Annotated in this window: 49 protein-coding genes and 1 pseudogene; 17 read left to right on the top strand and 33 right to left on the bottom strand. The window is 70.4% G+C overall.

What is annotated here, in order from left to right; all coding sequences use genetic code 11:
- Positions 1 to 196 (top strand): annotated as a pseudogene (locus C503_RS0129080) (IS630 family transposase); the annotation flags it as partial.
- Positions 197 to 278: 82 nt separating this feature from the next.
- Here C503_RS0129080 and C503_RS0129075 read toward each other — a convergent pair.
- From C503_RS0129075 to C503_RS0129050, 6 genes are all read right to left on the bottom strand, one after another.
- Positions 279 to 1,217, bottom strand: coding sequence for an ROK family protein (locus C503_RS0129075; RefSeq protein ID WP_018685744.1), 939 nt, complete (start codon positions 1,215 to 1,217; stop codon positions 279 to 281).
- Positions 1,214 to 1,552: a hypothetical protein gene (locus tag C503_RS0129070; protein WP_018685743.1), complete on the bottom strand. Its 339-nt coding sequence runs from the start codon at positions 1,550 to 1,552 to the stop codon at positions 1,214 to 1,216. Before C503_RS0129070 ends, C503_RS0129075 begins: the two co-directional genes overlap by 4 nt.
- Positions 1,553 to 1,622: 70 nt before the next feature.
- The gene (locus C503_RS0129065; RefSeq protein ID WP_018685742.1) at positions 1,623 to 2,759 is read right to left on the bottom strand and encodes an ArsA family ATPase; all 1,137 of its coding nucleotides are present in this window, start codon (positions 2,757 to 2,759) and stop codon (positions 1,623 to 1,625) included.
- A gap of 7 nt (positions 2,760 to 2,766) precedes the next feature.
- Positions 2,767 to 3,204, bottom strand: a complete 438-nt coding sequence (locus tag C503_RS0129060; protein ID WP_018685741.1) for an SRPBCC family protein — start codon at positions 3,202 to 3,204, stop codon at positions 2,767 to 2,769.
- A 24-nt stretch (positions 3,205 to 3,228) separates the two neighbouring features.
- Positions 3,229 to 4,017, bottom strand: coding sequence for a metallophosphoesterase family protein (locus C503_RS0129055; RefSeq protein ID WP_026316808.1), 789 nt, complete (start codon positions 4,015 to 4,017; stop codon positions 3,229 to 3,231).
- Positions 4,018 to 4,027: 10 nt separating this feature from the next.
- Positions 4,028 to 4,408, bottom strand: a complete 381-nt coding sequence (locus C503_RS0129050) for a hypothetical protein (protein WP_018685739.1) — start codon at positions 4,406 to 4,408, stop codon at positions 4,028 to 4,030.
- 199 nt (positions 4,409 to 4,607) lie between these two features.
- On the opposite strand from C503_RS0129050, the gene C503_RS0129045 reads away from it, so the two are divergent.
- From C503_RS0129045 to C503_RS0129025, 5 genes are read left to right on the top strand one after another with little or no spacing between them, the layout of a single operon-like run.
- Positions 4,608 to 4,952 carry a hypothetical protein gene (locus C503_RS0129045; RefSeq protein WP_018685738.1) on the top strand — a complete coding sequence of 115 codons (345 nt, stop codon included), beginning with the start codon at positions 4,608 to 4,610 and terminating at the stop codon, positions 4,950 to 4,952.
- The gene (locus tag C503_RS0129040) at positions 4,949 to 5,947 is read left to right on the top strand and encodes a C40 family peptidase (RefSeq protein WP_026316807.1); all 999 of its coding nucleotides are present in this window, start codon (positions 4,949 to 4,951) and stop codon (positions 5,945 to 5,947) included. Before C503_RS0129045 ends, C503_RS0129040 begins: the two co-directional genes overlap by 4 nt.
- Complete coding sequence (locus C503_RS0129035) at positions 5,944 to 6,201, top strand: hypothetical protein (protein ID WP_018685736.1); 258 nt, start codon at positions 5,944 to 5,946, stop codon at positions 6,199 to 6,201. Before C503_RS0129040 ends, C503_RS0129035 begins: the two co-directional genes overlap by 4 nt.
- Positions 6,198 to 6,485: a hypothetical protein gene (locus C503_RS0129030; protein WP_018685735.1), complete on the top strand. Its 288-nt coding sequence runs from the start codon at positions 6,198 to 6,200 to the stop codon at positions 6,483 to 6,485. Before C503_RS0129035 ends, C503_RS0129030 begins: the two co-directional genes overlap by 4 nt.
- 10 nt (positions 6,486 to 6,495) lie before the next feature.
- Complete coding sequence (locus C503_RS0129025; RefSeq protein ID WP_026316806.1) at positions 6,496 to 7,545, top strand: NACHT N-terminal helical domain 7-containing protein; 1,050 nt, start codon at positions 6,496 to 6,498, stop codon at positions 7,543 to 7,545.
- On the opposite strand, the gene C503_RS0129020 is transcribed toward C503_RS0129025, so the two are convergent.
- From C503_RS0129020 to C503_RS0128995, 6 genes are all read right to left on the bottom strand, one after another.
- Positions 7,542 to 8,684: a glycosyltransferase family 4 protein gene (locus C503_RS0129020; protein ID WP_018685733.1), complete on the bottom strand. Its 1,143-nt coding sequence runs from the start codon at positions 8,682 to 8,684 to the stop codon at positions 7,542 to 7,544. The genes C503_RS0129025 and C503_RS0129020 overlap by 4 nt on opposite strands.
- 19 nt (positions 8,685 to 8,703) lie before the next feature.
- Positions 8,704 to 10,053, bottom strand: coding sequence for a hypothetical protein (locus C503_RS0129015; RefSeq protein WP_018685732.1), 1,350 nt, complete (start codon positions 10,051 to 10,053; stop codon positions 8,704 to 8,706).
- Positions 10,054 to 10,177: 124 nt separating this feature from the next.
- On the bottom strand, positions 10,178 to 11,200 hold the full coding sequence (locus C503_RS0129010; protein WP_018685731.1) for a C40 family peptidase: 1,023 nt from the start codon (positions 11,198 to 11,200) through the stop codon (positions 10,178 to 10,180).
- 496 nt (positions 11,201 to 11,696) lie between these two features.
- On the bottom strand, positions 11,697 to 11,882 hold the full coding sequence (locus C503_RS0129005; RefSeq protein WP_018685730.1) for a hypothetical protein: 186 nt from the start codon (positions 11,880 to 11,882) through the stop codon (positions 11,697 to 11,699).
- Positions 11,883 to 11,977: 95 nt separating this feature from the next.
- Complete coding sequence (locus C503_RS0129000) at positions 11,978 to 13,729, bottom strand: D-alanyl-D-alanine carboxypeptidase family protein (RefSeq protein ID WP_018685729.1); 1,752 nt, start codon at positions 13,727 to 13,729, stop codon at positions 11,978 to 11,980.
- Between the two features lie 74 nt (positions 13,730 to 13,803).
- Complete coding sequence (locus C503_RS0128995) at positions 13,804 to 15,156, bottom strand: NYN domain-containing protein (protein ID WP_018685728.1); 1,353 nt, start codon at positions 15,154 to 15,156, stop codon at positions 13,804 to 13,806.
- A 426-nt stretch (positions 15,157 to 15,582) separates the two neighbouring features.
- Between C503_RS0128995 and C503_RS0128990 the strand changes: the two genes are divergently transcribed.
- Positions 15,583 to 17,304, top strand: coding sequence for a DEDD exonuclease domain-containing protein (locus C503_RS0128990; RefSeq protein ID WP_018685727.1), 1,722 nt, complete (start codon positions 15,583 to 15,585; stop codon positions 17,302 to 17,304).
- Between the two features lie 19 nt (positions 17,305 to 17,323).
- Here C503_RS0128990 and C503_RS41280 read toward each other — a convergent pair whose 3' ends face one another.
- Positions 17,324 to 17,737 carry a YbaB/EbfC family nucleoid-associated protein gene (locus C503_RS41280; RefSeq protein ID WP_018685726.1) on the bottom strand — a complete coding sequence of 138 codons (414 nt, stop codon included), beginning with the start codon at positions 17,735 to 17,737 and terminating at the stop codon, positions 17,324 to 17,326.
- 89 nt (positions 17,738 to 17,826) lie between these two features.
- Here C503_RS41280 and C503_RS0128980 point away from each other — a divergent pair, with 89 nt between their 5' ends.
- On the top strand, positions 17,827 to 18,105 hold the full coding sequence (locus tag C503_RS0128980) for an Lrp/AsnC family transcriptional regulator (protein ID WP_018685725.1): 279 nt from the start codon (positions 17,827 to 17,829) through the stop codon (positions 18,103 to 18,105).
- On the opposite strand, the gene C503_RS0128975 is transcribed toward C503_RS0128980, so the two are convergent.
- From C503_RS0128975 to ctaE, 5 genes are all read right to left on the bottom strand, one after another.
- Positions 18,102 to 19,100, bottom strand: coding sequence for a serine hydrolase (locus C503_RS0128975; protein WP_018685724.1), 999 nt, complete (start codon positions 19,098 to 19,100; stop codon positions 18,102 to 18,104). The two genes, C503_RS0128980 and C503_RS0128975, sit on opposite strands and share 4 nt — an antisense overlap.
- A gap of 107 nt (positions 19,101 to 19,207) precedes the next feature.
- Entirely contained in the window at positions 19,208 to 20,866 is a 1,659-nt protein-coding gene (gene qcrB, locus C503_RS0128970; protein WP_018685723.1) for a cytochrome bc1 complex cytochrome b subunit, read from the bottom strand.
- Positions 20,863 to 21,996, bottom strand: a complete 1,134-nt coding sequence (qcrA, locus tag C503_RS0128965; RefSeq protein ID WP_018685722.1) for a cytochrome bc1 complex Rieske iron-sulfur subunit — start codon at positions 21,994 to 21,996, stop codon at positions 20,863 to 20,865. Before qcrA ends, qcrB begins: the two co-directional genes overlap by 4 nt.
- A complete protein-coding gene (qcrC, locus tag C503_RS0128960; RefSeq protein WP_018685721.1) occupies positions 21,993 to 22,790 on the bottom strand; it encodes a cytochrome bc1 complex diheme cytochrome c subunit in 798 nt (265 codons plus the stop codon). Before qcrC ends, qcrA begins: the two co-directional genes overlap by 4 nt.
- 74 nt (positions 22,791 to 22,864) lie before the next feature.
- Entirely contained in the window at positions 22,865 to 23,494 is a 630-nt protein-coding gene (gene ctaE / locus C503_RS0128955) for an aa3-type cytochrome oxidase subunit III (RefSeq protein ID WP_084477362.1), read from the bottom strand.
- 94 nt (positions 23,495 to 23,588) lie between these two features.
- Here ctaE and C503_RS41275 point away from each other — a divergent pair, with 94 nt between their 5' ends.
- From C503_RS41275 to trpD, 3 genes are read left to right on the top strand one after another with little or no spacing between them, the layout of a single operon-like run.
- Positions 23,589 to 24,047, top strand: coding sequence for a hypothetical protein (locus tag C503_RS41275; RefSeq protein WP_018685719.1), 459 nt, complete (start codon positions 23,589 to 23,591; stop codon positions 24,045 to 24,047).
- A gap of 29 nt (positions 24,048 to 24,076) precedes the next feature.
- Positions 24,077 to 24,487, top strand: a complete 411-nt coding sequence (locus C503_RS0128945) for a hypothetical protein (RefSeq protein WP_018685718.1) — start codon at positions 24,077 to 24,079, stop codon at positions 24,485 to 24,487.
- Between the two features lie 2 nt (positions 24,488 to 24,489).
- Positions 24,490 to 25,536, top strand: a complete 1,047-nt coding sequence (gene trpD, locus C503_RS0128940; protein ID WP_018685717.1) for an anthranilate phosphoribosyltransferase — start codon at positions 24,490 to 24,492, stop codon at positions 25,534 to 25,536.
- A gap of 240 nt (positions 25,537 to 25,776) precedes the next feature.
- Here the strand turns inward: trpD and C503_RS0128935 are convergent, their stop codons facing one another.
- The gene (locus C503_RS0128935) at positions 25,777 to 26,175 is read right to left on the bottom strand and encodes a cytochrome c oxidase subunit 4 (protein ID WP_018685716.1); all 399 of its coding nucleotides are present in this window, start codon (positions 26,173 to 26,175) and stop codon (positions 25,777 to 25,779) included.
- Positions 26,176 to 26,206: 31 nt separating this feature from the next.
- Positions 26,207 to 27,166 (bottom strand): aa3-type cytochrome oxidase subunit II, encoded by a 960-nt coding sequence (gene ctaC / locus C503_RS0128930; RefSeq protein WP_018685715.1) that lies wholly within the window; start codon positions 27,164 to 27,166, stop codon positions 26,207 to 26,209.
- Between the two features lie 274 nt (positions 27,167 to 27,440).
- Here ctaC and asnB point away from each other — a divergent pair, with 274 nt between their 5' ends.
- On the top strand, positions 27,441 to 29,369 hold the full coding sequence (asnB, locus tag C503_RS0128925) for an asparagine synthase (glutamine-hydrolyzing) (RefSeq protein ID WP_018685714.1): 1,929 nt from the start codon (positions 27,441 to 27,443) through the stop codon (positions 29,367 to 29,369).
- Between the two features lie 76 nt (positions 29,370 to 29,445).
- On the opposite strand, the gene C503_RS0128920 is transcribed toward asnB, so the two are convergent.
- A complete protein-coding gene (locus C503_RS0128920) occupies positions 29,446 to 29,712 on the bottom strand; it encodes a helix-turn-helix domain-containing protein (RefSeq protein ID WP_018685713.1) in 267 nt (88 codons plus the stop codon).
- A 46-nt stretch (positions 29,713 to 29,758) separates the two neighbouring features.
- On the opposite strand from C503_RS0128920, the gene map reads away from it, so the two are divergent.
- Entirely contained in the window at positions 29,759 to 30,523 is a 765-nt protein-coding gene (gene map / locus C503_RS0128915) for a type I methionyl aminopeptidase (protein ID WP_018685712.1), read from the top strand.
- Between the two features lie 42 nt (positions 30,524 to 30,565).
- On the opposite strand, the gene C503_RS0128910 is transcribed toward map, so the two are convergent.
- Positions 30,566 to 31,501: a carbohydrate kinase family protein gene (locus C503_RS0128910; protein ID WP_245572609.1), complete on the bottom strand. Its 936-nt coding sequence runs from the start codon at positions 31,499 to 31,501 to the stop codon at positions 30,566 to 30,568.
- A 208-nt stretch (positions 31,502 to 31,709) separates the two neighbouring features.
- On the opposite strand from C503_RS0128910, the gene C503_RS46995 reads away from it, so the two are divergent.
- Positions 31,710 to 31,880, top strand: coding sequence for a hypothetical protein (locus C503_RS46995; RefSeq protein ID WP_018685710.1), 171 nt, complete (start codon positions 31,710 to 31,712; stop codon positions 31,878 to 31,880).
- Positions 31,881 to 31,973: 93 nt separating this feature from the next.
- Here C503_RS46995 and C503_RS0128900 read toward each other — a convergent pair whose 3' ends face one another.
- Positions 31,974 to 32,336 (bottom strand): HesB/IscA family protein, encoded by a 363-nt coding sequence (locus C503_RS0128900; RefSeq protein WP_018685709.1) that lies wholly within the window; start codon positions 32,334 to 32,336, stop codon positions 31,974 to 31,976.
- Between the two features lie 123 nt (positions 32,337 to 32,459).
- On the bottom strand, positions 32,460 to 33,482 hold the full coding sequence (locus C503_RS0128895) for a glycerate kinase family protein (protein ID WP_018685708.1): 1,023 nt from the start codon (positions 33,480 to 33,482) through the stop codon (positions 32,460 to 32,462).
- Between the two features lie 44 nt (positions 33,483 to 33,526).
- Between C503_RS0128895 and C503_RS0128890 the strand changes: the two genes are divergently transcribed.
- Together C503_RS0128890 and C503_RS0128885 are read left to right on the top strand one after the other, a co-directional pair.
- Positions 33,527 to 34,177 (top strand): DUF3043 domain-containing protein, encoded by a 651-nt coding sequence (locus tag C503_RS0128890; protein WP_018685707.1) that lies wholly within the window; start codon positions 33,527 to 33,529, stop codon positions 34,175 to 34,177.
- 34 nt (positions 34,178 to 34,211) lie between these two features.
- On the top strand, positions 34,212 to 35,201 hold the full coding sequence (locus C503_RS0128885) for an aldo/keto reductase family protein (RefSeq protein WP_018685706.1): 990 nt from the start codon (positions 34,212 to 34,214) through the stop codon (positions 35,199 to 35,201).
- 96 nt (positions 35,202 to 35,297) lie between these two features.
- Here C503_RS0128885 and C503_RS0128880 read toward each other — a convergent pair whose 3' ends face one another.
- The 9 genes from C503_RS0128880 to C503_RS0128840 form a co-directional block, all read right to left on the bottom strand.
- The gene (locus tag C503_RS0128880; RefSeq protein ID WP_018685705.1) at positions 35,298 to 35,501 is read right to left on the bottom strand and encodes an FmdB family zinc ribbon protein; all 204 of its coding nucleotides are present in this window, start codon (positions 35,499 to 35,501) and stop codon (positions 35,298 to 35,300) included.
- Positions 35,502 to 35,516: 15 nt separating this feature from the next.
- Positions 35,517 to 37,295 carry a 3-hydroxyacyl-CoA dehydrogenase family protein gene (locus C503_RS0128875; protein ID WP_018685704.1) on the bottom strand — a complete coding sequence of 593 codons (1,779 nt, stop codon included), beginning with the start codon at positions 37,293 to 37,295 and terminating at the stop codon, positions 35,517 to 35,519.
- Positions 37,296 to 37,823: 528 nt separating this feature from the next.
- A complete protein-coding gene (gene dhaM / locus C503_RS0128870; protein WP_018685703.1) occupies positions 37,824 to 38,474 on the bottom strand; it encodes a dihydroxyacetone kinase phosphoryl donor subunit DhaM in 651 nt (216 codons plus the stop codon).
- Positions 38,471 to 39,085: a dihydroxyacetone kinase subunit DhaL gene (dhaL, locus tag C503_RS0128865; protein WP_026316799.1), complete on the bottom strand. Its 615-nt coding sequence runs from the start codon at positions 39,083 to 39,085 to the stop codon at positions 38,471 to 38,473. Before dhaL ends, dhaM begins: the two co-directional genes overlap by 4 nt.
- A gap of 2 nt (positions 39,086 to 39,087) precedes the next feature.
- Positions 39,088 to 40,089 carry a dihydroxyacetone kinase subunit DhaK gene (gene dhaK, locus C503_RS0128860; protein WP_018685701.1) on the bottom strand — a complete coding sequence of 334 codons (1,002 nt, stop codon included), beginning with the start codon at positions 40,087 to 40,089 and terminating at the stop codon, positions 39,088 to 39,090.
- Between the two features lie 81 nt (positions 40,090 to 40,170).
- Positions 40,171 to 41,157 carry a DUF3558 family protein gene (locus C503_RS0128855; protein WP_156893593.1) on the bottom strand — a complete coding sequence of 329 codons (987 nt, stop codon included), beginning with the start codon at positions 41,155 to 41,157 and terminating at the stop codon, positions 40,171 to 40,173.
- Between the two features lie 46 nt (positions 41,158 to 41,203).
- On the bottom strand, positions 41,204 to 41,458 hold the full coding sequence (locus tag C503_RS0128850; RefSeq protein WP_018685699.1) for a hypothetical protein: 255 nt from the start codon (positions 41,456 to 41,458) through the stop codon (positions 41,204 to 41,206).
- Positions 41,459 to 41,468: 10 nt separating this feature from the next.
- Entirely contained in the window at positions 41,469 to 43,157 is a 1,689-nt protein-coding gene (locus C503_RS0128845; RefSeq protein WP_018685698.1) for a sodium:solute symporter family protein, read from the bottom strand.
- A gap of 175 nt (positions 43,158 to 43,332) precedes the next feature.
- Positions 43,333 to 43,533: a DUF397 domain-containing protein gene (locus C503_RS0128840; protein ID WP_018685697.1), complete on the bottom strand. Its 201-nt coding sequence runs from the start codon at positions 43,531 to 43,533 to the stop codon at positions 43,333 to 43,335.
- Positions 43,534 to 43,800: 267 nt separating this feature from the next.
- On the opposite strand from C503_RS0128840, the gene C503_RS41270 reads away from it, so the two are divergent.
- The gene (locus C503_RS41270) at positions 43,801 to 44,691 is read left to right on the top strand and encodes a helix-turn-helix domain-containing protein (RefSeq protein WP_018685696.1); all 891 of its coding nucleotides are present in this window, start codon (positions 43,801 to 43,803) and stop codon (positions 44,689 to 44,691) included.
- Positions 44,692 to 45,720 lie beyond the last annotated feature (1,029 nt).

Below are 45,720 nucleotides of genomic sequence, written 5' to 3'. Positions count from 1 at the left end.
CTGGTTCGCCGAATTGACCAACCGCAAACTCCGCCGCTCCACCCACCGCAGCGTCACCGAACTCGAAGCCGACGTCCGCCGCTGGATCAACGAATGGAACGCGGACCCCAAGCCCTTCGTCTGGACCAAAGCAGCCGACGACATCCTCAACACACTCGCCGCCTACTGCCAACGAATTACCGACTCAGAACACTAGCGTCTCTTTTGTGGGCCCGCCCCCTGGTGGGGCGGGGCCTGCCTGGCGACAGGATCAAGCAAGCCGAGCCGATTCGGGGGTGTCAGGAGTGGGCGGCCAGGGCGGCGGCGCCGACCAGGCCCGCCGAGTCCCCCCGGTGGGCGGTCCGGATTCGAGCCACCGGTCGGTGACCAGCACCGGTAGCGATCCGCTGGTAATGCTCACGGGCAGAGTCCAGGAACAACGGCGCCGATTCCGACACCCCACCCCCCAGGACGACCAGTTCCGGGTCATAGATGTCGGCCACCAGGGCCAGCCCCTCACCCAGCCACTTCGCCAGCTCCTGGAGGGCAAGACGGGCCACCGGATCGCCGTCGCGGGCGGCCGCGGCGACAAGGCGGCCGGTGATGCCGCCAGGGTCTCGTTTGGCCTCGCGGGCCAGGATCGTGGATTGGCCGCGATGTCTGCCCAGGAGGCCGATCGCGGTGGCGGCCAGCGCCGTGCCGCTGCAGTAGCGTTCCCAGCAACCGGCCTTGCCGCAGGAGCAACGGCGGCCGTTCGGGACGACGCGCAGGTGGCCGAGTTCGGGGGCCACACCATAGGCGCCCCGGAAGACCTCGCCGTCCAGTAGCAGGGCCGCGCCGATGCCCGTGCCCAGCGCGATCAGGAGGCCGACGTGCGCGCCGCGCAGGGCGCCGAAGCGGTGTTCGGCGACCCCGGCCGCGTTCGCGTCGTGTTCCAGCACCACCGGTAGGCCCGTGCGCGCCGTGATTCGGTCCGCGACCGGGGCGTCGCGCCAGGGCAGGTGTGGGGCGAACCGGACCGTTCGACGGTCGTCCGCGACGAACCCGGCCACGGCGAGGCCGATCGCGGTGATCGGGTGGCGGTCGCGGAGTTCGTCGACGAGGGCGCAGATCACGTCCTCCAGTTCCGTCTCCCCGACCGGTGTCGAGCCGCGGGCCGTGTCCAGGACCGTGCCCCGGTGGTCGACCACGCCCGCGCGGACGCTGGTGCCGCCGACGTCGATGCCGATCGTGGTCACCGGGGCCTGCGGCGGACCGGGATCGGTTGCACGCGGTCCGACTTCGGTGGGTCGGGGCGGAACCCGGGCATGTGCGGTTCGCCGGGCTGCCAGCGGTCGGCCAGTACCGCGCGCAGGAGGGCGATCACGTCGGCGAGGCGGTCGACGCTCTTGGCGGCGAGGTCGTTCGGTTCGCCGCGGACGAGGGCGATCAGCGCGCACAGCGGGCACGAGTCGCAGGCCGAGGTGGGGTGGTCGGTGGACACCCGGTCGAGCCATGGGGCGACGCGGTCGGCCGCTGCGGACAGGAGCAGGACCAGTTCCTCCGCGAGCCGGGTGCCCGGGTCCGCGTTCATCCGCATGCCTCCTGTTGTTCCGCTCCGGCCGCATCATGGCATTCCGCGCGGCCGCGGGCAGGACCCAGGCTCACGCGTCCGGGGTGAACCGCACGGTCAGGCCGCCCGCGTCGGCTTCCGCGTCGACCACGGCGTGCCCGCGCAGGGCGGCCGGGAGGGCGACGAGGCCGCGCACGCCGTCCACGGTGACCGCCAGGTCGTCGCCGACGCGGGTGAGGTCGAGGTCGGCGTCGTCGGTGAGCGGCAGGGTGATCGTCAACAGGTAGTCGTCGCCGTCCGATGCCAGCGACAGCAACGGTGTGGCGGGGGCGCTCTCGGCAAGCGGGTCGTCGTCTCGGTAAAGCTCGGTCGCGACCGCGAGCAGTGCCGCGGTGCCGACCGGTTCGTGGGCGAGATGTTCCACGAGCTGAACGCGCAGCGGCGTCGCGGCTTCCAGCTCCGACAGCACCGCGTCCTGTTCGGACCTCCGCGTGCGCAACCACGCAGCAGCAGGACCATGCCAGCGGCTGGCGCGCGGTATGAGCCGGTTCGCGATCAGCGCGTCCACTTGCACACCACGCAACGCCAGCGCCGTCAGCGTGCGGCGGGTCTCGGCGACGACCAGTCGTTCCGGGGTGAGCACGAGCCGGACCCCGGTCTTCTCCGCGTCGGTCAGCAGCGCGCGCAGCCCGGCCAGGTGATCGGCGAGTTTGCCCACGCCGTCGGCCACCGCGCGCACGTCGGGCACCAACCGGGCGCCGCGCAGCCGTTCGAGGTAGGTGGTCACGGCCTCGGGCAGGGCGAGCAGCCGGAGCGTCTCGGCGGTCGGCCCGCAGTCGACCACCAGCACGTCCCATGGTCCGGTCGCGGCGAGGCGGGCCACTTCGGACAGTGCGAGCACCTCGTCCACGCCCGGCAGGACGGTCAGCTCCTCGGCGTCGACCGCGTCGATGCCCAGCCCGGCGGCGACGCCGCGGAACCGGGCGCGCAGGCCCGGCCAGGCGCGGTCGACCAGGCCGCGCGCGTCGATGTGCGCGGCGTACAGCGAGGTGTCCACTTCGGCGGGTTCGGCGCCCAGAGGCACGCCGAACGCGTCGGCCAGCGAGTGCGCCGGGTCGGTGGAGACCACCAGCGACTTGCGGCCGGACGCGGCGAGCCGGGCGGCCGTCGCCGCGGCGAGGGTGGTCTTGCCCACCCCGCCCTTGCCGGTGAACAGCAGGACCCGCACCCGGCGGTCAGCCCCGCTCGACCCGGCGCTTGAGCTCCTTGAGCGCGGTGTCCATGATCATCTTCTCCGCCTTGCGCCGGAACAGGCCGATCATCGGCACCGCCAGCTGCACCGACAGGGTGTAGGTGACGGTGGTCCCGCCAGCGTCCGAGGTGAGCACGTAGCTGCCCCGCTGAGCCCGCTGCATCTGCCCCTTGACCAGCGTCCAGTCCACCCGCAGGCCGTCGTCGGCCCAGGTGTAGGCGAGCGTGTAGGAGTCCTTGAACGGGCCGCTCTCCAGCGCGAACGCCACCTGCTCGGCCCGCTCGCGCGCGTCCAGGGAGAGCACGTCGACCTTGGTGAACGCCTGGGCCCACTCGGGGTACGCCGGGAAGTCCGCGATCACCGCCATGATCCGCTCGGGCGGCGCGTCGACGACGATGGACTGGGTGGACTCGTCGGCCATGCCCGGCAGGCTACCGGGTCCGGCTCACCACCGGAGCACGTAAGGCCTGCCGGAGCGCTGGAAGTGACCCACGTTCGCGCACTCGGTCCGGCCGACCCTCGCGCGGACCGCGAGCGGCTGGTGGACATGCCCGAACACCGCCCAGCGCGGCCGGTGCGCGGTGATCGCGGCGAGCAGCGCGGTGGAGCCGAGCTCGACCCGGCGGGCGACGACGTCGTAGGTCAGTTCCGGCACGTCCGGCGGCACGTGGCTGCACAGCACGTCCACCGGCCCGAGCGCGGCGACGCCGACCGCGAGCTCCTCCTGCGTGCGCAGGTACGGGCGGAACACGGCGCCGGGTCGGCGGACCGCGCCGGACGGCAGCACCGCGCCGCCGACGAAGCCGAACCGCAGGCCGCCGATCTCGGTGGTGTCGCCGTCGAGCACCCGCACGCCATCGCCTGCGAACTCCGGCCACAGCTCGGGCAGGTCGACGTTGCCCGGGGTGGCGTAGGTGGGGGCGGTCATCGCCGCGAACAGCTCCTTGTACTGCTCGCGGACCGCCTCCTCGACCAGGTCGGCGGCGTCGTCCAGGCCCGCCCACAGCTCGCGCGCGAACGTGGCGGCGGCGTTGTGCCTGCGCTCACGGCGCAGCCGGGCGAACTCGCCGACCTGCTCGGCACCGAACACGCGGCCCATGATGCCGCCGCCGTGGTCGTGGTAGTCCACGAAGTCGATCAGGTCGCCGAGGACCACCAGGGCGTCGGCGCCCTCGCCCGCCCGAGCCAGTGCCTCGGCGTTGCCATGCACATCGGACACGACATGGACCCGCACGGAGATCACCCTACGCGTCGCCCGGGGCCGTCCCCGGGGCTCGCCCACCCTCCAGGACGGTCTTGAGGCCCAACGCCAGCTCCTTGGCGGCCAGCTGGCGGCGCACCCGCTCCCGGTTCAGCCCGCGCGGCGAGCGCGGCCCGGGGGTGTCGGCGCGCAGGAAGTAGTGCACGAGGGTGCCGTCCAGCACCGGCTCCAGCCACACCTCCATGGTGCCGACCAGGGCCCCGCGCACCGTCCAGCGCAGGCCCTGGTCGCCGCGGTCGGCGTAGACCTCCAGGTCCAGGTCCGGCCAGAACCGACGCCAGCGGCCGGGATCGGCGAACACGGCGGCGGCCGCGGCGGGCGCCACCACCACGAACGTCTCGTCCACGACGTCGATCTGCGGCATTCCGGCAGCATGTCACGGCGGTCCGGGAGCCCGCGCGGGGCGGGTCAGCGCGCCGGTCGCCGACCCGGAGGGGAGATCACTCCGAGGTCGCCGCCATCTACGCCCGCTAGTCCCTGCGTGCAGCTGATGTGACCTGTTGTGCACCGGGGCTCGGTCTGTCCGCTGGTGTGCGCGATTGTGGGTGGGCGGAGGAGGCGGGATGGATGAGCGGGAGTTGATCGGGATGATCGGGGCGGAGCTGGGGGGTGGTTTCGCGGTCGATGTCGGGGCGTTGGAGGGGTATTGCCGGGAGGCGGGGGCTCGGGGCAAGGCGGTTCGGGACGTGGGGCGGGGGCTCGCGGTGGTGGACGGGTCCGGGTTCGGGTGGGTCGGGCGGGAGTCCGGGTTCGCTGACGCCGTCAAGGAGTTCGCGGAGTCGTTGGGGCGGCGGGTGTCGGGGGCGGCCGAGAGTGTCGAGGAGCTGGGTAAGGCGGTGGGGCGGTCCGCGGAGGGGTATCGGCGGGCGGACAAGGGGAACGCGGACAAGTTCATGGGGGAACGGTGAATACGGAGAGTGTTGTCCGGCATTTCGCGGCGGACATGATCCTGCATCGGAATCGGTTGGCGGGGAAGGTCGGGGACGCGCAGGAAGCGCAACAGGCGTTCGCGGGTGTGCGGGAGAAATTGGTCGAGCAGCATGACGTGCACCGCAAGGCTGTTCAGGGGGTGGCGTGGTCGGGGCGGGACGCGGCGGGGTTCGGGCGGCAGGCCGGGAAGGTCGATCGCGGGATGATGGCCACGGCCGCGGCGGCTTCCTCGGCGGCCGGGATCGTCGCGGAGGCGGCGCGGGTGCTCGATGGTGGGCATGGGGCGGTGGTCCGATTGCTCGACGAATACAACGAGAAGGCGACCGCCGTGGTGAACGCGGGGTTGGCGGTCGGGCAACGTCCGGCGTTGGTGCGGGCGGTCGGGCAGGTGGCCGATCTGGTGCGGACGTACACGGCCGAGTCGGCGAAGCAGGTCGCTGAGGCCAAGGCGGCGCTGTCCGAGGCCGCGCACAAGTTACGGGCGTTGACCGAGCCGGTGGCAAAGCACACCGAGGCCGCGCACAAGCCTGCGGCCGGGAAGGCGCACAGCACAGGCAAGGCTGGCGAGATTACTCGGATTGCGGCGACGCAGCTTGGCTATCACGAGGGGGCGAACAATGCGAACAAGTACGGTCCGCAGGCCGCCTGGTGTTCGTCATTCGCCAGCTGGGTGTGGAAGCGGAGCGGCGTGGACATCCCGATCACCCCGTTCACCGGCAATGTCTTCCACTGGGGTCAGCGCAAAGGCCTCGCCTACCACGACCTCACCCGCGCCCGCCCCGGTGACGTGCTGCTGTTCGGTACCGGGCCGCAGAACACGTCGACGAGCAAGCACATCGGGATCGTGGAGAAGGTGCACGGCAACACGGTGACATTGATCGAGGGCAATTCCGGCCCCAACACCGACTCGGTCGTCCGCCGCCCCCACGTCCTGTCCCACAACACCTTCTACGGCGGAGTCCACCCCTCATGACCGGCCGAGCCCACGCCGACGGCGTCGAAATGACCGTGCACCCCGGCGGCGCGCTGGAATCCCTGCACCTCACCGAGTCCGCCCTCCGCCGCCCCGACCTCGCCACCACCATCCTGCGCGTCGTCGATGCCGCCACCGCCGATGCCAACCGCCGGGCCCGGCACCTCATCGGCGCTGTCCCAGCGCATCTGCTCGGACTCGATTGCCCCGAGACCACCGAGGCCACGACTCCGGAAACCTGGAGGGCGCAGTGATCAGCACCCGGCTGGACGCGCTCACCGCGACCGTCCAGGGTCCACACGGGATCGAGCTCACGGTCAACCTTGACGGCAAACCGATCGCCCTCCACCTCGGCACCGCCCAACGCCACATGTCCGCCACGGCGCTGGCCCGGGAACTCATCACCCTCACCCACCGCGCCGCCGCTCAAGCCCTCGCCGACGGCCTCGCAACCCTGGCCCCGTTCATCGACGACGACCTGCTCACGCCCTCCACAGAGGACACGAATTCGGACGACTGGCACCTCGGCAACTCATAGAGTGCACGCCATGGCAGGCAACCTGGTGATCACTCTCCGCGGCGCACTGGCCGCCCTCGCCAACCACCAGCGCACATCGCGGCATGCCCTCAATGCCTTGTTGGGCAACGCCTTCCGGTTCGCGGGTCGACCCACGACCGCGGCCATCCACGGCTGGGCGGACCGACGGGACGAGGTGACCGGCCTCATCGACGGTCTCCTCGACACCACCACCGACCTCCTCACCCGTACCAGCGGCCTCAACCGGAACGACCGCGTGGTCGCCATCCACACCACACTGCTGGCCACCCCGCTCCTCACAGGCTTGGCCGCGGGCTGCGCCGACGTCAGGATCACCGAGTCCACCGAGGCCGATGCCCTGATCCGCCACCTGTATTGCTCCGATCTACCGCACCTGGGCGCCCACCAGGGAATCGAGGAGACCGCGCAGGCTCTCCGAGCCTGGTCCGCCGAAGCACTGACCCGCACCCTCGCGGCTTTCCGCGACACCGGCCTGTCCGGACACGACTTCCCGAAGAACTTCGCCGATCAGGTACGCGAGAACTACCGGGCGAGCTACCAGAGGTTCAGCGAGTCAGTCCCGGAGTTCCGGCTCTGGTCCGGCCTGGGCACCCGATCCGACCCCGACGCCATGCTTACCCGCCACCTCACGACGTCGACGGCGATCCGGTCCCCGCTCCTGGCCGTCGGCCACCCCGACGCGGCCGAATCCCTGGTCACCAGCGTTCTCTCGGCCCGGTTCCCGGAGGGGCACATGGTCACCCGAGTACCGCTTCAGGATGTCCACGCCACGGTCGAGGAGCAGCTGCGGGACCCGCTCGACGTGACCGACGACCACTACATCTCCCGACACGTCCCCGGCACCGCACACATGGTCCTGCTCGACGACGTCGAGGACCTGTTCGCGACGATCACCACGAACCGCCCCACCTACCTCGACGAGATCGTCCTGTTCCAGGACATCGCGGCAGCCCTCAACTGCGAACTCGCGGTCGTGATCGCCACCCGCGCCCTCGAACCCAACATCCCCAGCCGATTCCCCGTGATCACGCTCGGCTAGTTGCTGAACCGGTAGACCGTCTCCCCGTCCAGTAGCTGCTGCAGCCGGTCAGCACGGTCGGCCCAGTGCCACTCGCGTTCCATCCAACGCCGCCCCGCCGCGCCCATCTCGGCCGCGCGCACCGGATCCGACAGCAGGTCCGCGATGTGGCCTGCGATCTTCGTCACCGCCCGTCCGTCCACCACGTGCCCGGTCTTCCCGTCCAGCACGGCCTCCGGCGCGCCCCCCGAGTCCCCCACGACCACCGGCAGCCCGGTCGCCGCCGCCTCCAGGAACACGATCCCGAGGGCCTCCACGTCCAGCCCACGCCCATGGGTCCGACAGGGCATCGCGAACACATCACCGGCCGCGTAGTGGGCGGGAAGTTCCTCCCACGGCACCGATCCGGTGAACACCACGTCCACTCCGGACTCACGGGCCAAAGCCTCCAGGCGCGGCCGGTAGGGACCACCGCCCACGATCAACAACGCCGCATCCGGAACGCGGCGGCGGATATGCGGCAGCGCGCGGATCAGAACGTCCTGCCCCTTACGCGGCATCAACCGGGACACACACACCACGACAGGTCGATCCCCCAGCCCGTGCCGTGCCCGGATCTCCGCGCGCGCGACCGGGTCCGGCCGGTACACCTCGGTGTCCACACCGGACGGGACCAGCTCCAGCGCCGCCGACGGCCCGAACGCCGCCGCGAACCGGCGACGGGTGTACCTGCTCACGTAGGTCACCACGTCCGCGGTGCCACCAATCCGCCGCAAAGCCTGGCGGGCGCCGGGCAGCATCGACCAGCCCACCTCGTGACCGTGCGTGCTTGCCACCACCCGCCGCGCGCCCGCCTTGCGCAGGCCGGGGCCGAGCAGGGCCAGCGGGGCCGCCGCGCCGAACCAGACCGCGTCGCAGCCTTCGGCGCGGAGGATCTCGCGGGCGCGGCGGGCGACCGACGGAACCGGCAGCATCAACGCCGTCGGATGCCGCACGACCTGGAACGACTGGGCCGCGTCGAACGCATCCGCGCCCTCCCAGGCCGGTGCGTAGACCACCAGCTCCCGGTCCGGCAGCCACCTGGCCAGGGTATGCAGGTAGGTCTGGATCCCCCCGGGGCGAGGCGGGAAGTCGTTGGTCACCAGGAGGGTCTTGCGCACCCACCCAACTTAGCCCCGGCTACCGCAGGGTCGTGCGCAGGTAGCCCTGCCATGCCTGCAAAAGGCCACGCCGGTCCATCCCGATCACCTGTCGGAGCAGGTCGTCGGTGTCGCTGGCGGAGATCGGGCCCGCGCCCGCCACCGCCCGGTACAGCGCGACCAGCCTGGCCTCGCCGAAGCGGTCGGCGACGAACCGGGCGATGGACCAGGCCTGCTGGTAGGCCAGGTCGAGGCTGCGGTCCCTGGCCCGGAACTCCCGGTCGTCGGGCAGCGCGGTGGGCGGGCCGGAGTCGCGGACGCGGCGGGCCAGGTCGGGGGCGCCCTGAGCCAGGGTGACGCCGCTGTCGCGGTAGCCGACGTAGTCGGCGAAGCCCTCCAGCAGCCACATCGGCGAGCCGTCGACGGTCTCCGCGCGGGCGGCGACGTGTGTGATCTCGTGCCGGAGCACCACCCGCAGCGACGACAGCGACAGCGCGCGGGCGCCGGTGGGGCTGAGCACGACCCGCTGCCCGGTGGCGGTGTGCCGGGCGGTGTCGACCCGGTCGGCGATCGCGACCGCCACCACCGACTCGACCGGGAAGTCCGGGCCGACCAGGGCGCGCATCTCCGGCAGGCTGTCCGGCAGGATCATCGCCACCCGCTTGGGCCAGGCGTCCCCCCACACCTCGCTGACCGCCTCGACCGACGAGTCCAGCTCGCGGACCAGCCGGTCGACCATCGGCTGGCTGCCGCGGTGGGCCAGGACCAAGCCGTGCGCGGTCGGCGTGACCACGCACGGGCCGAAGTCCCACGGCCCGCGCCAGCTGCGTCGGCCCAGGTCGTTGAGGGCGGTGTCGGAGCGCAGGTACCAGACGCCCGCGCGCTTGGCGAACAGGTAGCCCATCGGTCGGCTGGTCGGGGTCTGGTCGATGCCGCGCAGCGCGTACCGCAGGTCGACCGACGGTGCCCACAGCTCGGCGGTGGGGTCGGCGGCGGGGGCGGGCAGCGAGGCGACGTCCAGCGTGTCGTCCGCGCGCAGCCCGTAGGACCAGGTGTCCAGCGGGATGTCGCCGAGGTTGGCGAACAGCGCGCGCTGCTCGTCCAGGAAGGCCGGGTCGGCGTTCGGGTCGAGCGTGGCGGTGAACGCGGCCTCGTCCCGATCGAGCATCGCGGCGGCCCGGCGGCGCAGCAGGTCGGTGACGGCGGTGGCGCGCTGCGCGTCGGCGGTGTCGACCGACTCCGACGGCGGCGGGACCGCTCCCATCGGCTGGCCCTGGCCCGCCTGCGCGCGCGGCTGGGCCGGGGCGGCGGGTAGCGAGATGACCACTATCCCGGCCAACGCGAGGACGGCGACCGCCGCGCTCAACCACGCTCTCGCCCTGTTGGCCACCGGGGAATCCTAGGGCCGGACCGCGACAGTGGCGACCACGAGGCGACCGCACTCGCGCTGACCACCGGAAACGGGAAAGGGGCCGGGACCACGTGGTCCCGGCCCCCAGAAGATCCCGTTCGGGTCAGCCGACGATGCGGCGGGCCCCGATGTAGTCCTTGCCGCCGCCGTCGATGGTGTCGGTCTTCACCGGCACCCCGGAGGTGGAGGCGTGCACGATCCGTCCGTCGCCGATGTACATGGCGACGTGGTGGATGGAGGCGACGCTGCTGCCGTAGAAGATCAGGTCGCCGGGCTGCAGCGCGCTGCGCGAGACCGCCACGCCGTAGCCGTACTGGGACCGGCTGGAGTGCGGCAGCGAGACGCCCGCGGCCGCGTAGGCGTACATGGTCAGGCCGGAGCAGTCGAAGGTGCCCGGGCCCGCGGCGCCCCACACGTACATCTTGCCGCGCTGGGCGAGGGCGACGTCCATGGCCTTGCCTGCCGCACCGGCGGGCGCCAGGTAGACGCCGTTGTCGACGGGGCCCTTGAGGTCCGTCTTCTCCTTCGCCGAGAGCTTGCTCTCGGCATCCTTGACGTCCTTGATCTGGCCCTGCAGGTCGTCGTACTTCTTCTGCACGTCGGCGGTGAGCTTCTCGGCCGCGGCCTTGGCCTCGGTGGCGCGCCGCTGGCCGTCCTCGGCGAGCTTGCGCGAGTCGGCCGCGGTGTTCACCGCGCTGGTGTACTTCTGCAGCGCGTCCTGGTTGTCCGCGGCCAGCACGTTGAGCGCGGAGGCCCGCTCCAGGAAGTCGTCCGGGGAGGTGCCCGCGAGCAGTGCGGAGATCTTGTTGAAGCGGGCGCCCTGGTAGGAGGCGTTGGCCAGCTGGTCGACCTGGCCGCGGAACTGCTCCTCCAGCGCCATGGCCTGCTTCTCGTTGGCCGCGGCGACGGCGACGTCGTTGGTGGCCTTGTCCAGCTCGGCCTGCTTGGTCTGCAGGTCGGTGCGGGCCTTGAGCAGGTCCTCGTTCACCTGCTCGGCCTGCTGGCTGAGCTCCTGGTACCGCTTCAACGCCTCGGACGCGGTGGTCGGGGCGGGCGGGGCGGCCGGCTGCGCGAAGGCTGGGGAGGGTGAGAAGGCGACCACGGCGACCACGGCCGTCACGCTCATGGCACACCGTTTGGCACGTTTGAGTCGATGCGACGACACGGTCGCGCGTACTCCTTCGTCCGTAAGACCGCCGAGGGGCGCGCCTCGTGTGCCCGGCCACGCACGGACGCCGTACGGCGTCCGGCCGGGTTCGGCGCGAGCGGCAGTACCGCTTGCGTCCCGAGCGAGGAGCCCCACCGTGGGGGAGTTCCGGTTCAGCCCCGGGGAGGGCCGATTCGGCGGCGATCTCGCGTAGCCACCCTCGGGGTGGGCGGCTGCCTGCCGCGAGATCTCGGACAGGTTACGAAAAGTGAGCCCACGCGTCCACCGGCCCGAGCGAAAAAGGCTCACCTGTCGCCGGAAAACACCAACGGAGCAGTCCCGACTGCCCTGTGTGATGGTTGCAACAGCACTGTTCACCCGGGTGGTGAACCGCTCGGCGACCGAAGCGACCACTCATCGCGTCGCCGGTTTCACCCGGGCGTGTCGGTGCCGATCCGGCCGGTTTCGCGGCCGATCAGGCCGACTTCTCGATCGGCAGCAGCCGCAACCGCGGCACCAGACCAGCGCCCGCCAACACGTCGATGGCCTGGCGTTCCGAGTCGTCGAGCTCCACCGTCGGCGGCGCGCCGAGCAGCGCGGTGATCACGCAGTCCCGGCACGCGTCGCCCCGGACCACACAGGTGTCGCAGTCGATGATCATTGCCGCCTCCGCCACATCCGATCTTGTGCGACCGAGATTAGAAGAGGGGACCGACAATTTCGCTCAGGTGTTCGATGGTTCGCTCGAACGGATGATCAAGCGCCGATGAATTCCCAGTGCCACGGCTCCGCGCGGCCGCCGCCGGGACGCGCCCAGGGCGGATTCGACCAACCGAATCGACCGGCCGCGGCGATCATCCACGCGTATTCCGGCGAACCAGCGGTCTGCACTCCCCCGCAGAGATCCACCGCGAGCCCCCAACCGTGGTTGCTCGTGCCCGGAACCGCCGCCAGCGCCGGTTTGACCGCGTAGAGGCGAACTTGGGCGGCGAAGGTCCGATAGGAGTCGGTGATGCAGAGCGGGTGGCCGAAAGTGAACGCGAAAGCCTGGGACAACGCCTGGTAAGCCTGCGCGGCGTCGCAGCGGAGCAGGTGCGAGCCCACGCCGAGTGGACACAGCGCCGCGGACGGAATCAGCCCGTTCGGATAGCCACCCCAGGCCCCGGCGGCCTCTCCCGCCCCGCGCGGCGGGAGCTGCACGCCGCCGCAGCGCCACGGCAGGCCGCCGTCGGTCGCCTTCGGCGTCGGTTGGGGCGGGCGTCGGGCCAGGGACGGGCGGGCGATGCCCAGGGCGGTGTCCGGACCGGGCAGATCGGTGACCACGACCCCGGCCAGACGCGCGTCGGCGGCCAGCATCGTGCGCTCGTCCAGCACTATCCCGACTCCCTGCGCACCGAGCCTGGCAGGGCCGAGGAATACGACGTCTCCGGGGCGCGCGTCCGCGACAGGCGTGAGTACGGCCATCTGCTCCCCCACTGCCCCGGGGACGTCAATGCCACCTGCCGCGTAGGCCGCGCGCACCAGCCCGTCACACGAGTACGCGACCGGGCCCTCACCGCCCACACCGGGCACGTACGGCCTGCCGAGGGCGGCCACCGCGGTGTCCACGGCCTTGATCGTCTCCGCGGGGAGGATCAGGAGGCGCTCGCCGTTGACCTCGACCTGCGCAACGCCGGGCTGGGGCGTGCCGTCCGCGCTGACGATGGGCTGCATGTTCGCTGGTAATCGGGCCGGGTCGCTCAGTGCAATGGCAGGTGGCGACACGATGCCTGCTGCCGCGAGGCGGTCGGTGTAAACACGCCAGTTGGCCGCGGTCTGGGTGTTGCGCTCCCGCTGCGCCTGCTGCTGGGCGACCACGGCGGCGTTCGTGTCGTCGACCTGCCCGCGCAGCTCGGACGAGACGGCGGCGGCCCGGTTGGCCGCGTCGGCGGTGCGACGGTCGAGATCGGCCTTCCGGTCGGCGGCCGTGCGCTCGGCCGCCACCGCGGTGTTCTCTGCCTCGATTGCACCGTCTTGCCTGCTTGTCGCCTCGGATAACTGCCGGTCCTGGTCCGCGCGCGCTCGCCCGATCAGCTCGCTGCGCGCGAGGAAGTCCTCCGGTCCGGTCGCGGTGAGCACGGCCTGCATCTCACTCGGACGGGAGAGCGCGGTGTAGACGGCGGAGGTGTAGTCGTCGACCTCGGCCTGCCGCGCGGCCACGACCTCGTCCGCCGCCGCACGCTCGCCTCTGGCCTGGGCAACACGGCCGGTGGCGGCGTCGACCTCGGTCTGGGCGGCTTGGACGTGGGTGGCGAGATCGGCCAGCTCTCGCTGCACGTCGGTGGCGGTGCGTTGCAGCTCGGCCACTTTCGGGTCGGCGAACGCCTCACCCGGCCGGGGATCGGGTGGCGGCACACCGGGCCCGACCCCGGCCTCCACCTGCGGCGGATCGGTCGACTGGGCACCTGCCGCCGGGGCCGTGAGCAGGCCCGCCACCAGCACCAACGCCCCCGCCGCGCGTCCCAGCACCCGCCCGCACCCCCAGTCGACGACTCACACCGGAATGTCGGCACATGTGAACGCTTTGCCACCCGCACCCACCACTAGATCCGTCCCAGCCTGGCGAGTAGCACTGCGGAGGGCACCGGGTGCGCGCCACGGCGACGTACGGCGTCGGCGACGGCGCGGTCGGAGGTGACGACCACGACCGGTCGGCCCTCCGGCTCGGCGGTGACCAATGCCTTGATCACGTCGTCGGCCAGCACCCCGGGGTCGCTGAACAGCACGCGCACCCCGCGTGGGGCCGCGACCGGGACGGCGACCACACCAGCGCCGTCGAAGACCAGGGTGACCTCGGCGGATGTGCGGGCGGCCAGGGATGCCAGCTGTCGGACCAGGCGGTCGCGTTGGTCGGCCAGAGAGAGGTCGGGGTAGCCCGTCTTGGTGACGTTGTAGCCGTCGACGACCAGGTGCACGGCGGGCAGGGCGAGCAGGCGGTCGAGTGCGGCCGGGTCCTCCACTCGGCCGACCGTGCCCTGGGCCGTGGTCGCGCCGCGGACCATGTCGGCCGGGCGGGGGCCGCCGCCGCCCAGGGCGAGTTCGCGGCGGAGGCCGGTGACGGCGCCGTCGAGCGTGTCCACGAGCAGGGCCAGGCGCACCTCGTCGGCCTGGCGGGCCTCCCGGGCGGACTGCCGGGCGATGTCGGCGTCGGCCTCGGCGCGGGCGGCACGGTGGCGTTCCGTCTCAGCGCGGTCGCGCTCGCGGTCGCGCTGTTCGGTGAGCGCGGCCAGCGCGGTGTCGGTCTCGGCGCGTACCCGCTGCACCACGTCCTCGGCCGCGGCCGCCGCGTCCCTGGCCTCGCGAAGTCGGGCACCCTGCTCGCGCAAACGTTTGCGGAGCCGTTCCAGCTCGACCTCGCCCTCGGCGCGCACCCGGTCGACGGCCCCGGTCAGCTCGGCCAGCTGGGCCTTCGTCCGCTCCAGCTCGGACTCGGCCTTGGTCAGCTTGGTCACCGCCGAGTCCCGCTCGGCCCGCAACGAGGTGTCCGACGCGCGCCGCGACACCAGTTCCAGGTAGTGGACGGCCGACTCCTCGCCCAGCAGCACGGCCGCCGCCGCGACCGCCACCGGGTCGTCCCCGCCCAGGTCCAGCGCGGCGGGCCGGTTCTCCCGGCACCACTCGACCACGGCCGTGCGGAACGCGGGCACGTCCCGCAGCCCCGCCACGATCGCCGAGCCACCCAGCCGGGCCCGCTTGGCAGGCGCGAACCTGGCCACCGCCCGCAACGCCTGCGGCACGTCCACCTGCGGCAACGCGCCCACCGCCGCCGCCCCCAGCTCGGCAAGCCGAGCCCGGACCGGCTCCGGCAGCCCCGACCACTCCACGGCCGGACCCGAACCGTCCGATGTGGACGGCTCCGGTTCCGCCGGGTCGACGGGTACGGACGACAGCGCCATCCCTTAAGGCTAGTCGCGCCGCCCGGAACCGCAGCGGGGGAACACCCGGCCAAGTGATCCACTACCCACCACCCCCGCCCGCACACCCCCGAACCGGACAGTCCGACAGCCACACCCCACCAACACGTGATAGCCCCTCCGGGTAGACCCCTTAATGCGACCAGCCATCACAGCTATAGGTAATCCCCGGTTCGCCAGACGCGGCGTAGACCCGTTGACCTGGGCCATCGCGCTCACATGACCCGCCACACCCCCTCAGCTTCCAACAACGCCCACCAGCCAAAGAGCGCAATCCCTCGCACCCAACAACCTCCCACCCAACCGCACCATCCCCCACCAAGCCGGGAACGATGCCGGGCGGGGACGAGAGGGCGGGCGGCGGGAGGAATCCCACACTGTCGGTGCGGTGATCTAGCTTTCTGGCCGATGCGCACCGCTGATCACACCCGGCCGCCGCAGCTCGCGTTCGACGAGCTGGGGACGCCGCTGCGCGAGACCACGTTCGTGGTGTTCGACCTGGAGACCACCGGGGGCAGCGCGGATACCGACGCGATCACCGAGTTCGGCGCGGTCAAGGTTCGCGGCGGCGAGGTGGTCGGCGAGTTCGCCACCCTGGTCGACCCCGGCCGGGGCATCCCGCCGGAGATCGTCACGTTGACCGGGATCACCGACGCGATGGTGTGCGCCGCGCCCCGGCTGGAGGAGGTGCTGCCCGCGTTCCTGGAGTTCGCGGCCGGGTCCGTGCTGGTCGCCCACAACGCGGGGTTCGATGTCGGGTTCGTCAAGGCGGCGTGCAACCGGCTGGGCTATCCGTGGCCCAAACCGACGGTGGTCTGCACGGTCCGCCTGGGCAGGCGTGTCCTGTCCCGCGAGGAGGCGCCGAGCTGCCGTCTCTCCGCACTGGCGGCGCTGTTCCGGGCCACAACCACCCCGAACCACCGCGCGCTCGCGGACGCCCGTGCGACCGTGGACGTGCTGCATGGCCTGTTGGAGCGGGTCGGCTCGCTCGGGGTGCAGTCGCTGGAGGAGTTGCTCGACTACATCCCCGAGGTCACGGCCGCCCAACGACGCAAGCGCACGCTCGCCGAGGACCTGCCGAACGAGCCCGGTGTCTACCTGTTCCGCGGCCCGTCGGACGAGGTCCTCTACGTCGGCACGTCCTCCGACCTGAAGCGCCGCGTCCGCCAGTACTTCACCGCGAGCGAGACCCGACGCCGCCTGCGCGAGATGGTCGCGCTGGCCACCCGGGTGGACACGGTCACCTGCGCGCATTCGCTGGAAGCGGAAGTCCGCGAGCTGAGGCTGTTGGCGGCGCACAAGCCGATGTACAACCGTCGGTCGAAGAATCCCCGACACGCGTGGTGGGTAGTGCTAACGGACGAGCCGTTTCCTCGTTTGTCCATGGTCCGCCGCCCTCGCGAGGGCGCGCTGGGTCCGTTCCGCAGTCGGGGGCACGCGGAAGAGGCGATGAACGCGTTGCAGGACGGCGCTGGGATTCGGCCGTGTGCGTTGCGAATCCCCGCGCAGGGAGCGTCACATACGCCGTGTGCGCTGGCGGAGTTGGAACGGTGCGCGGCTCCTTGCGCGGGACGGCAGACTGTCGAGGAGTACCGGCCTGCTGTGGACGCGGTGGATGCGTTGGTGGGTGGACGTTCTCTGCTGCCGTTGGATCGGTTGGAGCGCAAGCTGACCGAACTGTCCACTGCGGAACGGTTTGAACAGGCCGGTACGGATCGCGATCGTCTGCGGACATTGATCCGAGCTCTCGATCGCGGGCAACGGTTGTCAGCGCTCGCGATGATCCCCGAACTCGTCACCGCCCGGCCGGACACGCTTGGTGGCTGGGAGTTCGCGGTGATCCGTTACGGGCGGTTGGCGTCGGCCGGGGTCGCTCGCCGGGGAGTGCAGCCGATGCCTGTCGTGGATAGCCTTGTCGCTTCGGCGGAGACGGTTCTACCCGGTGCGGGGCCGTTGATGGGGGCGCCTGCCGAGGAGGTGTCCGTGGTGCTGCGGTGGGTGGATCGGCCCGGCACTCGGATGGTCCGGTGTGCTCAGCCTTGGGCGGAACCGGTTTACGCGGCCGCTCGGTGGCGAGGTTGGGTGGAACAGGCCGATAAAGCTCGTTCTTCGATGTTGCCTCGGGATTGACCCGCCGCTTGGCGGATCATCACCACTTCTCATCGTCGCGATAAACAGCAGGCTGCTCGAAATACTCCTCGGTCTCCTGTCGGGGCGCGGCAGGTTCCTCAGCAGAAGGCTGCGGCACCCGCTGCACAACCCGTTCATTCCCACCCAACGGCACGAACGCCGTCGCCACCCCATCGGCCGCGGTCTGCCGGGCCCGAGCGGTCAACGCCAGGATCTCCGTGGCCAGCTCGTCGGCCCCACGCCCCAGCGCGGCCTCCGTCAACCGCAACCCCGTCAACGCCCCGCTGGCGGCCACGTCGACGGTCACCGCTCCATCCGCCGACTGCGAGCTGGCCGACGACGACTCGACCGCCTCCTTGAACCGCGTCGCCTTCTCCTGCAGCTCGGCAACCTGGGCCTCGAACGAGGCCAACCACTCGTCGGGCGTCTGCACAGGTCGGTCCTCTCGTAGGGGGACTACGTGGCGGGACGAGCCTACTGCCCTGATCTAGGCTGAGACCCGTACCCGGCGAAAGGACACCGATGATCACCGCGATCGTGCTGATCAGTGCCGCCACCGACGCCATCCCGGAGACGGCGCAGGCCATCGCCGACGTCGAGGGCGTGGCGGAGGTCTACTCCTGTGCCGGGGACATCGACCTGATCGCCGTGTTGCGCGTCGAGGACCACCAGGACCTGGCCCGGCTCATCCCTGGTCGGATCGCCAAGATCAACGGGGTGCTGGACACCGCCACCCACATCGCCTACCGGTCGTTCTCCCGGCGGGACACCGACACCGCGTTCGACATCGGCGAGGACTAGAACCGGCCCGCGAACAGGATCCGGGCCACCTCGGTGTCGGTCTGCTTGCCGTCGTCGTAGTCGCCCTTGCCGCGCAGGTTGTTCATGATGGACAGCGTGTAGCGCTCGCCGGGGCCGAGGAAGCCGACCGAGTTCATCACCCAGCCGCCGTCCTCTTCCGACCAGCCGTCCTTGTTGCCCGGCCGGGCGGACGGGCCCGCGCCCCACACGCCCCACTGCTGGTTGGCGGCCACGGTGCGGAGCTGGCCGAGGATGTAGTCGCGGTCGGCGGCCGGGACCTTGTCCAGCACATAGTTGACGAGCCGGTCCAGGTCGTCCGGTGTGCACTTCTGGAAGCCCCAGTACGGGTAGATCTTGCTGTAGCCCTTCTGCGGCTGCAGCGACGTCATGCCGTAGCGGGGGAACGCCGCGTTGAACGTCGTGTGATCCGTGCCGCCGTACTTCGACCACAGCGAGTCGGCGGCGTTGTCGTCGGAGCTGTGCAGCATGGCGGTGATCAGCGAGCGGTCGGCGGCGGTGAGCGTGATCGTGCCCGCGCGGTCGCGGGCCAGCATGTCGACCACCATGGCCAGTTTGATCGTGGACGCGGTCCAGGTCAGGTCGCCCGCGTGGTCGTTGCGCCACACCGCGCCGGTGGTGCGGTCGCGCACCACGATGCCGACCGTGCCGGGGCGTTGGGCCACGTAGGCCTGGGCGGCGGCGAAGCGGCGCTGGAAGTCGCAGTCGAAGCCGGACTTGGGCAGCGGGCAGTCCTCTGCCGCCTTGGTGCTCGCCGCGGTGGACGGCTTGCCGGGGGCGCTGGTCGGCGCCGCGGGCAGGCTTGGTGTGGACGTCACGCTGGGTGTCTCGGTGGGCGGCGGCGCTTCCGCGCTCTCTCCCGCCACTGCCTGGTTCTGTGCGGGCGGTGCCGGTGGCTCCGCCGGTGACCCGCAGCCCGCGAGCACCGATCCGGCGATCACCGCCAACACCGTCACGCGGCGTCCGACCCGCTCCATCACCGCGGCAGGCTATCGCGAAAACGCGTCGCCCGGCACGGGGACCCTGGAACAGGTGAAGGGCGGCACCCCCGGAACACCGGGAGTGCCGCCCTTCACCGGAAAGCTCAGTGCTTCGCGGTATCTCCAGCGGACTCGTCGGACGACCCGGACTCCAGCTGGGCGAGGTGGCCGTGTTGGGCCGCGCGGGCGCGGGCCAGGGCGGCGGTCTCCTCCGCCGGGTCCGGCGTGAGCCAGGAGCCCTGCACCGGGGCACCGGCCGAGCCGAGCTTGTTCATCTTCTTCGGCACCGGCGCGCCCTGGTACTCCAGCGGGATCGGGTGGCCGTGCTCGTCCACCGGGCCGAGCGGCTGGTGGATCTCGATGAACTCGCCGTGCGGCAGGCGCTTGATGATGCCGGTCTCCACGCCGTGCTCCAGCACCTCGCGGTCCGAGCGCTGCAGGCCCAGGCAGATGCGGTAGGTGATGTAGTAGGCGATCGGCGGCAGGATCAGCAGGCCGATACGGCCGATCCAGGTGGTCGCGTTGAGCGAGATGAAGAACTTGTCCGCGAGCACGTCGTTGGCCGCCGAGAGCAGCGACACCATGAAGTAGGTGATCGCCATGACGCCCAGGCTGGTGCGGACCGGCACGTCCCGCGGCCGTTGCAGCAGGTTGTGGTGCGCGTAGTCCTTGGTGAACTTCCGTTCGATCCAGGGATACACCGCCGCGATACCGCCGAGCAGCGGCAGACCGAGCATGAACGGGAAGAACGCCGCCGGGATCGTGTAGTCCCCGAGGTAGACCTCCCACGCGGGCCACAGCCGGATCAGACCGTCGGTCCAGCCCATGTACCAGTCGGGCACGGTGCCCGCGGAGATGTGCGCGGCGTTGAACGGCCCGAAGTTCCAGATCGGGTTGATCTGGAAGAGGCCGCCCAGCGCGGCGGTGACGCCCACGACGACCGCCATGAACGCGCCGCCCTTGACGGCGAACACCGGCATGATGCGCACGCCGACGACGTTCGTCTCCTTGCGACCGACGCCGGGGAACTGGGTGTGCTTCTGGTACCAGACCAGGGCCAAGTGGGCGCCGATGAGCGCGAGCAGGATGCCCGGGAGCAGCAGGATGTGCGCGGTGTAGAGCCGCGGCACGATGTCCTCGCCGGGGAACTCGCTGCCGAACAGCAGCCAGTGCACCCAGGTGCCCAGCACCGGGATCGACAGGATCAGGCCGGACATGATCCGCAGACCCGCGCCGGAGAGCAGGTCGTCCGGCAGCGAGTAGCCCGCGAAGCCCTCGGTGGCGCCGAGCAGGAACAGGTTGACGCCGATGACCCAGTTGACCTCGCGCGGACGGCGGAACGCGCCGGTGAAGAACACCCGGAACATGTGCGTCACGATCGAGGCCATGAACAGCAGCGCCGCCCAGTGGTGCATCTGCCGGGCGAACAGGCCGCCGCGCACGTCGAAGCTGATGGTCAGCGCCGACTCGTAGGCCCGGGACATCTCCAGTCCGCGCAGGTTGGCGAACGACCCCTGGTAGACGACCTCCTGCATGGAGGGGTCGAAGAACAGCGCCAGGTAGGTGCCGGTGAGCAGCAGCACGATGAAGCTGTACAGCGCGATCTCGCCGAGCAGGAACGACCAGTGCGTCGGGAAGACCTTGTTGAGCTGTCGGCGCAGGCCACCGGCCATGTGGTAGCGGTCATCGGCCCACTTGGCCGCCCCGCCCGCGGCGCGGCTGGCCAGGTTGTTGGGCTTGGTGGGAGTTGTGATGGCACTCATGACTTGCGCTCCCAGAAGGCGGGCCCGACCGGCTCGATGAAATCGCTCCTGGCATAAAGGTAACCCGTCTCCTCATCGACCGCGATGGGGAGCTGGGGGAGCTTGCGGGTCGCCGGACCGAAGATGGGCTTGGCGTACTCCAGCGCGTTGAACTGCGACTGGTGGCACGGGCAGAGGATCCGGTTGGTCCGCTGCTCGTACAGCGAGGTCGGGCAGCCGAGGTGGCTGCAGATCTTCGTGTACGCGTAGAGGTCGCCGAAGTTGAAGTCCTCCTGGCCAGCGGCCTTGATGACCTTGGCGGAGTCCTCCGGGCGCAGCCGGATCAGCATGACCGGGTTGTCCGAGCGCTTGAGTGCGGCGGACAGCGCCTCGTGGTCGTGCCGCTCGGACTCGCGGAACGGGAACACCGTCTCCATCGCGCCAGCGTCCAGGTCGGACGGCTTGACCAGGGCGATCTCCTCCGGGTCGCCGGTGTCCCTGCGCAGGAAGACGCGCTCCTTGGTCTGCTGCATCCAGCCGGTGTGCCAGAGCGAGTTCGGGGTGTTCGTCTGCGCCCACGGGTCGCGGACCAGGCCGCCGAGCGCGAACACGCCGACGCCAAGGCCCATGGCGCCCGCGCCGAGGCCCGCGGTGCGCTTGATCAGCGAGCGGCGGGCGATGGTGCTGCGGCTACCGGCGTCGGTCAGGTGGGCCAGGATGGTGGCCTTGTCGACCTCGGTCGAGCCGCCGTCGTGCCGCTGCTGGACGGCCACCTCGTGCGGGATGAACTTCTTCGTGTACAGCAGCGCGCCCACGCCCACGGACAGCACCGACAGGCCGAGCGTGGCGCCCAGCAGCGGCGTGTACAGCGAGTACATGAAGTACCCGTCCGTGTTGGGCGCGGTGTAGGCGGACGGCCAGAACAGGAACACGCCCGCGAAGCCGAGGCCCGCCACGGCCGCGATCAGGAACCACAGCGCGACCAGGCGCTCGGCCCGCCGCTCGGCCCGGGTGCCCTTGACCGGCCACGGGTCCGGGTACTCGATGAGCTCGACCTCGTCGAGCTGACCGCCGAGGCGGACGAGGTCCGCGCGGGACATGGCGGCGAGCTCCTCGTCGCCGGGCACGTCCGTGGGGTTGGTGGAACTCATGCTTTCGCCCCAATCCAGAGGGTCACGCCGACCAGCGCGGCGATCCCCACGATGAATGCGATCAGACCCTCGGACTGCGGCCCGAGCCCGCCGATCGGGTTGCCGCCGGGGTTGTTGTTGCCATCGGTCACCGACTTGACGTAGGCGACGATGTCCTTCTTCTCGTCCGGGGTGAGCTGCCGGTCGGAGAACTTGGGCATGTTCTGCGGGCCGGTGAGCATCGCGGCGTAGATCTCGGTCTCGGTGACCCCGTCCAGCGTCGGCGCGTACTTGCCGGAGGACAGGGCGCCACCGCGGCCGGTGAAGTTGTGGCAGGAGGCGCAGTTGAGCCGGAACAGCTCGCCGCCGCGGGCCGGGTTGTCGCCGCGCAGCTGCTCGCCCTTGGCGTCGGGCAGCTGGTTGCCGCCGCCGTGCGCCTGCACGTAGGCGCTGATGGCGTCGATCTCCTCGGGGCTCAGCTTCGGGGGCTTGCGCTCGATCTGGGCTTCCTGGCGCACCGCGGGCATCCGGCCGGTGGCGGTCTGGAAGTAGGTGGCGGCCTCGCCGACCCCGATCAGGCTGGGCCCGCGGTCCTGCACGCCCTCCAGGTTCGCGCCGTGGCAGCTGATGCAGGTGTTGTTGTAGATCTGCTCACCCTGGCGCAGCAGCGCGGAGTCGCCCTGGGCCTCGGCGACCGACGGTTCCGGCGCGAACGCCGAGTACAGGAACCCGACCGACGTCAGCGCGAAACCGAGGGCCAGCAGTCCGGCCACTCGCCTGCGCAGCTTGCCGCGGCTCCGTAGCTTCTTGATCATTTAACGGCAACCCTTGCTGTCGGTTCGGGCCCCGCGAGCGCCCCGCTCGTGGGCGTGCACGATACGGGAGGCGATCATGGGACCAGGTAGATGACCGCGAACAGGCCGATCCACACCACGTCGACGAAGTGCCAGTAGTAGGACACCACGATCGCCGAGGTCGCCTGGGCCGGGGTGAACTTGCTCAGCCTGGTGCGGATCAGCAGGAACACGAACGCGATCAGACCGCCGATGACGTGCAGGCCGTGGAAGCCGGTGGTAAGGAAGAAGACCGTCCCGAACGCCCCGGACGGGATGGTCACCCCCTCGTTGACCACCAGGTTGTAGTACTCGTACGCCTGGCCGCCGACGAAGATCGCGCCCATCACCAGCGTCAGCACGTACCAGCGCCGCAGGCCGAACACGTCGCCGCGCTCGGCGGCGAACACGCCGAGCTGGCAGGTGAACGAGGACGCGACCAGGATGATCGTGAACGGCAGCGCGTAGGGGATGTTCAGGTGGACCGGCTCCCCGTCCGCCAGCGGCGGCGGCCACACGCCCGTGGTGTTCTGCGCCTTGACGGTGAAGAACATGGCGAACAGGCCGGCGAAGAACATCAGTTCGCTGGACAACCACACGATGGTGCCGACGCTGACCATGTTCGGCCGGTTCAGCGAGTGCACACGCTGGCCAATGGAGGGCGCTGCTGCAGTCACGGGTCGCATTATGTCTTGCGGGTACCCGGCTCGCCCGGTCGGGTCGTGAGTAGACCGCGTCACAGTGATCGGCCCGGCGCGGGGTGTCCGGAAAGGCGGGGACGTGCGGTTTCTCGATCGGATCCAGGTTCGCGTTCGTACGCTGTTCACCAGGGCGCGGCCGACCGGTCCGACCGTCGACTCACCCGGGCTGGTGGTCGTGGCCGGTTCGTTCGACGACGCCGAGGCCGCCTCCGCCGCCCTCACCCGGGCGAGTGACTGGCGAGCGGCCGAGACGGCGGTGCTGCGGCACCATCTCGTACTGCCCAGGGCGCGGGTGGCGGAGGCCTCCACCTTGATCGAGCTAGACGGCTACGCGCTGCGGGAAGTCGGCGCCGGTGAAGGGGATTCGATACTCCTGCACGCGGTGCGCGCGGAGGTGGTGACCGCGCTGACCATCTCCCGGGAACGGTCCCGGATGGCCGGTCTGGCGCAGCGGCTGGACGGCACGGCGTCCGGGTGGGATGTGCTGCAGACCGACGGGCGTGAGACCGATAACATCGACCCGCCCGGCCGGGCGTGACCGCAGCGAGGACCGCGAAGGGACGCAGCATGAGCACTGCCGCACTGAAGATCCTGGTCTTCAGCCACCGTCCCGAGGTCCGGGAGACGATCATCACAGCGATCGGCCGCCGTCCGGCCGCGGACATCGGCCGGGTCGCCTTCGAGGAGGTCGGCACCATCGCCGAGGTGCTGATGTCGATGGACGCGGGCGGCGTGGACCTGGCGGTGCTGGACGGCGAGGCGCAGCCCACCGGCGGCATGGGCCTGTGCAGGCAGCTCAAGAACGAGATCACCGACTGCCCGCCGATCGTGGTGGCGGTGCGCCGCAAGGACGACCGCTGGCTGGCCACCTGGTCGCAGGCGGACGCGGTGCTGGTGCACCCGCTCGACCCGCTGACCGCCGCCGAGACCGTGGCCGACGTGCTGCGGAACAAGCGGCTGCCGTTACTGCGGGGCTGAGCATGGACCGCACCTGGAAGAGCTTGCTCAACCAGCTGATCGCCGGGAACGACCTGGACACCGCCGACACCGCGTGGGCGATGAACGAGATCATGACCGACTCGGCCACCCCGGCGCAGATCGCCGGTTTCGTGGTCGCGCTGCGCGCCAAGGGCGAGACGCCCGCGGAGATCGGCGGCCTGGCCCAGGGCATGATGGCCAACGCCCGGCTGGTCCCGTTGGACCGCGCGGAGGCGGCGGGCGCGGTGGACGTGGTGGGCACCGGCGGCGACCAGGCACACACGGTGAACATCTCCACGATGAGCGCCATCGTCGCCTCGGCGGCGGGCGCCCCGGTGGTCAAGCACGGCAACCGCGCGGCCTCGTCCAAATGCGGCACCGCGGATGTGCTGGAAGAGCTTGGTGTCGCGATCGAGCTGTCGCCGGAGGCGGTGGCCGCGTGTGTGCGCGAGGTCGGGATCGGCTTCTGCTTCGCCCCGGCCTTCCACCCGGCCCTGCGCTTCGCCGGACCGGTACGCGGCGAGCTGGGCATCCCCACGGCGTTCAACGTGCTGGGCCCGCTGACCAACCCGGCCCAGCCGGGCGCGGGCCTGGTCGGCTGTGCGAACGCCCGGATGGCGCCCACGATGGCCGAGGTCTTCGCCGCGCGCGGGACGAACGTGCTGGTGGTCCGCGGCAACGACAACCTGGACGAGATCACGACCACGACCACGACGGCGGTCTGGGTGGTCAGCGGCGGAACGGTCCGCGAGGACACCATCGACCCGTCGCGGCTGGGGATCGCCCCGGCTCGTCCGGAGGATCTGCGCGGTGGTGACGCGGCGTTCAACGCCCAGGTCGTGCGGGATTTGTTGGGCGGCAAGGCGGGCGCGGTGCGCGACGCGGTGATCCTCAACGCGGCCGGTGCGATCGCCGCGCACCGCGGGCCGACCGAGGATGTCCACGCGGACCTGGCGGCGGGCCTCGACAGGGCTGCCCAGGCCATCGACTCCGGCACCGCGGCGGACCTGTTGGCTCGCTGGGCCACTCGCTCCCGCGAACTCGCCTGACGGGCTTCCTGGGCCTGTTTACGGGCTGATCGGGTCGAGTCCTCCACTGTGGACGCGCCCGGCTCGCTGCCGCAGGCCCGACAGTCCCGGGTTTGTCGATCATCGAACAGCTTCGCCTGTGGACAACTTCTGTACCCCACACGAGTGGACTTGCCGCCGCCCCAACGCGACCACCTGCGCGAACCCGCAAACACCGCGGCCCCGCACGAAAGTCGTGCGGGGCCGCGGTGAAATCGGGGATCAGTCGGCGTTCGGCCGGGTGTGGTACTCGAACACCAGCCCGCCCACCATGATCAGGATCAGCACGATCGCGATCACCAGCAGCCACACCTGCCAGAACGCCATGGCGAAGGCGGCGATGGCGGCCGAGGCGGCCAGGCCGACCGGCCAGTAGCTACCCGGGCTGAAGAAGCCCAGCTCGCCCGCGCCGTCACTGACCTCGGCGTCCGGGTTGTCCTCCGGGCGGTGCTCCAACCGCCGGGCGACGAAGTGGAAGTAGGAGCCGACGATCAGCGAGAGACCGCCGGTGAGGATCAGGGCCACCGTGCCGACGGGCTCCTTCGCCCACAGCCCGTAGACGAGCGCGGAGAGAAAGAAGAAGCCGGTCGTGATATCGAAGAGCCTGGCTTCGACCTTCATGCTGTCCTCACATTCACCTGTCCGGGGTGGACTAGTTGGTCGCGGTGCGGGCCGTGCGGTCGGTGTTGAACGGCTTGGTGGTGACCGCAGTGGGCGTGCACAGCTCGCCGCAGTTCATCTTCGCCAGCGCCTCCGCCGTGGTGTACGGCTTGCCGGTCTTGTCGTTGACCTGCTGGCGCAGCTTGAGGAACTGGTCGAACTGCTCGCCTTCGAGCACCCGGACCTCGAAGTTCATGCCCGAGTGGTAGGTGCCGCACAGCTCGGCACAGCGGCCGACGAAGGAGCCGGTGCGGTCGATGGTGTTCTGGAAGTCGGAGTCCTGGTTGTTGCGCTCCGGGTGCGGGAACACATCCCGCTTGAACAGGAACTCCGGCACCCAGAAGGAGTGGATGACGTCCCGCGAGTGCAGGTTGTACTGGATGGTGCGGTGCGCGGGCAGCACGAGCAGCGGGATCTCGGTGGAGCTGCCGACGGTGCGGACGGGCTGGTCGCCGGGCGCCTTGGGGGTCGCCTCGGTGCCGCTCGCGTCCTTCACCGACTTGTACTCGAACTGCCAGTTCCACTGGAACGCCAGCACGTCCACGGTGACGTCCGGGTCCTTGGCCTGCGCCTGCACGTAGTTCTGGGTGGTGGCGGTGAAGTAGAACAGCACGACCACGATCACGACCGGGATGCCGGTGTAGATCCACTCCAGGAAGTGGTTGTACTGGAACTGCTTCGGCAGCTTCTCGCCGCGCTTGCGGTGCGCCAGCACCGGCCAGAGGATGAGCGCCCAGGTGATCACGCCGATGATCAGCGCGGCGACGACCGACCAGGTCCAGAACTGGCGCATCCGGTCGGCCTGCGGGGTGATGCCTTCCGGCCAGCCGAAGCGCAGGACCTCGTCGGTGGAGCAGCCGGAGGCCGCGAACACGACCAGGGCGAGAAGACCGGCGAGCTTGCTCAGCCGCGCGACCGGCGAACGGCTCCCGGCGGCCTTGGGTGTGCCCACTGCTCGACTCCTTCACGACGCGGTACTGCCACGCAACATCTGTGCTGCTCCGGGCCCTCGCGCGCGGCCGTTGGGCAGCACTCACAAGCACTCTCGGAGAGCACTGCGCAGCCTAGCCGAGCGACCGGCGCCACACCCCCCGAGGGGTGATCGGATGTCGGTCACACCCACCGCCGGGCCTCCACCAGGTCACGGCCGGGGCAACCGGAACCGGCATACTGGCGTCTTCCCCGCCAGATGTACCCCGGCTCGACACGAGAGGTGCGCGAGAAGCGTGTGCGGTCTGCTTGGCCTGGTCTGCCCTTCCGAGATGGACGCCGCCGCGGCGCGTTCGGCCGTCGGCGCCGCGATGCGCTGCCAGCGGCACCGCGGTCCCGACGAGAGCGGGACCTGGACCGGCGGTGAGGTCGTCTTCGGCTTCAACCGACTGTCCATGATCGACATCGAGCACTCCCACCAGCCGCTGCCCTGGGGCCCGCCGGAGGCACCGCAGCGCTACACGCTGTTGTTCAACGGCGAGATCTACAACTACCTGGAGCTACGCGCGGAACTGACGGAGCGCCACGGCGCCCGCTTCCACACCGACGGTGACTCCGAGACGATCGTGGCCGCGTACCACTACTGGGGCGAGGCGGCGGTCACCCGGCTGCGCGGCATGTTCGCGTTCCTGATCTGGGACTCGCAGCGCCAGACCCTGTTCGGCGCGCGCGACCCGTTCGGCATCAAGCCGCTCTTCTACGCCGCGGGCCAGGGCGGTGTGGCGTTCTCCAGCGAGAAGAAGTCGATCCTGGAGCTGGCGCCGCTGCTCGGCCTGAAGCAGGAGCTGGACCGCCGGTCGCTGCAGTACTACATGACGCTGCAGTACGTGCCCGAGCCGTCGACCCTGCACACCACGATTCACCGGATCGAGTCCGGCAGCTGCTTCACCCTGACGCCCGGTGAGGAGCCGGTCGTCAAGCGGTACTGGCAGCCCCGCTTCGCGCCGACCCCGGTCCGCGGCCCGGCCGACGCGGAAAGCCTCTACCAGCGCATCGCCGACGTCATGAGCGACTCGGTCCGCATGCACATGCGCGCGGACGTCACGGTCGGCTCGTTCCTGTCCGGCGGCATCGACTCCACCGCGATCGCGGCCCTGGCCCGCGACCACAACCCGGACCTGGTGACCTTCACCACCGGCTTCGAGCGGCAGGGCTACTCCGAGGTCGACGTGGCCGCGGAGTCGGCGGCCGCGATCGGCGTGAAGCACGTGGTCCGCACGGTGAACGCGCGCGAGATGATGGACGCGCTCCCACTGATCGTCTGGTACCTCGACGACCCGGTGGCGGACCCGGCGCTGGTCCCACTGTGGTTCATCGCGCGTGAGGCCCGGAAGCACGTGAAGGTCGTGCTGTCCGGCGAGGGCGCGGACGAGCTGTTCGGCGGGTACACGATCTATCGGGAGCCGTTGTCGTTGGCGCCGTTCGAGCGGGTGCCCGGGTCGCTGCGGAAGTTCATGGGGCGGGTGTCCACGAAGATTCCCGAGGGGACTCGCGGTAAGGACCTGTTGCGGCGCGGGTCGCTCACGTTGGAGGAGCGGTACTACGGGAACGCTCGGATCTTCCGGGATGACCAGCTGAAGTCGGTGCTGCGGACGTTCGATCCGGGAATCGGGCATCGGGACATCACCGGGCCGCACTACCGGGACTCGGTGGACTGGGATCCGGTCACCCGGATGCAGCACGTGGATCTGTACACGTGGCTGCGGGGGGACATCCTGGTCAAGGCTGACAAGATGACGATGGCGAACTCGCTGGAGCTGCGGGTGCCGTTCCTCGATCCCGAGGTGTTCCGGGTGGCGGCGCAGGTGCCGTTGGAGCAGAAGATCACCAAGGAGACCACGAAGTTCGCGTTGCGGCAGGCCATGCGGAAGGTGGTGCCCGCGCATGTGCTGAATCGGCGGAAGCTGGGGTTCCCGGTGCCGATTCGGTTGTGGTTGAAGGATGAGATGTACGAGTGGGCGCGGGATATCGTGATGCGCTCGCAGACTGATGCTCTGATCGACAAGAACGCGGTTATGCGGTTGTTGGAGGAGCACAAGGCTGGGGCGCTGGATCACAGTCGGCGGATCTGGGCGTTGTTGGTGTTCATGTTGTGGCATGGGATCTTCATTGAGCGGCGGATTACGCCGGTGGTACCGGAGCCGCATTATCCTGTGAAGCTTTGATCGGTTTTCAAGGGGCGGGGATCCTACGGATCTCCGCCCCTGCTCTTTGTGTGGATGTTGGCGCGTCGGCCAGGATTCAGGCCGACAAGCGGCCTTGTTCGGCAGGTTCCGTTGAGGTCAGCAGCTGCTCCAGGGACACGCCGACCGCACCGGCGATGGCGGCGACGGTGAAGAACGCGGGGGTGGGGACTCGGCCGCGTTCGATCTTGCGGAGGGTCTCGACCGAGATGCCTGCGGCGGCGGCGACGTCCACCATGCTGCGGTCGCCTCGGGCGGCTCGGAGCATCTCGCCCAGGAGGGCGCCTCGGGCGCGGTCGTCGGGGCTCAGTGGCTGTCGCACCATGGGACCCATGGTAGTCCGGGATAGAAATACCGGTATAGTTATCCCCATGATCGAGTTGAAGACGGCCGGTGAGCTGGACGCCATGCGGGTGGCGGGGCTGGTGGTGGCGGAGGCGCTCGCGACGGTTCGGGAGGCAGCGGGCATCGGGGTGTCGCTGCTGGAGTTGGACGAGGTGGCGAGAGGGGTGCTCGCGGCGCACGCGGCCCAGTCGTCGTTTCTTGGGTACTTGCCGGGGTTCGCGTCGACGCCCTACCCCGCTGTGCTCTGTACCTCGGTGAATGACGCGATCGTGCACGGGATCCCGGATGGGACCCGGTTGCGGGACGGGGATCTGCTCAGCATCGACTTCGCCGCGCACGTGGACGGGTGGCATGCCGACGCGGCCGTGTCGTTCGTGGTGGGGACGGCTCGGGCGGCGGATCTGGAGTTGATCGCGACCGCCGAGCGGGCCTTGGCGGCGGGGATCAAGGCGGCCGTGGTAGGGGCGCGGATGGGAGACATCGCGCACGCGGTGAGCGAGGTCGGGCGGGGAGCGGGGTACGGGATCCCGCCGGACTTCGGGGGGCACGGGATCGGGCGGGCGATGCACGAGGCGCCCGAGGTGCCGAACGAGGGGCGAGCCGGGCGGGGGCTGCGGCTCCGGCCGGGGCTCGCGATCGCGATCGAGCCGATGTTGCACCTGGGTGGGGACGACTTCGGCACCGACGCGGACGGGTGGACGCTGCGGACCGTGGACGGGTCTCGGGCCGCGCATGTCGAGCACACGATCGCGGTGACCGAGGACGGGCCTCGGGTGCTGACCGCGTTGTGATCGCCGCCGTGACCTGGGGGCACGGCGGCGATCACGCGAAGATCACCCGGGGAGCACGGCGCCGATCTCGGTGCCCGCGTCGGGGCCGAAGGCGCCCGCGATGCGGGAGACGGCGGTGGCCTTGTCGAAGGTCCACTCCTGGGGGCCGTCGACCTCCAGGACGAGGACGGCGACCATCGAGCCGAGCTGGGCGCAGCGCTCCAGCGTCAGACCATGGGCGCGCCCGGCCAGGAAGCCCGCGCGGAAGCCGTCGCCGACGCCGGTGGGGTCGACCTTGGCGGTCTCCGGGACGGCGCCGACGTGCAGCTGGGTGCCGTCCTTGGCGACGATCTCGACGCCCTTCTCGCCCAGGGTGGTGATGCGCAGGCCGACCCGGTCCATGACCTCCTGCTCGGACCAGCCGGTCTTGCGGCGCAGCAGCTCCCACTCGTAGTCGTTGCTGAACAGGTAGTCCGCGCCGGTGATGAACTCGCGGATCTGCTCGCCCTCCATGCGGGCCAGCTGCTGCGAGGGGTCGACGGCGAAGGTGTAGCCGCGCTGCCTGGACTCCTCGGCGTGCCGGAGCATGCCCTCGGGGTCGTTGGGGCTGATCAGCACCAGGTCGAAGCCGCCGACCCGGTCGGCGACCGGGGCCAGCTCGATCAGCCGGGCCTCGGCCATGGCGCCGGTGTAGAACGACGCGATCTGGCACATGTCGTCGTCGGTGGTGCACACGAAGCGGGCGGTGTTGGCGACCTCGGACACGTGCACCCCGGAGCAGTCCACGCCGTGCCGCTCCAGCCAGGAGCGGTAGTCGGCGAAGTCGGCGCCGACCGCGCCCACCAGCACCGGCGCGACACCCAGCACGCCCATGCCGTAGGCGATGTTGGCCCCGATGCCGCCACGCCGGACGATCAGGTCGTCGACGAGGAAGCTCAGCGACACGCGGTGCAGCTGTTCGGTGACGAGTTGCTCGGCGAACCTCCCGGGGAAGTGCATCAGGTGGTCGGTCGCGATGCTCCCGGTGACGGCAACGGGCACGTGGCCCTCCCTGTCTGTCCGCCCGGCGACGCCGATCGACGTCGAACGCGGGCTCGGCGCGGTCATGGCGAATCCCGCCACCCGTCCGGGTGGCGTCAGGTCACTGTTCAACACTACCGTGGGGTATGGCTGGGAAGTTCCCATTCAGCCGCTTACTGTCCGGCGAATGACCCCTGAGGAACCGGACACCCTGGACGAACTTATCGCGGACTGCGCCGACATCCCGACCGCGCTGACCGAGCGCCGCCCGGTGTTGCCCCGGCCGAGGGTAGCCGCGCGCTGGTCGGTGTCGGACAGCTGCCAGGCCCAGGTGGCCGATCTCGACGCATACGTGTGAGCACAGTCTGCCGTGAACATCGGAAAGGGGCCGCGACCTGAGTGGTCACGGCCCCTTTCCGATGTTCACGGGGCGCCGGGCGCGCCGGGCGACTCAGTGGAAGGAGTCGCCGCAGGCGCAGCTGCCGCCCGCGTTCGGGTTGTCGATCGTGAAGCCGGACTTCTCGATCGTGTCCACGAAGTCGATGGTGGCGCCCTGGACGTACGGCGCGCTCATCCGGTCGACCGCGACCTTGAGGCCGCCGAAGTCGCGGAACAGGTCGCCGTCCAGGCTGCGCTCGTCGAAGAACAGCTGGTAGCGCAGGCCCGCGCAACCACCGGGCTGGACGGCGATGCGCAGGTGCATGTCGTCGCGGCCCTCCTGTTCGAGCAGGGCCTTCGCCTTGGCAGCGGCGGCGTCGGACAGCTCCACACCGTGGGTCGCCGACTCGGCGCCCGTCTCCTGAGCGGTCGTCATCGTTCTCCCTAGGAAAGGTCCTACACAGGCTCTCGCCCGCTACAACGCCGAGCGCGCGGAGTCTGTTCCGTACCCGCCCATGGTGACACAGATGCCCGTCGGTCCGGCAGGGTGCCGCGCGCCTCACCACTGGCGGGCGACGTGTTCGGCCAGGTCGGCCAGCGTGCCCGCGGGGTCGGCCAGGGCTGTCTCGACCGAGCCTGCGTGCTCGGCCACGGCGTGCGCCTCGGCGATCCCGATCGAGGCCGCCTGTCTGCGGCCGACCGACACCTGCCCGGCCAGCACCACGCAGGGCAGGCCGCGGTCGGCGGCGGCCGCGGCGACGGCGGTGACGAGCTTGCCGCGCAGCGACTGCCAGTCGAAGCTGCCCTCGCCGGTGACGACCAGGTCGGCGCGGGCGACGGCGTCGTCCAGGCCCGTCGCGACGCGCACCACCTCTGCCCCACCGACGGTGCCCGCGCCCAGGGCGAGCAGGGCGAACCCCAGGCCGCCCGCCGCCCCGGCGCCGGGTTCGTCGCGCGGGTCGTGGCCGCACCTGGCGGCGACCTCGTCGGCCCAGGCGGTGAGCCTGCCCGCCAGCCGGTCGACGGCGGCGGGGTCGGCGCCCTTCTGCGGGCCGAACGTGGCCGCGGCGCCGTGCGGGCCGAGCAGCGGGTTGGCCACGTCCGCGGCCATGACCAGCCTGGGCAGCGGGCCCTCCAGGACATGCAGGGCGCCCCGGCCGCCGTCGGTGGTGGCCGATCCGCCCAGCCCGACGACGATGGTCGCCACGCCTGCGTCCCGGGCGGCCATGATCAGCTCGCCGACGCCCTGGGTGGTGGCGGTCTCGCAGGCCATGGTTCGCTCGTCCGGGGGAACCAGGTGCAGGCCGATGGCCTCGGCGCTCTCCAGGTAGGCGACGTCGTCGTGGACCAGCCAGCGGGCGTCCACCGGGTCGCCGAGCGGGCCGGTGACGCTGGTCAGGCGCAGGTTGCCGCCCAGCGCGGCGTGCAGGACGTCGACGAAGCCGGGACCGCCGTCGGCCAGCGGACACGTGGTCAGCCGGGCCGCAGGCGCGCCGCGCGACCAGCCCGCGGCGATGGCGTCGGCGGCCGCCGCGGCGGTCAGCGTCCCGCCGAAGCAGTCCGGGGCGATGACGACTCGCACGGGCGCAGCGTAGCGAGCCGGAGCCTTGTCCTACGCTGGTGCGTGTGAGGTTCCTTCGCCGCAACTCAGCCGACACCACCGATGAGCAGGTGGACGACGACGCCGTGACCGTTGGCGAGTCGGTGCCGAAGGGACACACCCCCGGCAAGGGCAGGCCCACCCCGAAGCGCCGGGAGGCCGAGGGGCGCAAGCGCGGCCCGGTCGCCCCGCCGCCGAAGACCACGCGCGAGGCCATGCGCCGCGCCCGGGGCAGCAAGGAGGAGCGCAAGGAGCTCTCCGCGCAGCGCCGGGAGCAGCGGGTCGAGCAGCGCCGCCGGATGGCCGAGGGCGACGACCGGTACCTGATGCCGCGCGACCGCGGCCCGGTCAAGGCGTACGTGCGCGACCTGGTCGACTCGCGGCGCAACCTGCTCGGCCTGTTCATGCCGCTGGCCATCGTGGTGTTCGTCTCGCTGCTGGCCCAGTCGCCGATGGTGCAGTACTACGCCACCCTGATCTGCCTGGTCATGCTGGTGGTGATGGTGGCCGAGGCGGTGCTCAACGGGCGCCGGATCCTGCGCAAGGTGCGGGCCAAGTTCCCCAAGGAGACCGTGCGCGGCGCGTCCATCGGCTGGTACTCGTTCGTGCGGGCCACCCAGCTGCGCAAGCTGCGCATCCCCAAGCCGCGCGTCTCCCCCGGTGACACGGTCGCCTGACGCGTTCCTTAGCGTCGCGAAGTAGATTGGCGGCATGGAGTTTCGTCGCCTCGGCCGCAGCGGCCTGAACGTCTCTGAGATCTCGTACGGCAACTGGCTCACCCACGGCTCACAGGTCGAGGAGGACGCCGCCCAGGCCTGCGTCAAGGCTGCCCTGGACGCGGGCATCACCACCTTCGACACCGCGGACGTCTACGCCAACACCGCCGCGGAGTCCGTGCTCGGCCGCGCGCTGAAGGGGCAGCGGCGCGCGGGCTACGAGCTGTTCACCAAGGTCTTCTGGCCGACCGGGCCGAAGGGGCCGAACGACCAGGGGCTCGGCCGCAAGCACATCATCGAGTCCGCCAACGCCTCGTTGCAGCGGCTGGGCACCGACTACCTGGACCTCTACCAGGCGCACCGCTACGACCGGACGGTGCCGCTGGAGGAGACCATGCTGGCGTTCGCCGACCTGGTCCGGCAGGGCAAGGTCCTCTACATCGGCGTGTCCGAGTGGACCGGCGAGCAGATCACCCGCGGCGCCGCCCTGGCCCGGGACCTGAACGTCCCGTTCATCTCGAACCAGCCGCAGTACTCGATGCTGTGGCGGGTCATCGAGGAGCAGGTGGTCCCGGCCTCGGAGCGCGAGGGCGTCTCGCAGATCGTCTGGTCGCCGATCGCCCAGGGCGTGCTGACCGGCAAGTACCAGCCGGGTGCCGCGCCGCCCGCGGGCTCCCGGGCGACCGACGAGTCCGGCGGCAAGAACATGATCTCCCGCTGGCTGCGCGACGACGTGCTGACCGCGGTGCAGGCGCTCAAGCCGCTGGCCGAGCAGGCCGGCCTCAGCCAGGCCCAGCTGGCGGTGGCGTGGGTGCTGCAGAACCCGAACGTGGCCTCGGCGATCATCGGCGCGTCCCGGCCGGAGCAGGTGCACGAGAACGTCAAGGCGGCGGGCGTGAAGCTGGAGGACGACCTGCTGGCCGCGATCGACGCCGCGCTGGCGGACGTGATCGAGCGCGACCCGCGGCAGACCATCACTCCCTGATCCGGTGAGCCCGCGGGTCGGTTCACCGACCCGCGGGCGCTCTCTCGGTCAGATTCGGCCGGTCTCGGTCGGTCTTGATCGGCTCGGTCGGCCTGGTCAGCCGCAGCAACCGCCGCCGCAGCAGCCCCCGCCCCCGCTCGCGGGTGGGGTGGAGCTGCCCGCGAGACCGGCCATGGTGAGCAGCTTGACCGTGTCCGCGTGGCCCGCCGGGCACGGCGCGGGATCACTCGCCTCGCTCATCGGCCGGTTGACGTCATAGGTGTCGCCGCATTCGCGGCAGCGGAACTCGTAGGTCGGCACGTGTCCATTGTGCGGTCAGCGGTCGTGGTCGCGGAAGCCCTGCCCGGTTTTGCGGCCGAGCCGCCCGGCCATGACCAGGTGCTCCAGCAGCGGGGCGGGCGCGTAGCCGGACTCGTGGAACTCGTCGTAGAGGGTCCGCTCGATGGCCAGGGACACGTCCAGGCCGACGACGTCGAGCAGTTCGAAAGGGCCCATGGGGAGGCCGCAGCCGACCTTCATGGCGGTGTCGATGTCGTCGGCTTCCGCGTAGTGGGCCTCCAGCATCTTCACGGCGTCGTTCAGGTAGGGGAACAGCAGCGCGTTGACGATGAAACCCGCGCGGTCGCCGCAGTGCACGGGGTGCTTGCCGAGCCGTTCGCAGAGTGCGTGCGCGGTGGCGACGGCGTCCGGTGTCGTGGCGATGGTGTCGACGATCTCGACGAGTTTCATGATCTGGGCCGGGTTGAAGAAATGCAGGCCCAGGACGTCTCCCGGGCGCGTGGTGGCGGCGGCGCATTCGATGACGGGGAGGGAGGAGGTCGTGGTGGCGAGGATGGCGCCGGGCTTGACGGCCTTGTCCAGGGCGGCGAAAACGTCCCGTTTGATCCGGAGGTCTTCGGCGACGGCCTCGATCACCAGGTCACAATCGGCCAACCCGGCGAAGTCGACCACCGGGGCGATCCTGGCGAGCGTGGCTTCTTTGTCCTCTTCGGACAGTCGATTCCTGGCCACCTGCCGTTCCAGGGACTTGCGGACCTTGTCCTTGGCAGCGCAGGCCTTGCCGGTGGTACGCGCGCGCAGGATCGTGTCGAAACCGTTGCGGGCCAGGACTTCCACGATGCCGGTGGCCATCACACCGGTACCGATGACACCCACACGGCGGATGTCACGAACCGTTCGGGCGACTTCGACCGGGGCGGGTGTGTGCGCGTCGGGGATGACGGTGGGCGAGTCGGGGCCGTCGTAGGTGTAGAAGCCGCGACCGGTCTTGCGGCCGAGGAGCCCGGCGGTGATCATCTGCTTGAGCAACGGAACCGGCGCGTGCAAACGGTTGCGGGACTGCGCGTACATCGTCTCCAGGATCTCGTACGCGGTGTCGAGCCCGATGAGGTCGAGCAGCGCGAGCGGGCCCATCGGATATCCGCAGCCGAACCGCATCGCCGCGTCGAGATCCTCACGGCTGGCATACCTCGACTCGTACATGGCCACGGCGTGGTTGAGATAGCCGAACAGCAGCGCGTTGGCGATGAACCCGGCGCGGTCGCCGATCACCACCGGTTCCTTGCCCAACTTCCGGGTGAACGCGGTCACGTCGGCGATCACCTCGGGCTCGGTCACCACCGTGCGCACCACTTCGACCAGCCGCAACACCGGCGCCGGATTGAAGAAATGCAGCCCGACGACCTTCCCCGGCCGTCCCGTGTGGACACCGATCCTGGTGACCGAGAGCGACGACGTGTTGGACGCGAGAACGACATCCGGCCGCACGATCCGATCGACCTCGGCGAACACCCGGACCTTGAGATCCAGCGACTCCGGCACTGCCTCGATCACCAGGTCCACTGGTGCGAGATCGCCTAACTCCGTGGTGTAGTCGACCCGCCTGAGCAAGTCCACCCGCGCCGCGTGGTCGAGCTTCCCCTTGACAACCGCCCTGGCAGTGGACTGCTCGACATGCCCCCGCCCACGCTCGACACCCGCCCGATCGACCTCAACCGCGACGACCCGCACCCCGTTCCGCGCCAACACCTCGACGATCCCGGCCCCCATCGTGCCCAACCCGACGACCCCGACGGTGGCGAACTCCCGACCCACGGCAACCTCCCAAGATTGCTACCTGCCGGTAACTTCTGGTCGATGATGCCATGGGTGCGGATGGGGATGAGGTGAACTGCACCACTCAATCGATCCGGCAAGATCCTCTGCGTCGCACCCGCGATCGACCACACGACAAGGCCAAGAACCGTCCCGCCATTGGTGGTACAGCAGCAGGCCAGCCCCCGCCCATCCCCCCATTGGCCGCACAGCAGGTAGGCCCCGCCCTACCAGGGGGCGGGCCGACAAGAGAGACGCTAAGCGATCTTGGGCGCTGTCAATAGCCCCGACCGCAGGCTGGGGATGAACCGCCGCCCCTGTGGACAACTCACCGTCCCGTGCACGGCTAGTTGTTGCGGGTCATGACGTTGGTGACAGCCGGCAGGGGCTGAGACGAGGGGACGGGTCTTTCGGCGGCAGGATGGAAGTGCGACCAACGCATCCGCCGAACAGAAAGACCCGTCCCGGCGGCACCGCCCGACACGCCGTGGACCCGCCGATACACGACCAACGTTCTGAGTCGCACCACTAGGAGAAGTCGCGGGCTATCAAGTTGGCTATCCGGTTCAGCGCCTCGGGAGCATCCGGGCCAGTGGCAGCTACCTGTATGCGGCCGCCGGCAGGTACACCTAGCGCGAGAAGGTTGAGAACGCTGCGGGCGTCCGCCGTTTTCCCCGCATACGTCACCGCGACGTCCGCATCGAGACCAGTGAGAGCACGGACCACCGCACTGGCCGGGCGAGCATGCAGACCCAGCTCGTTGGTGAGAACGAACTCCGTGCCGTTCAGCTCCCCATCGTCGACCTCAAGCGCGAGTGCCGACGCGGCCGCAGAGATGACATAGTCCAACGACCCACCCGCCTGCGCAGCCACAGCAGCAGCAACCGCGCCCTCCACCAACGGCGCATCAACGACAGCGGCTGTGCTCGGATCACCGAGAGTCTCGACGGCCAGGTCGGCGGTCATCTTCGCGGAACCCAGGTCGTAGAGAAGGGCGACGCCCGCGCCGCGCTGGGCGCTGGAGATCGCGGTGGTGACGGCGTCGTAGTCGGTGCCGAGGGTGCCGTCCAGGCCACCAGCGGGAACGATCACCACATCGGGGGCCATCTGCGCGGCCAGTTCGGCGACGCCCTCCGCGAGTTTCGCGCTGTGTGAGACCACGACCAGACCGACCCTCATGTGTTCGCCGCCTTCGCGAAAGCGTTCAGTAGCAACGCGGTCGAGCGGGCGCCGGGGTCCAGGTGGCCCGCGCTGCGTTCGCCCAGGTAGGACGCACGGCCCTTGCGCGCGACCAGTGGCACGGTCGAGTCGGCGCCCGCTTGGGCGGCGGCAGCGGCCGCGGTGAGGATGTCCGCGATCGTGGTGCCGGTGGCATCGGCGGCGGGCGTCAACGCGTCGACCATGGTCTTGTCGCCGGGTTCGGCCTTGCCTCGGGCGACGACACCCGACAACGCCGCGCGGAGAGCCGCCACCAACAAGTCGGCGGTCAGCTCGGAGGCGTCGCCGAGAGCGGTGGCGGCGCGCAGGAAAGCGGTGCCGTAGAGAGGGCCCGCAGCGCCGCCGACCTTGGCGATGAGAGTGGTGGCGACGAGTTTGAGGACGGCGCCTGGGGTGTCCGGTATGGACTTTTCCAGTGCGGCACGGACGAAACCGAAGCCGCGGTTGAGGTTCTCGCCATGGTCTCCGTCGCCGACGGCCTGGTCGAGGCGGACCAGTTCGTCGCGGTGGGCGGTAATTGTGTCGGCGGCGGACAGGACGGCGGCGGCCACGGACTTCGCGTCGCAGGGCATGGTCACGCGCCCCACCGGAGGGCGGGTGTGTGTACCGGGGCATCCCAGAGGCGCACGAGCTCGTCGTCGAGGCGGAGCAGGGTGAGGCTCATGCCCTGCATCTCCAGGCTGGTGACGTACGGGCCGACCAGCTTTCGCTCTACGCGAATTCCCTTGCGTGCCAAGGCTTCCTCGGCGATACCATGGGCCAAGTACAACTCCAGCAAGGGGGTGCCGCCCATCGAATTGGTGAACAACAGAATACGGTCTTCGACAGTGAAGGGCAGGTCCGACAGGATTGGGTCGAGCAGGCCCGCGACGATGCCGGTGGCGTCCGCGAGTGGTTCGCGGCGGCGGCCGGGTTCGCCGTGGATGCCGATACCCACCTCCATCTCGTCCGCGCCGAGTGTGAAGCTCGGGTCGCCCACGTGCGGCACGGTCGGCGCGGTCAACGCCATACCCATGGAGCGGGTGTTCGCCACCACCACCCGGGCCAGTCGTTCACAGACGTCCAGACCGGCGCCTTCCTCGGCCGCCGCGCCGACGATCTTCTCCACCAGCACCGTGCCGCCGACCCCGCGTCGGCCCGCGGTGTAGAGGGAGTCCTGGACCGCGACATCGTCGTCGATGACGACGGTGCGTACGTCCACGCCCTCGGCGGCGAGGAGCTCGGCGGCGGTCTCGAAGTTGAGGATGTCGCCGGTGTAGTTCTTGACCAGCAGCAGGACGCCCGCGCCACCATCTACTTGGGACACAGCGGCCTGGATCTGGTCGGGCGTCGGCGAGGTGAACACCGCCCCGGGACAGGCCGCGTCGAGCATGCCGCGGCCGACGAACCCACCGTGCAACGGCTCATGCCCGGACCCACCCCCGGACACCACGGCCACCTTGCCCGGCCGGGGCGCGTCCACCCGGACCACCACCTCCGGGTCGAACCCGACCCGGAGGAGGTCCGCGTGCGCGAGCCCCAGCCCGCGCAACGCCTCCACCACCACGTCGGCGGGCTCATTGATGATCTTCTTCATCACGCCTCCAGCGTCGGGGACCGCCTCCGTTCCTACACCCGCCCGCCCCCGAACGACCAGTACCCGTCGGGCCGGGAAGCGCTACGACTTGGGCAGGCGGGGAATGAGGGCCTTGGCGACAACCTGGGTCTTGTCGCAGGCGTCCTCGCCCGACTTCGAGTCGTACCGGCTGAAGTCGAGACTCACCACCTCGCCCCGTTCGCCGTCGCCCGGCAGGGACACGTGTGACCACTCCACCCGGCACCGCACCCCCGAGGTGTTCTCCAGCTTCTGCTGCGCGGTGACGCCGTTGCCCAGGTTGACCGGTGTCGTCTTGGCGACATCGGCGAGGTCGTCCGGCTTGGTGCCGAGCCGGAAGCCCAGGGTGAACGCCACGCCGTCGCCGTTCCAGACGCAGGTGTGCAGGCCGGAGGCACGCTGCCGGGGCGCGTCGCCGACGACTGTGGACAGGACGGTCGAGGAGAACAGGGTGCACGGGTCCTCGTCGACCAGGGTGTTCTTGGCCAGGTCGAGTTTGGGCGCGTCGCGTTTGACCCGGTCGACCGCGGATTCCAGCAGCTTCCGCGCCGGGGTGCACAGGTCCCCGGGGTCGCTGGCGCCGGACTGCACGGTGATGCCCCGGTTCGCGACGTCGTCGGTGACCGCGGTGACGAAGCACGCCGTGTGGTCGTCCAACTCGGACTGGGCCAGCGGCAGCCCACCGACCGTCTTGCCGCCCTCGGGTTTGACCGGCGTGCTCTCGCCGATGGACAGGGTCAGGTTGAGCTCCTTGCCCTGGGTGTCCTTCATGTAGTTGGAGCACTGTGAGTAGTCCCGCAGGCGGCTCTCGGCGGGCTTGCCCAGCGGGGTCAGCGCGGCGTCGTCCATCAGGCCGCACGGGTCGACGCGGCGCAGGTTCTCCCAGGCGAAGACCTCGCCGACCGGGGCGGGCGCGCCGCTGGTCGTCCCGCCCAGGCCGGACCCGGCGGGCACCGTGCTCCGCGGGGAGGTCCACTTGGCCTGGTCCACGCCGCAGCCCGCCAGCAGGGCCGCGGCCAGGCAGGCCGCCATCAGTCGTCGCGCGCGCACGGCCAAACGGTAACCACTCGGCCGGGCGCGCGGTGGCCGATCCCCGCTACTGCTCCGCCGACTCCGGCCGCTCGGGCACGGTGAGCGGTCGCAGCCGCACCCAGAGTGCGAACAGCACCGCCACGACCAGCATGCCGATGCCCATCCACAGGTTGACGTTGATCCCGCCCGCCTTGTCCAGGTCCGCCTGGGACGTGGCGGCGATGCCCATCACGGTCAGCACCAGCCCGTACACGGCGAACAGCACGGCCAGCACACCGCGCAGGTCGAACAGGCCCGCGCGCTTCGTCGGCTCGCTCATCGAGACCACCTCACCAGAACACGATGTTGAGGACCAGGGTCACCGCGAGCACGCCGCCCGCGAGCACGGCCGGTTTGCGGTACCAGCCCGCGTTCTCCCCGGTGTCGTCGTGCCGCAGCCGGTCGCGCGGGGTGAGCGACCACACCAGGCCGACCAGTTCGCTGTCCGGCTTGGGCCGGGTGGCCAGTGAGACCGCCACGCTGAGCACGATGTCCACCACGAACGCGGCGCTGGCGGCGACGAAGCTGGCGCCCTGCCCGGCCAGGTTCAGCACGTGCTGGCGGTTGAGCACGTCGACGGTGATCGCCGTGCCGGTGCCCGCGATCAGGCCGAGCCCACCGGCCAGCGGGGTCATCCGCTTCCAGAACATGCCGAGGATGAATGTGGCGAACAGCGGCGCGTTGAAGAAGCCGAACAGCGTCTGCAGGTAATCCATGATGTTGTTGAAGCTGCTGGCGATGAACGCGGTGCCGATCGCCACCAGGCAGCCGACCACCGTCACCAGCCTGCCGACCCGCAGGTAGTAGTCGTCCGGCTTGTCCTTGCGGATGTAGGCCTGCCAGATGTCGTAGGTGAACACGGTGTTGAACGAGCTGACGTTGGCGGCCATGCCCGCCATGAACGCGGCCAGCAGCCCGGTGATCGCGATGCCGAGCATGCCGTTGGGCAGCAGGTCGCGGATCAGCAGCAGGATGGCGTTGTTGTAGGTGACGCCGTTCTGCACGCCCGCCTTGGCCGCCGCCAGCTCCGGGACCAGCACGGCGGCGATCATCCCCGGGATGATGATGATCAGCGCGATGAAGGTCTTCGGGTAGGCGCCGATCAGCGGCGTGCGCCGGGCAGCGGACATGCTCTTGGCCGACATGGCCCGCTGCACCTCGGCGAAGTTCGTGGTCCAGTAGCCGAAGGAGAGCACGAACCCGAGCCCGAACACGATGCCCAGCACGGACAGCGTGGCGTTGCCGATGCCGGTGATGTTGGTGCCCGGCCACGACGACAGCTGCGCGGCAGCGCCCGCCGGGTCGGCCGCGGTGATCTTGTCGACCAGGCCCTGCCAGCCGCCGACCTTGTGCAGACCGACGAAGGTGAGCGGCAGCAGCATCGCCACGATCACGAAGAACTGCATCACCTCGTTGTAGACCGCCGCGGACAGCCCGCCCAGCGAGGTGTAGGCCAGCACGATCGCCGCGGCCACCACCACGCTCAGCCACAGCGGCCAGCCCAGCAGCAGGTTGACCACGGTGGCCAGGGCGAACAGGTTCACCCCGGCGATCAGCACCTGGGCGGCGGCGAAGCTGAGCCCGTTGACCAGGTGCGCGAACGAGCCGAACCGGCGCAGCAGGAACTCGGGCACGCTGCGGACCTTGGAGCCGTAGTAGAACGGCATCATCACCAGGCCGAGGAACACCATCGCCGGGATGGCGCCGATCCAGTAGTAGTGCATGGTCGGCAGCCCGTAGGCGGCGCCGTTGGCGGTCATCCCGAAGATCTCGACCGCGCCGAGGTTCGCGGAGATGAACGCCAGGCCGGTCACCCAGGCGGGCAGGGACCGGCCGGACAGGAAGAAGTCGAGACTGCTCGACACCGACCGGCGGGCCAGCGCGCCGATTCCCAACACCATGACGAAGTAGATGGCCAACAGGATGTAGTCGATCGGCGCCGCGTCCAACCGGAGATCGGCGCCCGCCAGAAGGTGCATGTCCTCACCCGCCGTTCACCTCGCAGTGATCACCGGCACAGCATCCACCCACGAACGGGTGGGCGCATGACGAACTCGGCCACGCGCCTCGCACGTCCCGGATGGTCACCGGGCGATCGGTGAACGTTTCGTCGCGATCCGGCGGATCGGGGGCATTGTCCGGATCGCGGCGCGGTCAGTCCGCCGGGCGCGCCCGGCCGCCCGCCGCGGCGAAGGCGAGAAAGCCGGACACGGACCGCGCGGATATGTCCATTATCTGTCCAGGATTCTTCGAATCCCGCACGGCCAGACCGCGTACGGTCCAGGTCAGCTCCACACAATTGAGCACGGTGTCGCTGCGGGTGCTTTTGCGCCAGACGGTCGCCACGGTCGACATGAATCCTCCAGGCTGGCCCGAACAAACGGCGCATCAAGTATTCCGGGCGCGCGGGCGGCATCAATCCGCCGGCCGGGTGGCGATGTTCGCGCACACCGGCGATAACGACCGTGCGGTCCGGCACGGACCGGGTACGCCGCACGACCGAGCGGGAACCCGGTGTCCACGTGATACGTTGAAGCCACATGTCGTCCCGCGATATGGCGAATCGCGGGCGGGCGTAGCGTGACACATGTCGACTCCCACTTCCCCAGCTCGGAGGCTGCCGTGGCAGACCAGCCCGACCCTGCCGTCCAGCGGTTGCGCCTCGGCGCGGCGCTGCGCAGGCTGCGGGGCGCGCGCGGCCTCACCCAGAAGCAGGCAGCCGACGCGATGGACTGGTCGCTGAGCAAGGTGATCCGGATGGAGAACGGGTCGGTGCGGTTCTCCACCTCCGATGTGCGGGCCCTGCTGAGCGAATACCGGATAATCGACGAAGACGAGGTGCGCGTTCTGGTCGCGCTGGCCAAGGACAGTCGGGGGCCGTCCTGGCAAAGCGAGTTCAAGGGCCTGATGCAACCGCATTTCTGGACATTGTTGTCGCTGGAGGGGGCGGCGACGCGAATCCGCCAGGTCAGCAACACGCTGCTGCCCGGCCTGCTGCAGACCGACGACTACGCCCGCGGCCTGCGCGCGCTCACCAACACCACCGACGACGACGCGGAACGGTTGATCAAGGCCCGGCAGCGACGCAGGCAGCTGCTGCACGGCGACCGGTCGCCCCGCTACACCGTGATCCTGGACGAGGTGGCGCTGCGCAGGCAGGTGGGCGGCCCCGGGGTGCTGGCCGACCAGCTGCGACACCTCGACGACCTGGTCACCGCGGACCGGGTGGAGATCCGGGTCGTCGAGTTCACCGCGGGCGCGCACGCGGGCCTGCGCGAGTCCTTCGCCGTCTTCGACCTCGACCAGGCGGGAGACGACACGCAACCGTCGAACACCATCGTCTTCATCGACGACCCGGTGCACAGCACGCTGGTGCGCGACGACACCGACCCCAACAAGGCGCTGATCACCGACTACATCGGCACCTTCGACGCGCTCGCCGACCTGGCCCTGCCCGCCGCGGCCAGTGCCCGGCTGGTCGCGGCCGAGCTCGCCCGGCTCACCGGCGCGTGACCCCAGGACCCGTGCATAGCCAGCTCTGATCAGGAGTCAGTGATGAGCGACCAGGCTGACACCTCGCCGCCGCGGCCCGCCGCGCCGGACGAGCGCGCACCCGCGCCCGCACCCGCGCGGACCGCGCTCCGGGAGGTCCTCGACTTCCTCCGGTGGACCATGACCACGGGCAAGCGGACGGCCCGATTAATCGTGATCGTCATCGGGATGTCCCTGCCGGTGCTAGTGGTGCGACCCAGAACGTCGACCATGTCTCGACCCGCCCACGACGTGCCTGACGGCACCGCCGAAACGACCAAGTACATCCAGTACGAGGCCGCCCCGGCGGCCCCGCCAGCCCCGCCGTGGACCCGCCGATACACGGCCGACGTTCTGAGTCGCACCACTAGCCGTCGTGGTTATTGTGGCTGTAAGCGATATTCCATGGTGGGGCTGGATGGCCGGTACCGGTGTGGCCACCGGGGGCGTGGGACTGTTGGTCAACCGGTCCGCCCGGAAGCGGAAGTCCGACATCGGCGGATGACCGCGGCGGAGTGGGGACCAACCAGTCGATGAATCGCCTGCCCGCCAGTCCGAACACGACCGCCACCACGACGCCCGCGCAAATCGGAAAAACCCAATCCCGCCACCCGAACCAGGCGTGCGCGAGCAACGCGAGCGCGACCGCGACCAATCCGGCGGTCAGGCAGTAGAAAACCGACACCACGGTTCGCACCAGATGGGCGCCCCTCATGACACCGGGCTCCAGACGGGGGCAGACACCGAAGAAGTCCTCTCCACGGATGGCCACCCGGACCGGGCGGACGGGCGAGTTCCGGGGCCCGACCCTACTGCATTCGGCCGCGTCGACGACCCGGCGCCCGGGTGATCGTCGGTCGCGCCCGGTCGATGTCGTCGGCTCTCGTCCCGCACGTGCATACGGCCACCGCCCCCGTCAGCAGGTAGTCGATCCCGGCGTCGAACACGGCCCGGATTCACACCGCACCATGGTGCCAGGTTCGCGTACACCCGACGTCCCGTTACATCCGC

Source organism: Actinokineospora enzanensis DSM 44649 (assembly GCF_000374445.1).
Taxonomy (GTDB): Bacteria; Actinomycetota; Actinomycetes; order Mycobacteriales; family Pseudonocardiaceae; genus Actinokineospora; species Actinokineospora enzanensis.
Note: the sequence above shows the minus strand (reverse complement) of the source record. Positions and strands in the feature narration are given on the sequence as shown.

Bases quoted from the DNA above. Each gene is read 5' to 3' on its own strand.
- C503_RS0128850 (WP_018685699.1), bottom strand. From the start codon at position 41,458: ATGAGCGAGCCGACGAAGCGCGCGGGCCTGTTCGACCTGCGCGGTGTG.
- C503_RS0128885 (WP_018685706.1), top strand. From the start codon at position 34,212: ATGGAGTTTCGTCGCCTCGGCCGCAGCGGCCTGAACGTCTCTGAGATC.
- C503_RS0129070 (WP_018685743.1), bottom strand. From the start codon at position 1,552: ATGAACGCGGACCCGGGCACCCGGCTCGCGGAGGAACTGGTCCTGCTC.
- C503_RS0128910 (WP_245572609.1), bottom strand. From the start codon at position 31,501: ATGCACTTCCCCGGGAGGTTCGCCGAGCAACTCGTCACCGAACAGCTG.
- qcrB (WP_018685723.1), bottom strand. From the start codon at position 20,866: ATGAGTGCCATCACAACTCCCACCAAGCCCAACAACCTGGCCAGCCGC.
- dhaK (WP_018685701.1), bottom strand. From the start codon at position 40,089: ATGAAGAAGATCATCAATGAGCCCGCCGACGTGGTGGTGGAGGCGTTG.
- dhaM (WP_018685703.1), bottom strand. From the start codon at position 38,474: ATGAGGGTCGGTCTGGTCGTGGTCTCACACAGCGCGAAACTCGCGGAG.
- C503_RS0128935 (WP_018685716.1), bottom strand. From the start codon at position 26,175: ATGAAGGTCGAAGCCAGGCTCTTCGATATCACGACCGGCTTCTTCTTT.
- C503_RS0128995 (WP_018685728.1), bottom strand. From the start codon at position 15,156: ATGGCGCTGTCGTCCGTACCCGTCGACCCGGCGGAACCGGAGCCGTCC.
- qcrC (WP_018685721.1), bottom strand. From the start codon at position 22,790: ATGATCAAGAAGCTACGGAGCCGCGGCAAGCTGCGCAGGCGAGTGGCC.
- C503_RS0128990 (WP_018685727.1), top strand. From the start codon at position 15,583: ATGCGCACCGCTGATCACACCCGGCCGCCGCAGCTCGCGTTCGACGAG.
- C503_RS0129035 (WP_018685736.1), top strand. From the start codon at position 5,944: ATGACCGGCCGAGCCCACGCCGACGGCGTCGAAATGACCGTGCACCCC.
- C503_RS0129045 (WP_018685738.1), top strand. From the start codon at position 4,608: ATGGATGAGCGGGAGTTGATCGGGATGATCGGGGCGGAGCTGGGGGGT.
- trpD (WP_018685717.1), top strand. From the start codon at position 24,490: ATGGACCGCACCTGGAAGAGCTTGCTCAACCAGCTGATCGCCGGGAAC.
- C503_RS0128840 (WP_018685697.1), bottom strand. From the start codon at position 43,533: ATGTCGACCGTGGCGACCGTCTGGCGCAAAAGCACCCGCAGCGACACC.
- C503_RS0129005 (WP_018685730.1), bottom strand. From the start codon at position 11,882: ATGATCATCGACTGCGACACCTGTGTGGTCCGGGGCGACGCGTGCCGG.
- map (WP_018685712.1), top strand. From the start codon at position 29,759: ATGATCGAGTTGAAGACGGCCGGTGAGCTGGACGCCATGCGGGTGGCG.
- C503_RS0128845 (WP_018685698.1), bottom strand. From the start codon at position 43,157: ATGCACCTTCTGGCGGGCGCCGATCTCCGGTTGGACGCGGCGCCGATC.
- C503_RS0129050 (WP_018685739.1), bottom strand. From the start codon at position 4,408: ATGCCGCAGATCGACGTCGTGGACGAGACGTTCGTGGTGGTGGCGCCC.
- C503_RS0128975 (WP_018685724.1), bottom strand. From the start codon at position 19,100: ATGGAGCGGGTCGGACGCCGCGTGACGGTGTTGGCGGTGATCGCCGGA.
- C503_RS0128900 (WP_018685709.1), bottom strand. From the start codon at position 32,336: ATGACGACCGCTCAGGAGACGGGCGCCGAGTCGGCGACCCACGGTGTG.
- C503_RS0129010 (WP_018685731.1), bottom strand. From the start codon at position 11,200: ATGAGCGTGACGGCCGTGGTCGCCGTGGTCGCCTTCTCACCCTCCCCA.
- C503_RS0128945 (WP_018685718.1), top strand. From the start codon at position 24,077: ATGAGCACTGCCGCACTGAAGATCCTGGTCTTCAGCCACCGTCCCGAG.
- C503_RS0128920 (WP_018685713.1), bottom strand. From the start codon at position 29,712: ATGGTGCGACAGCCACTGAGCCCCGACGACCGCGCCCGAGGCGCCCTC.
- C503_RS46995 (WP_018685710.1), top strand. From the start codon at position 31,710: ATGACCCCTGAGGAACCGGACACCCTGGACGAACTTATCGCGGACTGC.
- dhaL (WP_026316799.1), bottom strand. From the start codon at position 39,085: ATGCCCTGCGACGCGAAGTCCGTGGCCGCCGCCGTCCTGTCCGCCGCC.
- ctaE (WP_084477362.1), bottom strand. From the start codon at position 23,494: ATGCGACCCGTGACTGCAGCAGCGCCCTCCATTGGCCAGCGTGTGCAC.
- qcrA (WP_018685722.1), bottom strand. From the start codon at position 21,996: ATGAGTTCCACCAACCCCACGGACGTGCCCGGCGACGAGGAGCTCGCC.
- C503_RS0129060 (WP_018685741.1), bottom strand. From the start codon at position 3,204: ATGGCCGACGAGTCCACCCAGTCCATCGTCGTCGACGCGCCGCCCGAG.
- C503_RS0129025 (WP_026316806.1), top strand. From the start codon at position 6,496: ATGGCAGGCAACCTGGTGATCACTCTCCGCGGCGCACTGGCCGCCCTC.
- C503_RS0128980 (WP_018685725.1), top strand. From the start codon at position 17,827: ATGATCACCGCGATCGTGCTGATCAGTGCCGCCACCGACGCCATCCCG.